This is a genomic window from Deltaproteobacteria bacterium, assembly GCA_016874735.1.
Taxonomy (GTDB): Bacteria; Bdellovibrionota_B; Oligoflexia; order Oligoflexales; family CAIYRB01; genus CAIYRB01.
The window spans coordinates 1-48,385 of sequence record VGTI01000032.1 but is presented as its reverse complement, the minus strand read 5'-3'; the positions used below and the strand labels follow the sequence as shown (position 1 = coordinate 48,385).

Here is a 48,385-nt window from a genome sequence, read left to right as displayed (position 1 = left end):
CCCATCATCGCCCAGTTACCGGGCGTCATGAGACAGCGGTAGTCTTTGTCATCGCGGCAAAACCGATGCACGCCAGGCACCACGCACTTGCCACGCGGACCAGTGACGCTGCAGCTGCGATTAGCATGGATCCAAGTGAGCCAGCGCTCGGCCGCTGCCGTGTCGCGTGTCGTCGCGAGGTAGAGGAGCACGCCCATGGCCATGTCCCGGGAGAACGAGTTCGGCTGGCCCAGGTTGCCGCCCGCACGCCGCGGTGAGCGCCACCACTGGCCCTCTGGTCCCTGAGCATCCCGCACCAGCGCGCAACCTGCAGATTCGCCGCCGGCGCAAATCAGGCCACCAAAGAGCGTCATGTCGCCGTCGTCACAGTCCGCCTTCGATGGGTAGCCCGCGCAGGTTGGGGCGAGGCTGCGCCAGTGGGCCCTAGACTCCTCAACGCTACTTGGATGACTGGATTCACTCTGCCCACACCCGGCGAGGGCCGCGGCGAGCATAGGTAGCAGCACGATCACTAAAGTTAGTTGACGCACTTGACGCTTCACCCAAATTTAAAACTGTTAATTTCGACTACAGCGATGTCCAGGACGCATATAGGCCCCACACTTGGGGCAGAGATCGATGACGCGCTTTTCGTCCTCCGCCGGTCGCGACTGGGGCCAACGGAACTGCGACTGCCGCTGCTGCGGCTGCTCGGGATTTTGCCCGAGGACGCTGCGCACCTTGCGCACGATAAAACGGTAGGCCAGCACAGCCAGGATGAGCGGCATCAAATTGCGCAGCAGCGGGACTAGCGAGGCCATCCCACCGCGGGTTGATAGTAGCGCTACGGCAATGACAGCAAGAGCTGCCACCGTCCATTTATTGTCTTTCATCATGCAGGATCGGCTCCGACACGGTCCGTCACTAACCAAAATTCCCTAACTAAAAGTCCCTAACCAATTAGCATTGACTGAGCGCCGTCGCTAGTGATCTTAGGTCGCGTCCGCCAGGCGACCACGCCAGCTAAGGCGAGGAGTAGGGCAGCGACGCCACCGCCGACGATCCAAAGCCGTGCCCGGCCCTCGGGGAGGCCGTAGACGTCGATCTTGATCTCTTCGCCAGCTGCTAGAGGCCCCGCACTGTGCCAAGGCACGTACTGCGGATCCGGCGCCTGACTGCTATCAGCCGGTGCAAAACGTCCCGACTCAATGCTGACCGAGCTACCACGTGGCACGAGGACGATCATGCTCTCGATCGCGACTTCAGGCTTAAAAGTGAGTGTTGTGTGGCCGAAACTTGCCGGGACTTTGAAATCGATGCCGAGCAGGTTGACGCCTGGTTGCACGCTCTTCTCGACGACCAGGCTGCCCGTAGGCGAGAGCGACACTTCGCTGGGCTCAAGCCCTTCCTGCGTCGCCCAGTCGTCCTTTTCCTTGGGGAGTGCCACGGGTGTCTTGTAATTCTCGGCGACTTCGCCCGTATTTTGCAGGGCGAAGATATAACTGCCGTAAAGCGTATCGAGAGCGCCACGCAAAATCAAAAGATGTTTAGGCGTGACATAGACCTCGGCTTGGGCGCAGGGGGCACTTGCGACTAGACTACCGAGCACCACTATTGACTGTAGCATTCCTCTCAAACTACTCACTGGGCACCTCGACTTGGCCTTGACTCGGTATGCTGCAAAAAGTCTAGGCGTCGCGCAGCATCGATATAACGATTGGTGAGAAAGCTCTGGCGCTGCTCCCAGGAATTGGCCGATAGGTGGCCGGCCTTGAAGGCCCGCTCGTCCTCAACATAGCGCTTGAGCAAGGCGTCCTTAAGGGCTTGCAGTTCGCTCGGGGAGTTGATGGAAGAGCCAGCTTGCAGTAGGCCTCCCGGGCCGAACCAAAAAGGCGCCATGAGCACAGCTAGGAGCAAGATGCCGATTAAGACCGCTATGTAAATCATCCCTGCATCTCCTTAAGCCGACCCTGCATCTCCTTGATGATGTCATCCGCGGAGCGCACACCCAGCGTATTCATGACGCGGCGCTTGCGCCAGACGAAGAACCACACAGCCGGTGGGCCTAGCAGCAGGATCGTCAGTGGTAAAAGCCACGCCAGCACGTTGAAGCCGCGCGGCGGCGGTGACCGCAAGATCCACGGGCCATAGCGCTCGGTAAAATACTGAAGTATCTGCTCACGATTTTTACCCGCCTCGACCTGCTCGAGGACGATCTCTTTAATCTGCTGCGAAAAGCGGGCGTCCGACTCGAGCACGCTCAGGCCCGTACAGGTGGGGCACCGCAGCGAGCCGGCGACGTCATGAAATAGCTCGCCAATCGGCCCGTCGCTGGGCCACGCCTTTTTCAGCGCGTCCTCGTCAACCGGGCCGGACTCACCAGCCACGAGGGCGGTCGTCAGCAACAGATTGAGCACGAGCAATTTAATTATGTTTAGTGTGGGTCCATGACGCGTCATCGTCTTCAACATCTCAGTGTCGCTCCTCATAGCGCCGCACGAATGGCGTCCCGACTCTTATTGCCTCGGTAGCGATCAAACATCGCGATGATGCCACCAATCACCATGACAAAAGCGGCAATCCAGACAAACCGAACGGTCGGGTTGATGTGGAGTTCAAAGGTGGCCTTGCGCCCGTTCTCCCGATCAAAGTCGGACAGGGTGACATAGAGGTCGTGCCAGAAGGTCGACATCAGCGCCACCTCGTGATTGAGGTTGGTCGACGTGGGATAGCGGCTACGCGCTGGCGTGATGGCACCTATCGGTGCACCGGCGCGGGTCACTTCAAGCGCTCCTTGATAAAGCGTGGCGTTATCTTTTTGCAGCTCTTTGATCTCATCAAAGCGCAGCTGGTAGCCATAGAAGTCGACCGTCTCGCCCGAGTTCAGGGTGGCGATCTTTTGCAGGCCGCGGTAGTTACCGAGGAACCCGGCAATGGCGATCAGAAGCCCGATGTGCGCGATGTAGCCACCAACGTAGGCCAGGTTGCGGCTGAGAAAGAGTCCGAGCTTAAAGCGGATGTCCCGCAGCCTCTGCACCAGGTCACCCGTCAGACTTACGGTGGACCAAGCGCACAGGAATAGACCGACTACCTGCGCCGCCAAGTTGAACGGCTTCTTAGTGCTCATGACATCGCCGCCAATCACCAGGACTGCCGTCAGCGGTAGCGCCACTACGGCTGCCCCGATCATGAGACGCGGGCCGCCCGGCATCTTATTGGTCTGGTAGCGCATGAGGTTGCCAAGGGCGATGGCGACCACGAGGCCGAGCCCGATCCAGGGAGCGAAAGCATTGAAGTAAGGCGCCTGTACTGTCGTCCGCTCGCCCGTGATGGCCTCTGATACGATCGGATACAAGGTCCCAACGCAGACGATCGCCGCCAGCGTCAGCAGTAAAAACTGCGTGATGACCAGGGCTGACTCCTTAGACACCCCCCATGCCTTGTCGGCCTCGGGTGGCAGGATGGACGGGGCACGGAAGCCGTAAATCACCGCCACCGCCAGCAGCATGGCAGCCAGGAAAGCCAGGTAGTTGGGACCGATCGGTGACTCGGCAAAAGAGTGTACCGAGCTAATCACTCCCGAGCGCGTGATAAAGGTACCGAAGAAGCTAAAGAAAAAGGCCAGGAACGCCAAGATAATCGTGAGCCTTTTGAGGTGCCCGAGTTTGTCCTGCACTACGAGCGAATGGAGTAACGACGTGCAAAAGAGCCACGGAATGAAACTAGAATTCTCCACCGGGTCCCAGGCCCAGTAGCCAGACCAACCCAGCTCGACGTAGGCCCAGTGGCCACCGAGGATAATCCCAGCCGTTAGAGCGCACCAAGCGTAGAGCGTCCACCGGCGCGTGGTCTTAAGCCAGCCCTCAGTAATATCGCCGTAGCACAGGGCCGCCACACTGTAAGCTGCCGGAATGGCTAGTGCAGTATAGCCGGTAAAGAGGGTAGGTGGGTGAATCGCCATGTAGGGATTCTGCAACAGGGTGTTCATCCCCTGACCGTCAGGACGGGCCGGGAACAGGCGCAAAAAGGGATCGGAGTGACTGAGCAGCAGGTAAAACATCCAGCCCAGCACAGCCTGTATACTGGCTGAGACGTAAGGCATGATGTGCTCATTGTCCTTACTGTAGGTCCACAGTGCAATGGTCCCATAGATGCAAAGGAGCAGCGTCCAGAGGAAGTGCGACCCCTCAAGCGACGACCAAAACGCTGTCAGCGTATAGATCTGCGGCAGGTCATTGCTCGAAGTCTTGAAGATGTAAGCGACGGAGTAGTCCCGGTTGAAAAAGAGATACCAAAGCATCAGCGCAGCGACGCTGGCCATGGTGCAACTAGCTGTCAGGGCTAGGCGTGAGGAGCGGTAGAGCCGCCGGTGACGCCAAAGTGCTGCAAGCACCGCCGCCACCACTCCGTAGCAAGTACTGACGAGGCACAGTAACAGTAGGTAAAAGCCTAAATCAGCGAGCATCCGAGCGATTCCTCCACTTCAGGTACTACAAGTGAGACTTGCCAGGGGGCCTGACTTTCCGGTAACTGGGGGATGAATTAGGCGTGGCACCTTTGGTTGTTGCGCGATCCAGCGGCGACGAGCACTGCCGTAAAACACAAGGCAAATCATGGCCAGCGTATACGTTAAAACTCTCGGATGCAAGGTCAATACTTTCGACGGCCACGCGCTGGAAAACCAATTCAGAGCGAGAGGTTACGAGCTAGTCACAGCGCCCGAGGCGGCCGACATCACGGTGGTCAACACCTGCAGTGTGACGGCTAACGCTGAGCGTGAGGCCCGCTACCTGGCGCGCCGCCTCCGGCGGGAATCCCCCGACACCATGCTCGTCTTTACCGGATGTTACGCCCAGACCGACTCAGCGCGGCTGGTGGCCATGGATGAGATCGACCTGGTCGTCCCTAACGTGGCTAAAGAACGCCTCGTCGACACCGTTGCCGCGGGTATGGAGTCGCTTAAGACGGGCGCAAAACCCGCCAAGCTACCTGACGGGGTGGCGGCCGTGGCGGCCAATAAGCAGGCCCACTTCAAATCGTCGGTAACCTTGTTCGATCAGGCTAGTTCGGAACAGACCCGCGCCTTCGTTAAGGTGCAGGATGGCTGTAACGGCTTCTGTACCTACTGTCTGATCCCCTACGCCCGCGGTGCTAGCCGCAGCGTGCCCAGAGATCAGGTCATAGCCGAATGCGTACGCCTGGTCGCCGAAGGCGTGGCCGAAATTGTCCTGACTGGTATCCATATCGGCGACTACGGGCGTGATCTCGTCGCTGCTGACGTCGAAGCCGACCCTATCGTCGGTCTGGTGGAAGACATTCTGACGGTCGCAGCACCAAAACGGCTCAGGATCTCATCGCTCGAGCCTGCCGAACTGTCGCCCGCGCTGGTAGACGCCTTGGCGGCGCAGCGGGCGCAAGTGTGCGATCATCTGCATTTACCGCTGCAGTCGGGTTCAGACCGCATCTTGAAGCTCATGCGTCGCACCTACGACCGGGCCGGTTATGCAGATGCTGTGGAGCGGTTCAGGGCTGAGTTCCCCGACGGTTGTGTGGGGGCCGACGTCATACCGGGATTTCCGGGCGAGACGGACGAAGACTTTGAGGCCACGGTGGAGCTGATTCGCAGCCTCGAACTGAGCTATCTCCATGTGTTTCCCTACTCGCAGCGGCCAAACACAGCAGCCGTGCGCATGCCAGGCCATCTACCCGCCGATGTCATCAAGGAAAGGGCGGCCACGCTGCGACGCCTCTCGGACGAGCTCGCGGCCAATTATGCGCGCAAATTTATCGGTCGCTCGCTGCCTGTACTTTGGGAGAAGGACCTCGATGATCAGGGACGCCGCCTGGGTCACACCCCCAACTACCTGTCGGTGGTCGCTGATGCTACGAAAGTCGAGGCTGGTTGCATATCTTTTGTGCAACTGAAGGGTCTGGTAGGCCCGAGTAGGCTCCTCGGCCGTCCCGTACACTGAGTAAGGACCTTTGCAATCTTAGACAGTTACAACGCAGGTCCGATAAGGCTTTGCGGGTAATCAAGGGGTTACAGGTCTGGCCGTGCAAACTCCCGCGAGTCTGGTAAAATCATCCGTGGTGGTCCGGGATGGTCGCACTCCGTAGCGGCATCATACCTGGAATTTGAGGCCGAGGGCCCTGGCCGTCGTCTCAGGAAAGAAACAACTCTTTGCACCAAGGTTTATCTTCTCCGCATGGGGGGCCCGTCTTTTTAGGCGGGCTTCTATTTTTTTAGCGCCAGCCACCCAGAGCTAGAGCGCGTGCCCCACTTAGAATCAGTTCTGGTTTGTAGCTGCCTCCAAGTCGCGTCGCCAACTGCTGACCCCAGCCCCCAGTGACTACAATGCCTCCAGAGAGTTCAGAGCGTCGTTGCTGACGCTCTAGCCGCCGCCGCACTTCGTTCACCGCGCCAGCGGTCATCTCGATAGCGGCGCAGATCATCGCGCTGCGCGTGTCATGTCCTAATCCTTGCCTGGGCGCGTCGGCGCTAAGCTCAAGCTCTAAATTGATGTCTGGCAGTAGGCTTGCTGCCTCGTGCAAGCTGCGCAACGCAAGCTTGAGGCCTGGCAGGATCAGGCCGCCTAAATGCTGCCCACGCACAGTGACGGCGTCGACCGTCGTCGCGGTACCAGCGGCAACGACTATGCCGTAGTGGTCTTGGTGGCGCCTGTCGTTGTCACTGAGGCTGGCGAGCCATCCCTCAATGGCAGCGAGTCTATCGATACCTAGGTCTTTTAGGAGATAGCCGTCGCCGCGGCGCCGCAGCGGTCTCTTGCCGACAACGACGACGGGCCAGCCGAGGGCGGAAGCCAGCTGCATGAGGAGTTTGGTGCGCTCGGGCCGCACCGACGTGACGTGCAGCGGGACTGCTTGACCCTCGACGCGATGAGCCAGCTGGACCAGAGCTTGCCGGAGCGACGTCTCGCCGCCATCGTGCGGCACCGGCGCTATCCAGTGTGCTGATTCACTCCGTGCATCTTGATAGTAGGCGAACTTTGTAGCCGTGTTACCAATGTCAACAATCACAAGCTCGCGCGCCTCGGCACTTTGCAGCGTCCAGCGCCAACCGTGATCAGCGTGGCTAAGGGCAATCAGTTGATCTGGTGACTGATAGTCTTGTAGTAGTTGCGCGCCGTCGTCGCGCAGGACACCCAAGCGGGCATAGTGTCGCTCACCGTTCAAGTCGCGATAGAACAATTCGTCCGGTGTCAGCGCGTATTCGTTGTAGGCGCTGATCACACGATCAAGTGGCAGCGCGGCCCACAGCGTGACAAAAGCCTCAGAAAATTTCCGCGCCAACTCAGCTAAGTCGACGCTGTGGCCTAGGAGCGTATGTAGCGCGACGGCCCGGTAATCGCCGTCACTTAAATCGGGAGCATGATTCACATTGAGGCCAATGCCGATCAATAATTCACCAAACTTAGATCCATTTAGACTGGTCTCGACCAAAATACCGCCGAGTTTATTGCCGCCAAACAAAATATCATTTGGCCACTTGAGAGTGAGGCGGAGGCCAAACTCTCGCTCGATAAAACGAGCGGTAATGACACCAGCCTTGAGCGGCAGCAGTCCATGTTGCTCCGGAGCGGCTTCCGGCGGTGGCAAAACCAGCGTGCAATAGAGATTACCGCGCGGACTGAGCCACTCATGGCCAAGACGCCCGCGGCCGGCCGTCTGCTCGTCGGCCCAAATCATGAACGGGGCCTGATGCGTGGCGCCCGCTGCATCACCGCGCAGCATTGCAGCCGCATGGCGCGACGTGGAATCGACCGTCTTCAGATGGTGGACCGTTACGGCTGGCTTACTCAAGTGGGAACCTCTGCCACACCGCCGGTGGCTGTCACACGTCAAATAATAAGCTTAGGTCAGACCAACGTGCGGAGTGGATGATGGCACCAGTCGAAATGAAGTTAACGCCGGTCTGAGCGATCTCGCGGACGGTATCCAATCTGACATTGCCCGAGGCCTCGAGTAGCGCACGGCCACGCACCGTGCGCACCGCCAGAGCCATCTCGGCGACTGACATATTGTCGAGCATGATGAGGTCAGCACCGGCATCAAGAGCCTCCTGTACCTCGCTCAAGTTAGTGGTCTCGACCTCAATTTTGAGTGTTGGTGGCAAACTTTCAAGTAGACGACTCACGGCAGCGCTGATGCCGCCAGCTGCGCGAATGTGATTCTCCTTCACGATGACACCATCGGTGAGGCACATACGGTGATTGCGCGCGCCGCCAATGACCGTGGCGGACTTTTCGAGGAGGCGCATGCCTGGAGTCGTCTTGCGCGTGTCTAAAAGCTGCGCTTTAGTGCCGGCAAGTTGTTTCACAAATTCTCGCGTCAGCGTCGCAATGCCGCACATGCGGCCGAGAAAGTTAAGTGCAACGCGCTCCGCCTTGAGGAGCGACCTAGCTGCACCTGAGATCTCGATGATTAAATCGCCGCGGTTTAGCTGGTCACCATTTTGCGCCCGCAGCGTGACCTTAAGACTTGGATCGACGAGGTTAAAGACCGCCGCGGCCACTTCGACGCCAGCCACCACGGTGGGTTCCTTGGCGATGATGCGGGCCTTGGCCTGTGTTGTTGCTGCCACGCAGATGTCCGTGGTCCAATCGCCGAAACCCCAGTCCTCTTCAAGAGCACGAGTGATCATCGGGGTTAACTGAATTGCATGAATTGGCGCCATAGACCATCCTCCGGACTGTGGCCGGATCCTCGTCCAAGCTGGTTCAATTGTCAACGAGGTGCCGCGCCTTCTCGTCGGCTAGACGTCTCAGCTCGGACGTCAAGACTTCCCGAGCCAGACTCTTGAAGTGACGCTCGCAGTAATCCTCGACGGCCTGTCGCACCCACGCGGGCATTTGGGCCATGGTGATCTGACTCATCGTCGCCGACACGGTACCGTCCCCGCCAAAGGCGAATTCGGCCTTGGGAGTCGGCGGCGGCTCGACTTGTGGGGGAGGCGTCGCCACAGGAGGAGCCACCTGGGCCGCGGCGCGCGGTGGTGGTGGCGGTGGCGGCACAGCGACGTTGATGCGCGGCTCTGGTCTGGCGCCGCCGACGGACGCAGGCTCGACGTTGTCAGTGTCGAACACGGCAAAACTCAGGTCAAAATCGTCGGTTGCCACCGGTGGTGGCGGGGCTTCGGAAGAGGCAAACACGCGCCGACCACGTTGACCCTCCAGTGTCTGCGGCATCACTGGCGGGCGCGGGGTCTCTTTGAGGTTGACGTCGTTCACCGGAGGTAGGCCGGGAAACCCATCGCTGTGCACCACGGTGGCGTGCTGCGCCCTATTCGGTGGGGTCAGCCCCAGATCTGGTTCCCCCGCTGGAGCGCCCAGAGTGGGATCGGTCGGCTCCGCCTCAAAGGAAAAGAGGGACATCGGCTCACCAATCAGCGATGCCTGAGAGACCTGAGGTGCCGGCGCCTCACTGAAACCCAAAGACAGCGGCTTCGGTGGCAATGAGGTTGGTGGACCAGACGGCGCAGCCCGCATGGGTGGCGGCGGCGGGGGTGGTGCATGCAGCCCGAGTAGTTGGTCAATGGCGGCGACGATGTCGGTCGACTCAAAGGGTTTTTTCAACACCTTGGCAAAACCAATCTGACTGAGTGCGGCTTCATCCACTCCGTCATACGACCCGATCAGGAGGAGCATTGGGACGCCCCCTGCTTCGGCCCGAAGGCGGGCGAAGTCTTCGGGTCGGCGTACACCGGGCAGACTGGCGTCAACAATGATGGCGTCGGGCCTGGCCCTACCGACGGTAGCTAAGGCTTCGATGAGCGATGCCGCCTCGACGAGCTCAACCGGTAACCTATGAAAGGCAATGCGGATGACTTTCTGGATGGTGACCGAGTCGTCGGCAACAAGCAGGTTACGACGCATGCGACCCTCTAACTGATCGACAGAACTGTTACGGAATTGTGGGAGACCAAACCTAATTATAGCAGAGGTTTGCCCTGGACCACACCGCGGCGCCCGGGAATGACCCTCAGGATCAGCTAGCCGTGCGTTTTTTGAGGTTGGTACTTATGGCCAAAAGGATCAAATTTCGTAGGTGCCGGTTAGTGTCCGCCAAGGCCTGCAAAATCAGCTTGTAGTCGTTCATAGTGAAGTGGCCGCCAGCGGCACTGTTAAGCTCGAAGAAGCAGCGGACACGGAGGTTTTCCAGGTAGACCAGCTTACTCTCGTAGAGGCGCTTTAACGTATCCACGTCCAGACCATGAGCCTCAATGGGCCTCAGGAGCTCGCCCATGATCTCGCGATAGGTCGCAAAGTCGGTGGATTGATCGTTACGCATCGTCAGCCTTATGGCATCACGCCGGTTAAATACATCTGTCACTTGTTTTTCATCGGCCCGCCGCCCGATTTCTTTAAAAGTTCGTGGACCTCGGCGCTGAGAGTAGTAACATAACGGGTTCAAACCTTTTGACGAGGTGTTTACTTTTGGCAATTCAGCAAGGCAGCATTGCCCTCTCCCGTTACCTGCTGATCGGTGATGGCAGTCGGCCCAAGCTTTCCGATATGGCGGATCGGCTCGGCCTGTACCAAGCCACCCCTGTGGTCTTGGACGGCGTTAAGAAAGAGGAACAATGCGGGTGGGTACGGCCAGTTGGCATTGATGGCGTCAAGGTCGATTTGCCCCCGGATCATCCCTGGGATTTGCACGATTGCCGCGTCGCTGACGGGGTGCTCCTGCGTCTGCGGATTGAGCGCCGCAAAGTGCCGGCGACCTTGCTGCAGCTTGTGTACAAGCAGCGTTTTTTTGCCATCAGTCAAAAAACCGGCAAGACTCCAGGGCCTAAAGAGCGCCGGGACCTACGTGATGAGGTTAAGGCCGAGTTGATGGGACGTGCCCTGCCGACCTTGAGTTACGTCGATGCTTTCTGGCGGGACCAGGCGGGGGTGGTTATGCTCTTCTCCAGTAGTAAAAAGGCGAGGACCTTGTTTGAGGGTCTGTTTCGTGCGACTTTTGCCGATCACATCGGCGCACAGCTGGTGGCGATGGAGCCTCTGCTCATGGGCATGTCGGCAGCTGATTTAGCGGATTCGCGGGTTGCCAGCGAGGCTGTCAGTCGGCTATCTTTAGCGACTCCCGTGATTTTTGCTGAGCCATCGCCCCAGTAAACAGAAACTTTTCGATTCGCAACTGATCTCGTACATAGAGGACGCTAACCGTGAGTGATGAGAACAAACAACCACCAGGGTCGCCAGAGCCCACCGACAGTGCATTAGCTGTGGCGGGGGGGCCGACGTTTGGGCGCGCCACTACTGAGACTGAGGCCGGGAGCGGCTCGACTCGCCCAGCCTGGTCTGAGTGGAGTGCGGAGGATATCGGTGAGCGCCTATTTGAATGGCGCGACTACACGCCGATTCCGCTGATCGCCCTGGTCCTGTTTGCCTGTGAACCGTCGGTCAAATCGGCTGTGCTGGGCACGCTGATTGTGGTCCTAGGCGAGCTGGTACGGATCTATAGCGTGGCTTTCATCGGATCCGTGTCGCGGACGCGTAACGTCGAGACGGCAGGGTCGGCGCTCATCACCAGCGGCCCCTTCAGCTACGTGCGCAACCCACTTTACGTCGGCAATTTTCTGATCACCGTCGGCCTAGCCGTGTTCAGCGGTGTGGGTTGGATAGTTTTTGTGGCGGCTGCCCTTTTCGGCTTTCAGTATTACTGCATCGTTAAACACGAGGAGCGGCTGCTGGTCGGACGCTTCGGCACCGCTTATGAGGAATACATGACTCAGGTTCCTCCGTGGGTCCCAACCAAATGGCCCACGCTGGAGAATCTGGAGTGGCCCACGACTTTTTCTCCGGCACTAAAGAGTGAGCGGCGGACCTTACTGGCCATTGCCTTCATGTTGATCTCACTGTCGTTGCTCAGTGGCTCGGGTCGTCCACCGGTCTAGTAGTTTGGAGCGCTCTAAGCCTCTGCCTGGGCTAAGCGCTCACTAATAGCGAACGCATGGTTTGGCGTGGTCTTTGTCTGAGTCGGACGAGGAGCGCGTCCACACCCTCGTCCTCTTGCCATGCAAAGCCACGCAAACCTAGTTGACGCCATGCGGTTGGCAGCCGCTGCCACCCGGTCTTGGCCCAGCTAAGTTGGCGCTCGCGGGCTACAACCGAGGCCACTTCGAACAGTACGCGGCGCCCCGAACCACGGGCGAGCAAAGCGTCTAGGTACAGCCCCCAAAACCCGCGCGTTGCGTGCGTCAGGTTAAGATCTTGCAGCAGGGCGACGGTTACGGAGTCTGGTTTTTCGCCCCAGATCCCTTGGATCGTCTCCCATATGGCGATGAGAGCTTTGGCTGGGTCGGTCACAACCTGGGACTGAAACTGTGCACTTAATGCTTGAATAGCTGCAGCAGGCAACGAAAACTGAAAGCGTGTAGCCTGCTCTAAGTTACCTAAGTGACTTTCCCGTTGCTCATGCATCGCGCCCAATACCTGGTCCCAGTCTACCTTGGCCATCCGCGCGTGCAGAGGGTCCCAGAATTCCGAAATATCGGTGAGGTCTCTCAAATTTGTAGCTGACAAAGCGGAAGAATCGTCGCGCAGACTAGGTGTTTCTCCGTCATCTCCACCTTCCGTGAAAGCATCAGATGCCGCCTGAGCCTCGAGGCCTATGCCCTTGCCGAATGCGGCCTGCGCCTCACGCGTCAAAAGGTCTAGTCGTTCTGGATCCAGCGACTCACTGGCCGCACTGATGACGCCATCTGGTGCGCCTGCCTCACCTTGCCCAATCAGTTCAAGATCCAGTGGGGGAACCGCCAGACTGGTCCGCTCGGACGATAATAACGGCTCGTCCCCCGCCACATGGTCGGGCGTCTTGAGCCCACTGCGCCGGCGCAGCGCTTGGGAGATGCGGGTACTGCCAGTCTTAGTCGTCGGGGGCGTTGGAGCGTCGTCGCTCTTGGTGGCAGCCAGGGGATTGCGCAAGGAGTTGGCTGATTTTAATGCAGACCCGACCCGACTCGGGCTGCGGTCCTTGAGCAGCCCGTCAACCATCGATTGGATCTTATTGAGGCCCAAGGCCGTTGATACGGTATTTTTATTTGCTTCAGCGCCAAGGTTTGGAGGCTGTTCAATTGCAATGAAACTGCCCCTAGCGTCACTGTCTTTAGCGGACGATGGGATACTGAGAGTCATTGTGGAGTCGCTGGCCGCTTCACTCAATCCCGCTAAAGACAAGGCCAGATCAGCCATCGATCCAGTACCCTCTGGGGGAGGTGCCAAAAGCGATGGTTCCGGAGTGACCTCGAGCGGATACGTTTCGGACGAAAGCTCCAACGCAACCTGTGCCGGCTCAACGGGGGGTGCCGCCTTAAGTAGTTTGTCACGCTCAAGACGCAGCACGCCGGCTTTGGCTGTTCGCCCCAACTTTTCAAAGGCAGCGATCAGGATGGCGTAGGCACGCACATTTTTGGGTGCAGCATCGTGCACCATACCAACGACGCGTAGCGCTTCTGTCGGCGCTTTCGCTATCAGGGCCTCGCCGAGATCTAGCACGCGCTCGGTCTTCTGCTGCTCGTTTGACAACTCGCTAACCAGCGCCAAATAACGGTCGATCATCGTCGAGGTGGGTGTTTCGGCGACTCGCGTTAAAATCTTTTTCAAACCATCCGTCATAAGACTACCCCCGGCCAGACCGTATATCGGTTGGGTTGGGGACAAGCATTAGACGGAGCCTATGAGACCGACCGCATCCAGGCCTCCACCTCGCCTGGCTCGCTCGGGATGGCAGCCGATAGGTTGCGACAACCCTTGGCAGTTACTAGGATATCGTCCTCGATCCGCACGCCGATGCCGCGGTATTTAGCGGGGACCGTTAGGTCGTCCGGCTGGAAGTAGAGACCGGGCTCAACGGTTAGCACCATGCCTGGTTGTAACTTACCGTATTTGTAGGTTTCTTGCCGCGCCTGGGCACAGTCATGCACATCCAAGCCCAGCATATGGCTGACGTTGTGAAGTGTATAGCGCTTGTAGAACTGATTTTCTGGCAGCAGTGCGGTCGCTGCGCTCATCGGCAAGAGGCCAAGCTCCTCAAGGCCTAAGGCTAGCACCTCCATGGCGACGCGATTTGGTTCCATGAAGTCGTTGCCTGGGCGTACGGCTTTAATAGCCGCCTTTTGGGCCTTGAGCACAAGGCTGTAGATCGCCAGCTGCTCTTTGCTAAATTTCCCACCTATGGGTAAGGTCCTAGTGATATCGGCGGTGTACAGGCTGTGACCTTCGACCCCGGCATCGAGCAGTAGGAGATCCTTGGGACGTAACTTGCCGTCGTTCTTTTTCCAATGCAGAGTGCAGGCATGGGCACCGGCAGCAGCTATGGTACCGTAACCGACGTCGTTACCTTCTTGCCGCGCACGCGCCCAGAAGGTGGTCTCCAGCTCGCGCTCGGTTTTTGCCGTTTTGAGCGCGCAGATCACATCTTCGAAGCCTCGCTTGGTTGATTTGATCACCGCGCTCAGCTCAGCCACCTCTTGAGCGTCCTTGATGAGACGCAGCTCGCTCAGGGCGTTGGCTAGCTCGAGGTCGCGTGCCTTGTTGCCATCTTGATCGGTACCGCTGAGCGCCCGCGCGCAACGTGGCGCATAGTCCCGCAGTAACCGGTAACCCTTGGGGGCACGCTTCTTGGCCGCCTCTAGGTAGGCTTCAAGCTCACTGAGCGGTAAGCACTCATCGACCCCTGTTAACACCTGCAGCTCGGGCAGTCCCGGACGCGGTCCCTCCCAGAGCTCGCCATTGATGCGATCGGTAAAAAAGCTGGCGTCGGTCTTGCCGGGATTCGGCTCGCCAAAAAGCACCGCCTTGTGGCCCTTCGGCCCTTTGTTGCGTGGATCCAGCACCAAAACACAATCCGGCTCGTGGCACCCAGTCAGATAAAAGAAGTCGGATCCAGCCCGGAATGGGTAGAACTGATCGTTGGCTCTGACCTTGCGCTCCCCGGTGGGAATAACGACGAGCTCGCGCGGGAAAAGGGCGCTCAGCGCTGCCCGTCGCGCCTTGTGATTGGCCAGATGGCGCGCGGGATTAGCGCGCGTCGGGCTGACACGCCAGTGACGCAGCATGAACTGAACGAGGTTAGGTGGCGTTGCGGTGTCGTGGGCTTGCTTGGCTTCCGGGCGGGAATTCTTAAAGGTGCTCACTCTAGGACCTCCATGGGCGGCCTGCGAAAAGCAGACCCGTAATCTCCAGTTCAATCTCGCCGGCGGGCCTTTGAGCTACGACAATGTCACCTACGCGACGCCCCAGGAGCGCTCGTGCTACGGGTGATTTGTAAGAAATACCGTCAGCGTGGAACTCAGTCTCACCCTCTCCCACTATAGTATAGGACTTCTCGACTCCGTCCTCGTCGACTATCTCGACTGTGGATCCAAAACTGACGCGGTCGCCCGTTAGCTTGGCCGGATCGACCAACTGCACGTCTTTCAGGAGTCCACCCAGGTAGCGGAGCCTCTTGTCGAGCTCGCGCAGACGCTTCTTGCCGTAAATATACTCGGCATTTTCCGAGCGATCACCCTCGGCGGCCGCTATGGCAATGCCCTGCACAACCTTGGGTCGCTCGACTAGCAGCAGTTCGTCGTGCTCCTTGGCTAGCGCCTCGAAGCCATGACGTGTCATCAGGCGCTTGGGTTTGTCACTCGTTGGTTTGATAGTTGATGCCCCGCGCATGCAGACTTAGGCCTTGCGGTAACGAAGCGCTTTGTCTGGAATCTGGGGGTATGTAAACAGCCCATCAGCCCGGTATGACGGTGACATCATGACGTCGTTGAAATGAGCTACGAAGTCTTCCTTGGTGATCTCGAAGTCGCCGGTCCCCTCGACAGTGATCTTGAACGATTGCTTCGGGTGTAGGGGCTCGATCTTGTGTTTGTAGAAAGTCAGGCGCGGAGCGCTCCACGAGGCAGCTAGTCCACGACGAGTCTGGATCGGAGTGCTTTGCTGACGGCGGGTCTTGGGCCGAGGTGCAGGCTCGGCCACAATACGGCGTGGTGGCTCTGGGCGTGATGCTGCGAGCTTAGCTGCCGCGGCAGCTGCCGCAGCCTTAACCAAGTGCTCGCTATAGGCGCTCAATTGCTCAGGCGAAAACTCGGTGCTCGCATCCTCTGGTGCTACGATGATCGGATCGTCCTCAAAGAGGAGGTCGGGCAGGATCAACACCTCGCCGCTGGGGTTGATGACCTTGTAGCGGAAATCCAAGCTATCATCGATTACAATGAATAGTTTCAGATTCTTACGGTTACGAACGGCATCGATAGGCTGGTCGAAAGACATGTAACTTAACGGACCTCAGGCGGCAGCACTTGGGAGTCGAGAATACGAGCCATAGAGGTATCGGGGTTAACGCCACTATGGCAAGTGTTTTTACCCAAAATCAGGCGGCATCCGACTTTTTCTTAGCCGAGGGATCATCCAGCTCCTTAAGTTTGAGCACGGCCTCAATGCAGGCTACCGTCCGCGACACCGACTGCGGCCTGATCTCCACCGCTTCCGGGTTGGTCTTCAGGCTCACCAGCTGCAGTGTCGCTGGTTTGGCTAGCAGCGCCTCCTCAAAAGGGACGCCAATGGCTTTCTGCAAATTTTCCTTCAGCAGATCGTAAGGCAGGGTACAGGCCTGATCGAGGGGCATATTCTGACGCGCGGCAAATTTAACTAGGGCCGAGAGCAACCGCGTCTCTTTGTAATTAAACTTGGCCTTCAAATATTTTTTGGCAGCACCGTGTTTGGTCTCGCGTACAAACTGGACAAAGTGCGTCATCTTTTGTGCTGCTTGCAGCTTAATGACCTGTCTTTTACGTTCTGGTTCGATTTCGACACGGATCAGGCCTGAATCCAAGAGGACGCCGTAGATGCGGTCGATGAGTGGCCGCTCCAAATTGAGGACCATCTCCAGTCGTTGTAGGAGGTCGGCAATAACGACGACCTTGCCAGCTTCTTGGGTGATGGCGATAAATTCGGACATGTTAGCGATGGCAGAAACCATGAGCTGTGCATAGTAAAGATGACTGAGTTGGTTATCTTGAAGTTCACGGACGCGCAGAGACTGTGAGGCAAAAGACGAGTTCATTTGATCCAGACGCGCCCCGTATTCCTTCAGCACGATCTTCAGCCACGGTGGTAGGGTCTCAACCGTCTTCATCACGCTGGCATGCGGAATGACGCGGCAGCGCGTCGCCGTCAAGGTCCGCGCGGATGCCATGCGCGGCCCGTCAGTCAGGCAGGTCATGACACCGATAATCTCGCCAGGACGCATGGTGCTGAGACGCACCTCCTGACCGTCCTTGACGGTGTAAATTTCGACTTCGCCTTCGTCGATAAAGAAGAGATCGCCACCTGTATCACCAGCATTGAATATGACCTTACCCTGGGTAAAGCTGCGTTCTTCGACCTTGTTGGCGGTACCTGCGGCCGCAGGTTTCATGGTGCTCATGATACCTCTCCCTAACGAGTCAGATGAAAATCGAAAGACCGAGCAACACTTGGAATCCCCCGGCGGTCACGTTGACGTTGCCACTAGAGGTCTTGCGCCATTGTTGGTAACGCTCCAGACGTGGTTGAAAACTCACATTCGGTCCCACCATGAAGTTGACGCCACCACCGAAGGCTAAGTTGGTTCCACTATAGTCGCCGGTCAATGATAGGTAGCTGTTCTCACCAGAGCTGAACTCAAATCCGGCGTAAGCAAAAGGCACTGTCGCATCGCCGCCGAGCGTACCAAAATTGTATTTGAACATTGGCCCTACGGCTAGGCTGCTCGCGTTGCTGCTGCCGTAACTCGTTGAACTATAGCGAATTGTTGGACCTATTTGATATTGCCTCAGGAAGAATAGCCACGTGAGATCGGCCTTCACTGTGGTCCGCGACTGGTCACCGCCGTCGCCGACTTGGTAGCTACCCGAATCCAGACTACCGCTCGCACCGATCTCGGCACTGTAATTCTTGGCGACACCAGGTGTTGCTAACGCGACAGAGCAAAGTGCGCTAGCGATTATGAACAACTTTTTATTAGTTAGTTTGGTGCGGTGCGACACGGTAGTCTCCCTGTGATGCTGCCGTTAAACTGGGTGCCTAAGGGTTGTGGATGATCAAGCTCGATTTTGCCGGCACGCGACGGCCCGCAATCTCCTGAGGGCTATGGCTAAAATTCAATGCGACCAACGTACCGTCGGGCATACGCCACAGGTTCGGAACGTCGTGCTCGGCCGTGTATAGGTTGTCTTTCATGCTAACCAGCTCCTGCGGCACATAGGGAGGTACGAAACTAACAGGCAGCGCAGGTCGTCCCGACAGAGCAGCGCGTAACTGCGGTGCGCCCAGTCCCCAAAATACACGCTCTGCCGTCAACTTTGGCAGATCATCAGATAAGAACAAGGCACCGCCCGTGGACGCGACCACCCAACTGCCTAGCTGTACCTCATGTTCTGGCAAGGGAGCCCGCATGAGGATGGGATCGGCATCGCACAAGGTGGCGAGGCAGAATGGGTAGCGACCGGCGACGCTCCGCGCCTGGTTGGCGATGAAGGCAAAAGTCGGCGGTGGCCAGCCAATAAGCGACGGTGTGAAGGCGATGTCGCCACCGACGCGCCAACCATCCACGTAGCTCATGGTCGGGATCGGTGGGGAGCCGACGGCAAGCAGTTCGGTGTTGGTTCCAGCCGCCGCCCGGATCAGCGACAGGGCGCGCTCGTAGGCCTCGGTGCCCGTGGCTTTCTTGTGGCGCTTGCCTTCGATCGTTCCGGCAAAAAGGAAGTCGATTTTGATCAATTTAACGCCCCAGCCGACGAGTCGCTCTATGGTTTGCTGCAAGTGCGCCGCAGCAGCTGGATGTGTGACATCGAGCACTCCATACTCGCCCGTGGTGGGGTGGGAGTAGTTAGCGCCTTGCACGAGCCAGTCAGGGTGGAGTCGGGCCGTGCGACTACCCTTCGCTACGAGCAGCGGAGCAATCCAAATGCCCATCTGAAATCCTTGGTCGCTTAGCTCCCGAGCGACCGTCGCGATACCGTGGGGGAACTTGGTGTTGGGGTACCAGTCGCCCCATGCTTGTTGCCAGCCATCGTCGAGGACCACAAATCCAGGCAGATTGGCATCGGGGATCCGCGGCTGAAAGAGATCAGCAAAGATGCGCGCATTGCTGACGAGATCTTGTGGCTTTACTTTGTTCCAGAGTTCGTACCAGGAGTTCCAACCTACAGGAGTTGGTTTAGGGCTTAGTTTGCGCCGACTAGGCATGGCGGCACTGTAGTCGGCCATGGCTTTGGACAGTGAGGGTCCTAGATAGAGGTAAAAATTCTCACTGGTGATTTGATTGCCGGCAGCCACAGTGAGCTCTTCGGTAGCGCCACTGACGAGCTTTACAGCCAGATCATGGCCCGCGGTAGGGCGCGTCATTTGGACCCAAGATTTAAGATGGCGCGCGCTCGATGCCCCAGCAAGAAAACTGTGGTCGCCCCCAGCGGCATAGCTATACCACCAAGACATCTCGGGACCGCGACGATATACCTCGTCCTCACCTACCAGTGCCAACGCACGATCCAACTCACGCTCGGGAATCTCGGCCTGCAGCGAAATGAAACCCGTCTGTGACCAAGACTGGAAGCCGTTGGACAACCAGCCTCGTGCCCCAGGTAGCTTGAGTTGACCGCTAAGGCCGATACTGCGCACTTGGGTGTCACTCGTAGCCTCAAAAACCACGCGGTAGGCGGGATTCTTCTCAACGCGCAAATAACCATATCCATCGAGGCGGCAGGTGTAACTACCAGCGCGCAATTCACAGTCACTCACCCGGGGCTCGACCCATCCGGTCTTGGTTCGCAAGACTGGGCGCAGCAGGGCCTCAGAGTCGGCGCTTTTGGCCGCGAGTCCCTGATGATTGAGGTGCCAGCCGGGCTCCGGCACTGCGGCGGTGCTAGGCGATGCCCATAGAAGGAACGAAGAGGCAAGGAATGAAGCGGCCACGAACACTACACGGGTGGGGTAGAGGGTCATTGCGTTGTTCCAAGTTGTGGATGGGTCCCTAGATTATATCCCATCCTCAGCTTAAGACAGACTCTGGCGGTTACTTGACAAACGGCGGATGGCTTAAAGACCCATGGGTTGACCGTCAGAGCGGGTGTCGGAAACTCCGAGGAGGCCGTCCGGTTCGCGCCCCACAGCCTCGACGTCACCCATACCAGGGTGCTCCGTAAGTTTATGCCCCAAGGCTTTTAGCTCGTCGCGCACCTTGGGGTCCAGGCCGCCGCGCTCAAACTCCAGCTGGTCCGGTAACCACTGATGGTGAATGCGGTAGGCATGAACGGCGTCGGCAAGATCGAGGCCACGAGCAAGCTTGTTGAATATGGTTTGCAAGGTCGCCGTGATAATGCGCGGCCCACCTGGCGACCCGAGAGCCAAGCGGAGCTGACCCTGGGCGTCAAAGATGAGGGTGGGAGACATCGACGACAGCGGTGTTTTGCCAGCCGCGACGGCGTTGGCATCACTGCCAACTAAACCAAAAACATTGGCTGCCCCTGGACGTTTGGCAAAGTCATCCATCTCGTCGTTGAGTAGCACGCCGGTGCCAGCCGCGACGACGCCGGAGCCGAAGTAGTAATTGACTGTTTGCGTCGTACTCACCGCATTGCCCGCCGCATCCACGACCGCTAAGTGGGTGGTCGATGGGTGCTCATATTTTTCTGGTTGGCTCGGAGCGAGCTTGCTTGAGTTGGTGGCTTTTTTAGAGTCGATACTCTGACGGAGCGCGGCAGCATAATCTAGCGACAGAAGGCCGCGTAGCGGCATCTTGGTAAATGCTGGGTCGCCCAGAAACTGCGCGCGATCAGCAAAAGCACGCCGCATAGACTCTGCTAACCAATGTGCGGACTCCGCGCTCCCAAAGGGCGCCTTAGCGGCAGGGGAGTCAGCCAGGATATTGAGCACTTCGAGTAGGGTGATCCCCCCGGAGGAGGGTGGGGGCATGGCCACCAGTTGATGACCAGCATAGGTGACTTGCAGTGGTTCGCGCTCGATCATTTTGTAATCGGCTAAGTCGGCTTTAGTGATCAGTCCGCGTCCGCGCTTCATCTCGGCAAGAAGTAGCCTGGCGGTTTCTCCCGTATAAAAATCAGCGGCGCCAAACTTGGCTATGCGCTCCAGAGTTTTGGCCAAGTCTTTTTGAACGAGGAGACTACCGGTGGGCAGTGGTTGGCCATGTTTGAAAAAAATCTTCGCTGTAGCCGGAAACTTGCTGAGTACCGCCGCGCGCTCGGTTAGCCTCGCGGCCAGCATAGGATAAACAGGAAAGCCACTAGTGGCAATTTTAATCGCTGGTTGCAACACCTTGGCCAGAGGTAGTCGCCCGTGATTGCGATGAATGGCCGTCAGGCCTGCCACTAAGCCTGGTACCCCGGCAGCCAAGTGACCGTTGACCGAGGCATCAGGTATCTCCACTTTGCCATAGCGAAACGGTCGCGATTGCCCTTGAGGCCCGACGTACATGTCGCGCGTGGCTGCTGCGGGGGCGCGTTCGCGAAAATCATAGGCCCGCGTCTTTTTATCTTTAGCATCGTAGTAAAGAAGAAAGCCGCCACCACCAATGCCGGTCGACTGCGGCCTGACCACCGAAATGACAAACGAGGCAGCGACCGTGGCGTCAACGACATTACCGCCGGCGCGCAGAATCTCGATACCGGCGGCGCTAGCAAGCGGATGCGCTGTTGCCATCATGGCGCGCTGACTGCGCGCCACGTAACTGGCGCGCGGGCGACTCGGATCGATTGGTGGGTAAAGCTGCGCCTCTTTTAGCGGCGTAGCAGCTGAGACACTGTCGCTAACTACCAGGATGACCCAGGCCGCGAGGTTAACCAGACTGGAAAAGTGGCCACATCTTAAAGAAAGTTGACGGTAGGTAGAGATACCGTGGCCTCCTGATGAGGGGAATGATTGATCTCAAGCTGATAAGTCTCTGGTGTTGGGTCTACGTATAGCGGGTCACGGGTATCAATAGCAATCGCAATACGGTGACCTGCCGGCACATCATAGGCCGCCATGAACATGTCGGTGCTGACGGAAGCCGGACTAGGATTGGGCTCGTAGCGGCTGTAAATACCGTGCGTAATGAGGCGTCCGATGTTGTTGCGGTCGACGTCGTAGAGGTAGGAGGCCAACTGCACCGGTCCCCGATGTGGTTCGAGGTTCACTGTGACCCGCGGCATACCACGTATGTTAGTGGTAATACCCATAGGCTCGGACAGATAAATGGCCGCATGGCTTTTATTGATGAAGCTAATAGCCTGCATCACCGGTAGGCGCAGGTAGGCATCGGCAGCATCCGAGAGCAGGGGTATCCCCGAGGTTGCGGCTGAATCGATGTTGCCAATCAAACGAATGACGACGCTCGGTATATGAGACTCCCGACTGGACGGGGTCTCCTTCGGGACCACTTTATTGAGGGTCTTCAGGCGGAACACGGCGCTCTCGGCGGAGCTCGGCTGAGGAATTTGCGCGTAGTATTCGCGGCCGTGATCGGTACCGAAGCTGACGGGAGGACGCTTGATCACCTCGGATTCCTTGCCCAGTAAGTGGTAGTCGAACCAGGCGTGGACATCGAACCAGATCTCGCTCGGCATGCCAAACATCCCCGGTACTGCGCTGACGGCGTGGATGCCGTGATCCATGTACAGCATTTTGGGGCCAGTCAGTTTTTCGTAGAATTCACGCACTTGGTTTGGGGGGAAGAGGCTATCCTGATAGCTGTTGCCGATCATGATGGCAACACCGCGGGCGTTGAGGCGATCGATGTAGGTGAGGGGCGAGCGCACACGAGCCCAAGCTCTCAGAGTATCGACGTTACGGTGCTGCTTTAGGTCATCCACGAGCTGATAGAGCTGCGGATCCAAGCGTCCAAAGAGGGTGCCACTGCCGACCAGGAGACTCATGGCGACTTGCCGCCCGCTTTCGTTGGGCGCCAGCGCTTCGATAAGGTTACCCCAGCCGCTCAGGGCGACCACCGCTTTGATGCGTTCGTCATGTGCCGCGGCGAGTAGGCCCAAGCCCGCACCGTAGGAAACTCCGGCCATGGCAATTTTGGTGCCGTCAGTTGGCGTATTGGTGACCAGCCAATCGATAAGCTCTGAGATGTCTTGGATGTCGCGGCCAGACGCCACGCCCACCCGCCCGCCAGAGATGCCAAAACCTCGCGGGGCAAAATTGAGCACGACGTAGCCGTCCCTGGCAAATTCCCGCGCAGGCCCGTCGTACTCCCATTCGTTCAGGGCCCAGGAGCTCCCCATGAGTATGGCCGGTCTTTTGCCGGGAAAGCTAACGGGGTCAGGGGTGAAGATGCTAGTGCCAAGTTTGGTGCCGTCCGCCATGGCGATGCGGTGATGGCGTTCGGTGTAGCCCTTTTTGGCCGCGAGAGTTGCCTCCTGTGAGGCTATTTGCTGCGTCTTACCGCAACTAACAAGGGTCAACCCACAGAGACCGACTGCAAGGTACGACCAAACACGCGACGTCATGGGTACTACCTCGGGGTAAAATGTTTGGGGATTTACCAAACCTGCGAAATTATGTGGCTGGGATCACTGGATAGCCTAGCGAAGCATCAGAAAAACCACGCTAAACCCTATGGTTACATTGTATCATGGCTACCTCTGGAGTCGCAGGCACGAGAGGTGGGCTTTTGTGGTTGCAAGGTAAGATTAATCTTTGTTATGGTCCGATTTCTCATTTTGCCCAGGGACGCGAAAGGAAATCTATGCCGGGGATTAAGGTCAGAGACGGAGAGCCAATCGAAAAGGTGCTGCGGATTTTCAAGAAGCAGGTCGAGAAGGCCGGCGTGATCGGCGATCTCAAAAAAGGTCAGCACTACGAGAAACCGTCAGTAAAGCGCAAGAAAAAGGCGATCGCTGCACGTAAGCGTCGCATTAAGCAGTTGCGCAAGATGGGTCGCGGCGCCTGAGCTGCCCCGCATCGGTCCTCGTTGATCAACGCTGATTATCGGTGACTGACTATCGGTTGATTTAGATATTAGCGAGAACGGGCGGTAGTCAGCGGCTCTTGGGCCTCGGACTTATCCTGCCCTTTATTATTTTGGGTTGGGGCATCGGCATCGTCGATGGGCTCAAGGTCGGCAGCGTTAACTTGCTGCGATTGAGCCTGCGCCTGCGCCTGCGCCTGATCGCTGTCTTGCCCCTCTAGAATACCGGCGGTGGGGTCATCGTAACGATCGTAGTCGTTCTCGAAATAGTCGGCGCCAGCTGTCTCCGCCGTATCGCCGCCAGTTGCATCCTCGGCGTGTGGCGTTTCGAACTCCTCAATCTCGAGCGCATTGGTGCCGGGAGAGTTCGAGGCTGCTGTGTTGGGGGTGTCGGTGGCTTTGGTCAACAGGAAGTAACTTGCTCCGGTCGTTGCAACAGCGGCCACAAAGATCAGCAGCTTCTTCATATCAGGTCCTCAGCATTGAATGTCCGGAGATGACATTAACCAAGATACTGGACCTTAACCCGTAAGGCAACGCCTAGCCGCGGACACCTGGTTCGGCCGTCGATCCTGTGTCGCTCGTGTGTCGATGCTATATAGGAAGAATCTTTAACAATTCCCCGCTGACTGATAAGCTGCGTCAAAATGCCCTGAGGAGGACGCACACATGATGGCTAAGTCACTACGACCAAGCTGCAGTCGGATGATTTTTGTGATTTTCCTCGGAATGGCCTATGCGCCCCAAAGTGAAGCCACGGTGCGGGCTGTGCCCATAGCGGCTGATCACCTGGACGTGCCAGGTCAGCAAACGCCCCGGCGCGTCCACAGGCTGGCGGAGGGCTGGCGTTTCAGGCTTGGTCCTGAAGATCGTGGCGCCTTACCCGAGCTTGACGATAGCGGATGGTGGGAGGTTAGGGTGCCTCACGACTGGGCCATCGAGCAGGACCATGACCCTAGCGGCGACAGTAACACCAAGTTTAATTGGCGTGGCGAGGGCTGGTACCGTTATCACTTCACCCCAGAGCGTAGCGACGAGGGCCGGCGCTTTTGGCTCGATTTTGATGGCGTTATGGCTTTTCCCAAGGTTTACATCAATGGCCAACTCGCCGGCGAATGGGACTATGGTTACAACTCCTTTCGTGTCGATGCCACGCCATACCTGAAGTTCGACGAGGACAACGTCATTGCGGTTCAGGTCGATACACGTAAGCATGCCTCGCGCTGGTATCCGGGTGCTGGCATCTACCGTAAAGTTGTCCTGACCATCGCCGACCCTGTGCACGTTGCCCACTGGGGGACTGTCGTCACGACGCCGCGCGTTAGTGAGGCTGAGGCATCCGTCAACATCGCGACGACGATTGGTAACGAATTGACTGAGCCCGTCCATGTCACCGTGCGCACCACAATCTTGACCAAAGATGGCACCCGCAGGGTGGTTGCTACCAAAGTCACCGACACCCATGTGCCGCGTCTGGCTGCGGCTCATGTCGTGCAGAATCTGACGATCGTGAGGCCTCAGCTTTGGGACATTGACGCCCCGCATCTTTACGCGGCGGAGACGCAAGTAGAGGTAAATGGTCAGGTGCGCGACCGTTACTATACCGTATTTGGCGTGCGTGCCTTCGAATTTACAAAAGATAATGGATTCTTGCTCAACGGGCGGCGTGTGCAGCTCAAGGGCGCCAATATCCACCATGACCTTGGTCCTCTGGGCGCGGCATTTCACCGCCGTGCGGCGGAGAGGCAACTCGAGATCATGCGTGATATGGGTGTAAATGCCATAAGGTTTAGTCATAACCCGCCGGCTCCAGAGCTGCTCGATCTGGCCGATGCTATGGGTTTACTTGTCTTCGCTGATTGCTTTGATAAATGGGACCAAACTGCAGACCGATTGCCCCAGGTGGATTTGAATGGCTATGCCGAGAGACAAATCCGGCACTTCCTTAAGCGTGACCGCAACCATCCGAGCATCGTCATCTGGAGTATTGGCAACGAGATTTGGGACATCGAAGTCAATCTTTTTGGCGGTAGCGCAGAGCAGGTAGGCACCATCGCCAGCTACGTACGCGCAAACGATCCGACGCGTCCTGTCACTATGGCTACCCATTTGACGCAGGCCGTGAATACTGGGATGCATCGCTATCTGGACGTGCAGAGCTGGAACTACGGCCGCAAGTATTTAGAAGGGCGCGCCACCTATCCTGATATGCCGGTAGTGATGAGCGAATCGGCATCGGCGGTGAGCACCAGGGGTGAATACCGACTGCCATTGCCGCGGTACAAGGATGATTTTCTTGCATCGCCTGTGGTCAGTTCGTATGACCTGAACTCAGTTTCGTGGGGGGATATTGCCGATACGGAATTTGCCAATCGCGATGCCGATCCTTATGTGGCGGGTGAATTCGTCTGGACGGGCATAGATTACATAGGCGAACCCTCGCCCTTTGAAAAAGTGGCAAGAAGCTCCTACTTCGGTGCCGTCGATCTGGTTGGCTTACCCAAAGATCGGTTCTATCTCTACCGCAGCCACTGGAACCAGGCCGCCGATACGACGCATTTACTGCCGCATTGGAACTGGCCAGATCGCCTGGGGCAAAGCGTGCCGGTGATGGCCTACACTAATGGCGATGCTGCGGAGTTGTTTTTAAATGGCAGGTCCCTTGGGCGCCAGATCAAATTTGCGCCACCTATCAAACTGCCGCCAAATCTGGCTAAGGGGAGGCTGAGCAGCGCTAGCAGCGAGGAGATGAATCACGGCAATTTGGCGCAACAGGCGGTCGATGCGAATAGCAGCAGCCGTTGGTGTGCGCGTGACGGCAGTGCCCAAAGCTGGTGGCAGGTTGATCTAGGCGAGCCGAAAGCAGTGCGCACCGTTCACATAGACTTTGAGCAGGATAGTTCAAACTATCAATACTTGCTCAAAGGCTCGATGGACGGGAAGAATTGGGTGACACTGGCCACTAAGCGTCACTTTGAACGCGACGATCTCGCCAGTACTCATGCGGTTACCGCAGAGGCGCGCTATCTCCGCGTCGAATTCCTTGCCCTAAAAGACGGTAGCTGGGCATCCATTCGCGAATTCGAGGCCTATGATCAACCCGTCGATAGGTCCTACTACGGTGTCACCAGGGCTTACCGGCTGCGTTGGGATGACGTTCCTTACGAGCCGGGAGAGCTCCGCCTGGTCACCTACAAAGGTGCGAAGAAACTTGGTGAAACCGTTGTGCGGACGGCGGCACCACCGACACGCCTCGTGCTCACGGCGGACCGTAAACTCATCGCCGCCGACGGTGATGATCTGAGCTTCGTTACGGTAGAGGCTCAAGATGGCGCTGGCACTGTCGATCCCGATGGGATGCAGATGGTGCAGTTTGAGCTTACGGGACCGGGTGATATCGTAGGCGTGGGCAATGGTGACCCCAATTCCACCGACCGTATGGTTGCCAGGTCTGTGCGTCTATTTCACGGCAAAGCTGTGATCATTCTGCGCAGTAAGTCCGGCGACCCGGGAAGGGTAGCGCTCACCGCCGCAGCTCCGGGACTGGCCACGGCAAGCATCGAAGTGTCGGCGGAGTGACCTAGTTCTGAGCTATAGGACAACGAGTAGAGCAGTCCCTGACTGCTCTACTGGGTTTTGCATGGTTGTCACTTGGGCTTACTGAGGCGCTCAAGCACCTTTCCTAATGCTGCTACTACGGGCGCGCTACTCAGCATCGGCCAGGCTCCTGCGGCTTCTTTGGGGCCAAAGGCCTCCCATTCTTTGGAGAATGCCGCGCGCAGCTGCTTTTTCGTTTGCGCCCTTGGTGCCGCCGGTGCCTTCAGTAGGTTTTGCATAGCGTCTTCCGCCGCGGCCAATAGTTGCGCTTGAGGCACCACGGCGTCGACCATGCCAAGCTTCAGAGCCTCTTCGCTACTTGGTAACAGACCGTTCAGCAGTAACTTTTCGGCCGCTCTTTGGCCGATGGTCCGGGCCATCAAGCCACCCCAATATTCGGGCACCGGGATACCAAGGGCTACTTCGTTAAGGCCGATATTGCCAAAGTCCGTCATGATGCGGACGTCACAGCACAGCGCAGTCACACAGCCGCCTGCCGGTGAGGCACCGCGAATCGCAGCGACGGTGGCTAGTCTTGAGCGGTAGAGGCGTGCCAGGAATGTGGTTTGCGTCACCCAAAAGTCGGTATAACGCTCCTGACTGGTCTTGGGCGCGTAAAGCTCATTGATATCATTTCCAGCTGTAAACACATCGCGCTTTAGTCCAGATTGTAAAATCAGCCCATGAACCTGCGGATTAACCTCGAGCTCAGCTAGGGTCGTCGCTAGCTCGCGCCATAGTTCAAGGTTCATCGAATTGACCGGCTCTCGGGCTATCGTAACTATAGCGTAGCCATTGCTTTTTATTTCCGTACTGACGGCTTTGGGCAAATCACTCATAAAACTTAAGCTCCCATCGGTGAAGGTCGTCCTTAACCTTTACCGCGGAGCTCAAGAATCGACTAGTGAATTAGACTTCAGCCGCCGGTCTGAAGGCCGAGGATAAAGTCGTCAACACCGGAGTTCACGCCTGGACTCGGGTCGCCAGCATTTTGCTCAAGCGCATAAACCATAGCTGAGTGCATCGGTTGGGCGATGTGATCGAGTAGATACTGACGTGCCGGGACTGTACAGCGGGTGAGGATACTGAGTGTCTCGGCAGGAGTGTAGCGCGATAGCTGCCGCTGGATGTCATCGGCGGTAAAGGCTTTCAGTCTAGCCAGCTCGCCGCCAGAGGCGAAGCCTTCGGCTGCGGCCTTAGAGATAGAAGCGGCGTGTGGGACTGCCACAGAACGCGCTACGACTTGAGGCTGGGGCCGGGGAGTGATGTCTGGCGTGTCGAAGAATTTTGGCTCGGGACGGAGCGACAAGTCGCCAAATGAGTTACCAGTGCCGATGTCTGGCATCTTGGCCGGCTTGGTGTCGGCTACAGCTGCAAGGGCTTGCTGCTCGCGTTTTTTGAGTAGGGTCTGACGACGCTGCTCGTACTCAGCGATGATTTTCTGCTCGGCCTCGAGGCGTTTGACTTTACGCATTTCGGCAGCAAAGGCTTCGGCAGAGGAGGTCTCTTGCTCGAGCTTCAGCATGTCGGCCTGTTCGATAGCCTCGAGTTCTGCTTGGCGTCGCTTCGCCTCCATTTCCTCGCGAGCAAGCGAGTCTTCGAGGCGGTGTTTGGCAGCGATGGCTTCCTGCTTGCCGCGCAATTCTTTGCGGCGGTTGGCTTCAGCAACCTCTTGCTGTGCTCTCGCTACGGCGCGTTGCCGTGCTGCGTCCTCTTCTTGCTTCATGGCCTGATGGTGACGGATGCGAGCGGCCTCGGCCTCATGACGGAGCGCTTCTTGGAGTCGCTGCTCAGCCTCGGCGTTCTCCTGACCAATGGTGGCGTTGACGCGGGCTTCGGCGACTTTGGCCTCTTGGATCAGAGTCTCGGCGAGGCGCTCTTCGGCGGCGCGTTCTTCGCTGATCAGCTGTTCACGGAGACGGGCGCTGGCTGCTTCCTCTTCAAACTGGACGGCTTGTTCGAGGCGCTCTTCGGCCGCTTTGGCCTCCATGGCGGCGCGCAGTTTGGCGCGGTTGCCTGCGGGTTCGATCTCGGCCTGGATAAGGCGGTCACGGAGCATGCTAACGATGATGTTCTCGCAGAGCGCAATCTCTTTGGCGCGCAGTTGGGCTTGGGCTTCTTCTTGCTCCATGGCCTGCTCGGTGCGCAGTTGCGAAGCTTCGGCTTCGTCCGCGAGTTGGCGTGCCAGACGTAGTTTACTTTGCTCGACCTCTGCGAGGCGCCGATCTTCGGCCCGGATGACAGCTGCGGCTTCTTCGTCTTTGAGCGATTGCTCATGCCGCATCTTCGCGTCTTCGGCCTCTTTCGCTAGAGCGATAGTGAGGCGCTCGGCGGCAGCGGCTTCTTCGTCAGCCAGGCGGGCGGCGAGGCGCTCGTCGTAACTTGCTTTCTCAGCGGTCTGAGCTTTGGCGGCGCGCTCTTGGCGCTCGGCGTCAGCCTTAGTCTCGTAGGCTTGGCGCCAGCAGTCGACTTCCGCTTGTTCACGGGCACGGTCGCAGGCGGCACGCTCGTCGGCGGCTTCGGCTTCGGCGCGGAGTTCGTCGGCGAGGCGCTCGGCAGCGGCTTTTTCCTCAGCAGCGAGAGCGGCAGCTAGGCGCTGTTTACTCGCTTCCGCTTCGGCGACGAGCTGGGCCTTGCGGCGCTGCTCGGCCATGCGGCCTTCTTCAGAGATTTGTTGGCGGTAGCGCCGCTCGGCAGCAGCATCTTCGTTACGCAGCGCTGTGTCGAGGCGCTCGCGCGCTAAATTTTCCTCGTCCGCCAGGGCAGAGGATAGGCGATGCTGCGCGCGTGTTTCTTCTGCTCTAAACGCTTCGGCTAGGCGTTGCTCGGCGGCCAGGCGCTCTGCTTCTAAATTTGAGGCGAGGCGTTTTTCTGCATCGTCCGCTTCGCGTTTACGGGTTTCGCCCTCGCGTTCAGCCGCTAGCTTTTTCTCGGCAGCCAGACGCTCGGCATGCCTGGTCTTTGCTTGCATGCGCTCAAGTTGTAGCTGCCGTTGCTGGCGACGCTCAGACTCAGCAAGTTCCGCCTTGATACGGCGCGCTAGTCGCGACTTGCTCGCTGTCTCTTCTTGTTGCAGACGTTCATTGAGGCGTTGCGTCGCGGCTTCTTGTTCGGTTCTTAGTAGACCTTGGCGCAAGTTCTGCAGCGCAAATTCCTCGCGACTCTTTAGCTCCGAGGTGAAGGCTACGACCGCTTGCAGTTGGCGTTGGCTCAAGTCCGAGTCCTTGACCGGCACACTGGCCTTTGGTGACTGTCCGTCGTCACCGGACTCGGCTAGTTGTTCCTCAAGATCGGCGAGATCGACGCTATCAACGCCGTCGCTCTCCTCGGGGGAAGGTGCGGCATAGCTCTCGGGAGCTTGCTCGTCGTTCGCATGAGCGCTTGCGTTCACTACTTCTTCCTGGCCAACGATGTCTTTCGTGTTCATAGGTCTCTTGTCCGCTTCTTGAGTGTTTCGTGCTAATTTTAAATGGGAGAAGGGTAGGAGATAGGGCTATGAGGAGCGCTGAAAACCAACGCTTACTAAAACTCTAGCACCGTCCGCGCGACAGATAAATAAGGCGAATTTACCTAGTGATCTAAGATAACTAAGCAAAATTTGCCGACCAGTAAAAAGCCCGATTTGTAGGCAAAAGCTGCCCTCAAGCCTTGACCCTGCATGTCGTGATATCTTGTATTGGTAACGTGACGATCGCAGATTTGCCCCGAGGAGGAGAGATCATGGCGAAATTCGACGGCAACGGCTTACAGTTAGAGCCAAATCATGTACTGCCAAACATTAGTGAGTTTACAGACAAGATCAACTCCATGGTGCAGTTAACGCCGCCAGAGCCAGTCAAGATCGGTGACGAGGACGACCTTCTCGAAGTCATTAAACTCCACGCCCAGTGGCTGAACTCACTTTCGGCGCCAGCGCTTCCGGTACAAGGCAAGCGAGCTTGCTTCCGCGGTCTTAACCTGGCGGGCATGTCGTTTGCTGAATTTGACTTACGCGGCGCTGATTTTAGTGGCTGCAATCTCGAGGGAGCAAGCTTCAAGGATTCGCTCCTCGATTTCGCCGACTTTACCAATGCTAATCTACGCGGTGCCGATATGCGTGGCACGCGTCTCACCGGTGCTATTACGGTCGGTGCTGATTTAGAGGGTTGCGTGGCGGCCCCAGCATGACTCGAACATGCATCTAACCTTTAGGAAAGGCTTATTCTATCCCTTGAACTATGGGGCCCATTCGTCGTGGGGCATCAAAATACCCTACTGAGGGCCTTCGCTCCAATGATGATTTTTCATGAAAATCAAAAAATCTTGTGATAGAGTCCGCGACGTTCGGTAAAGTAATGCTTTCCCTAATTATTACGGGGACTAACGTCGGGAGTCTGCGGGTGGTGCGACAGAGCCTGGTCTGGATACTAGCAAGTGTCTTAAGCCTGTCGGTGGCCCAGGTCGCGACTGCCACGAGCGCCTACCGGGTGGCCGTGCTGCTGGATAAAGGCGGCAAGGACGATAAGTCCTTCAATGCCGCGGCCTTCAAGGGGACGCAAGAAGCCGAGAAAAATCTGGGCGTTAAAGTCAAAGTGCTCGAAGGCCGCGACGACAATTCGGCCGAGCCTATGCTGCGCTCGCTGGCCAGTAAACGCTTTGACCTGATCTTTGCCATTGGTTTCAGCCAGGCCGAGGCCGTTAAAAAGATCGCGGCCCAGTTTCCAGACCGGCATTTTGTCTTGGTTGACGCCGAGGTCAAAGCGCCTAACGTCGTCTCGGTTCTGTTTGAGGAGCACGAGATTGGCTACCTCGTGGGGGCCATGGCCGCCCTCACCACGAAGTCGGGCAAGGTGGGGTTCATTGGCGGGATGGACATACCGCTGATTCGTCGTTTTTATATGGGGTACGAGGCTGGTGTGAAATCCCAGCGGCCGAAGGACAAGGTCACCATCAACTTCACCGGAGTGACCGGCGAGGCTTGGAACAACCCACCTAAGGGTAAAGAACTCGCTATCTCGCAGTACGATCAGGGCGTGGACGTGATCTTTGCCGCGGCCGGCGCGACGAATATGGGTGTATTCGACGCCGCGGAAGAACGCGGCAAGTTGGCGATCGGTTGTGACTCTAACCAGAACTGGGTTAAACCTGGATTTGTTTTAAGCAGTGCGCTTAAACGCGTCGACAATGCTGTTTACCGCATGATCGAAGATGGTCAAAAAGGCGTCTTTCACAACGGCACTGTGCGCTATGGACTGGCCGACGGTGGTGTCGACTTCGCGCTCGACGATCACAACACCAAGCTACTGACACCTGTGATTTTGGCTAAGCTGGCAAAAATAAAATCTGACATCGTCGCTGGTAAGGTGAAGGTGCCAGACTACTACGTGGCGGCAAAAGCAAAGTGAGCACCCCCCCACAAGCCCCATCGGTCTCAGCTAGCGCTTATTCCGTAGAAATGCGCGGCGTCAGCAAAAGCTTCGGCAGCTTGCGGGCTAATGCCGACGTGTCCTTTGCGGTGCGCCGCGGCAGTATCTTTGCGCTGGTTGGCGAGAACGGTGCCGGTAAATCCACATGCATGAATCTTCTCTACGGCCTACACCGGCCCGATCAGGGTCAAATCTTGATCAACGGTCAAGAACACACCTGGAGCTCGCCCAGAGATGCGATTAAAGCTGGTTTGGGCATGGTCCATCAGCACTTTATGCTGGCGGCCCCGCACTCGGGACTCGACAATATCATCCTCGGTGACGAGCCTGAGGCCGCGTTGGGGAGTTGGTTACCTAAGTGGCTGCGCCCTATCGTGCGCAGCAAGGCAATCGACAAGCTGACAAGACTGATGGCCTCGCACCAATTGGCGGTCAACTTAGATGCTCTCGTTAATGCCACGCCCGTGGGTGTGCAGCAGCGACTCGAGATCTTGAAACTACTCTACCGCGATGCCCAGATTCTGATCTTGGACGAGCCGACCGCCGTCCTGACACCACAAGAAGCGGCATCGTTTTATACTAACCTTGCTCATTTGAAGGAGCAGGGGAAAACTGTCATCGTCATCACGCACAAACTCAGCGAAGTGCTGACGCATGCCGATGATTACGCCGTGCTGCGCGCTGGACGCATCGTGGCAACCGGTACCACCGATGGTCTGACGGAACAAACTTTGGCCGAGCAAATGGTGGGACGCGCCGTGCAGCTGACGGCAGCAAAACCGCCAGAGCCGCAGCTTGGTGGTGTGGCGCTCTCCTGCCATCAGCTGAGTCTCGGACTCAAGGGCGAAAAACCACGGCTATCCCAGATCGATCTTACCTTGCGCAGTGGTGAAATTTTGGGAATCGCCGGCGTCGAGGGCAACGGCCAGTCAGAGCTCCTGGAGCTACTGGCAGATCCGCATGAATATTTTCGGCGGCATGATGTGCGGGGCAAATTAAACGCCCATGGTCAGCTAACTATGTTTGGCACCGACGTCCGGCATATGCGTGCTGCTGCCGTGCGGGCGCTTGGGGTTGGTATGGTGCCCGAGGATCGGCATCGCCAAGGCCTCTTGATGGACCAAGACCTCACGCAAAACTTTCTCCTGGGTCTCGCTCATGAGCCCGAATTTAGCGAATCAGGCATCATTCGCTCACAGGTTGTCCAGGATAGACTGCGTGAGGCAATCAAGGAATTTGACATACGTCCGGCATCGCCATCGGCACTGGCCCATGGCCTTTCCGGTGGTAATCAGCAGAAGCTCATTCTTGCGCGCGAGTTTGCGCGCAAGCCGAACCTCCTCATCTGCGCGCAACCAACTCGCGGTGTTGATGTCGGTGCTATTGAATTCATTCACGAGCGTATTCTAGCCGCACGTAATGCAGGTATGGCCATTTTACTCGTATCCTCGTCTCTTGAGGAAATTCTGGCACTCTCTGATCGTATTGTTGTCATGTACGAAGGTCGCTTGGTAGGTGAATGCGAGCGCGGCGTCGACGAGGCAAAGCTGGGTCGCCTCATGGGGGGTGTCCTTGACTAGCGTAAACCGTATGCGCAATGTTGCCCAGTCGCTGCGGCCCGTCGTTGCTGCCTTGGTCGGTCTTCTTCTCGGTGTAGGGCTCACGGCGTTTGCCGGAGAAAATCCGTGGCAAGTACTAGTCGTCATCATTCAGGGTGCAGTCGGTACGTCTTATGACCTTGGCATGACACTCTTTTATGCAACGCCGCTCATTTTTACCGGTTTAGCCGTGGCACTTCCATTTAGAGCTGGTCTCTTTAATATAGGTGCCGAGGGCCAGCTGCTGATGGGTGCTGTGGCTGTGGCGGCTCTTGGCGTCTCGTTACCTAATATTCCGGCCCCCTACAGTGCCGTACTCGCTGTACTAGTTGCCTTCGCCGGCGGTGCTCTGTGGGGCGCAATGGCGGGTTGGCTGAGAGCCTACCGTGGCAGCCACGAAGTCATTACCACCATCATGCTCAACTTTGTTGCCGCTGGGCTGACGAGTTGGGTAGTGCTGGCGCTGATCCCGAGCACGGATTCACAAAATCCTGAGTCAGCCAAGATCGGTGCTGGCTATATGTGGCATGCTTTCAGTCTATTCGGTGGTGCGCCCGTGACGGCTGCTTTACTTCTGGCCGGTTTAGTCGCGCTCGGCATCTGGCTGGCACTTAAATACACCGTGCGCGGTTTTGAGCTGAAAGCTACGGGCCTAAACACCGATGCGGCTCGCTTTGCTGGTATCGATACGCGCCTTACCCAGCTATGGGTAATGGCTATCGGTGGTGGCCTAGCTGGACTTGTCGGCGTGGCTGAGGTGTGCGGCAACAGCGGTAGATTTCGCCTGGGATTTTCTCCCGATTACGGATTTATCGGGATCCCTGTGGCACTGATGGCTAGGGCTCATCCGCTGGGACTGGTCGCCAGTGCGCTGATGTTTGGCATTCTGCAGAAGGGTACCTCGGAGCTTGATCTCGAGACGGATCACGTGACCAAAGATTTGGCTGGTATCATTCAAGCCATGGTCGTCTTGGCTGTTGCGGCTGATGGAGCGCTGGCGTGGCTCATGCGCCTGCGTCGGCAGACGGCTGCCAAAGGAGGTAGGGCACATGGATAGCTATCTCCTAGACATCTGCGGCGCCTCGGCGCGCTTAGCGACACCGCTGATATTTGCCGCCATGGGTGGCCTAATCTGTGAGCGCAGCGGGGTCATCAATATCGCACTCGAAGGGATGATGCTCGTTGGAGCGTTTGCCGCCGCTGTGGTGACCTACGATCTGTCGTCACCGTGGCTTGGTCTTGTTGCCGGTGGCGCGACTGGATTACTGCTCGCTGCATTTTATGGCTGGATCGTGCTGCCGCTGCGTGCCAATCAAATTGTCGCCGGCACAGGTATCAATATGCTGGCCTACGGTCTGCCGCCCTTCTGCGCCAAAGTGCTCTATGATGTTACTGGCTCAACACCGGCCATCGACTTGGTGCACCGGTTTGCCTATGCGCCTATTGTGATCGCGCTTGTGCTCCCGGTCGTCCTAGCAGCGGGGCTAAGGTTTACGCGTGGTGGCCTGTGGTTGCAGTTTGCCGGTGAGCACCCAGCAGCGCTCGCTGCTGCAGGCATTAATGTCGCCAGAGTGCGGTGGGCTGCGGTTTTGGCCTCCGGCTTTTTTGCTGGTCTCGGCGGGGCAAGTCTCTCGATCTTCCTGTCGTCGTCGTACTCGCGCAATATGACCTCTGGCCGTGGATTCATTGCTCTTGCTGCACTGATACTCGGCAAATGGAAGCCAGTCCCGACGCTCGTGGCTTGCTTGTTTTTCGGTTTAGCTGACGCTATGCAGATGCGTCTCCAGGGTATTGAACTACAGTATTTGGGCAAGGTGCCCGTGCAGTTTATTCAGATACTGCCTTACGTCGTCACCATTGTTGTTTTGGCAGGATTTGTCGGGCAGGCGCGCGCTCCGAAGGCGCTAGGCAAGTAAAAGTGCGTGTGATTACTGAGACGTCAGCGCCTCCAGCGTGACGTCCAGTTTATGATCCGCGCTCAGCGACTCAACAGGAATTAGTTTATCACTGTAGCCGCGAGCTAGGACAGTGATCGTGGTGTCACCGGCAGTGATGGGAATTTCCATTAGAGTCGAGGGACACTGGTACCGTCGCTCGGTGGCGCCTGCTATGACGATTTCGTCACAAATGGGATTCGTGGTGACGGTGAGCACAAAGTCTGATGTTGGAGGGGGCGGAGCGTCTGGCTTTGGGGGAACGTCTGCACTGGGCGCGCCCTCAGTCGCTGCGGCCACCGGCGGTGTGACTTCGCTACTTGGGGTGGCAGCGGGTGCTAGTGATGTTGGGGGAGTGGATGATGCTGGTGGCTCCTCGGCTACAGTAGTTGCCTCATTCACCGCAGTGGGAGGGACGCCGCACTCTTTCTTACTGCCCTCATGAGCTGCGACCATATTGTAGCTGCAGCGACGCCAAATGGTGACCTCGTCCTCAGATTTGCAGCTGCGCATGCGCGGTGAGTCACAGACTAGACCAACGATGCAAGGAGGAGGAGCAAGATCAGCAGGCGGGCCAACCTCCGTGGCTGAGCGTGCGGGGCGGTTTTTAACGGCTCTAATGAGCACTTCGGCTATGGCCGTGTTTTCGCAGGTTTGCGTGGCTCTCATCTCAGCAATTTCATCGACAATCGCTGTTGCCGTGCATCTGACAATCATGTGGTCGCCGTCGGTCACGGTTTCTGGGCCGTTAAACCAAGTGGGTGCGCGGCAGCGGCTGGCCGCCCAAGCTGTCGTCGCGGTGAGCGATGCAACGGCTGACGGCACCAGTAAGAACAGTGCCACGATTATTAAAGTTTTGTTTATGACACTCATCGTCTGGTCCTGATCACGGCGGATACTTGGTCGGGAATGTTCTTGGATCGAATCTAAAGGTGGTGCCTACGCGTGGCAACTTCTGGTTGAGGCGGATAAAGAGGACTGCGCCCTCTTCGACTGGGAATCCCCGTGGCGATTTCAGCTTGGCCTCCGGTCCGTAGAAGTGGACGACGTGTCCCTTAACCGTTTCGCCATCGACCTCGGCTAGGAGTCTGTCGTTCATTTTCAAGCCCCAGGCTCTGCCGCGATCGAGATAGACCCAGGCGCGGTCGCGCTTAACGACTTGGGGCCACTCGGCGAGTTGTAGGGTTTTTTCCTCAGCTTTCACGAGTGAGACCAGGCTATCGTAGCCTGGACCCGTCAGCTCCACTGTGGCAGCTGCACCGTCACGGCCGAGAATATTACCCTGATAGTCATCATGAACGTGTTTACCGTATACAGATTCGAGGAGCGCACCAGTCACGGTGAACTTAACCGGCACTTCAGGTTTGAAGGTAGCCTCTCCATCGTGCATCCAATCGAGCAATAACATCCGCGTTGGCCGCTTAAGTGCGGCGGGTTGACCGAGCAAGTCCCTGAGTAGTCCTAAATGGTCGTGGCCTAGGGAGCGCACCACCGTGTGCTCTGGTGCCAACTGCTCCTCTAGGAGTTGATTGAGGCACCAGCTACTACCCTCGTCGATGCGTGTGACTTCTTTGCCAAGAGTTAAACCTAGATGCATCGCATCCGTTGCGACTTTGGGCTTAATCGTCGCCTTGGCGATCGCTTTGGTGGCGAGGTCTTCTAGTTTGCTCGTGAGGAAATTGGTCATCTGCTCTTTAGTCCGGAGCTTGGCCCAGTCACCGCGCGGGATAGCTGTATGAGCTGACCCTAGCACCGTATTTAGTTTGCTATCCGTTACCGTGACAAAGAAGAGATGGCGATTCATGATCGAGCACCAACTAGGCTCCACCGTCACCGATGGGACGCCAACTGCCGCCTTAGGTTGACCAGCTTGTATTTGGTCAGTGCGACGCTGATTATTATGGGTTGGCTTGGTGCGCGTTAAGGACTTGGTGACGAGGTCGGGTGCAGTGAGCCAGCTCGCTGCTAGAGCTTTGGCGCTCGCATTAAGTGCAGGCCTTGTACGCGCGGCTTCGGCACTATCGATGTTGAGTAGGCGCCACGGCATACTGAGGCCCGCCGGGTAGGGTAGGGGGGCTGGGGCCTGATCCACTGAGCCCGGGGCAGCGGCAGACAGTAACAACAGGGCTAGGGCACCAAGCAATGGCACGCTGCTGCGTTTGAGATTTGGGTGACTAACCCCCATGGATCCTCCCTACGAGGTATCGGCAAAAATTGCCGGGGGATTAGCACCCTAAACTTGGTTTATTTAGTCATTTGGTGGTTGCGATAAAAGCGGTCGATTAGCACAGCAAATATAGGACATCATCTCAACTAGGCGCGAACAAAGGCGTCACCGTGCGTTGCTTGATTGTCTTTAAGCAGGCGGACTGGCCGTCTGAGTCCCTGTTAATGCCCTTTTGATCGTTGGTGATCACAATAGCCTCGGGGATTGCCTCCCAATGCCTGAGATCCGGACGAACGGTGCTCTTCACCACGTCGCCACTAGAAGCCATCACGGCGACGCCGCCGCGCAGGCTGAGCTGGCAGAGGGCTCCTTTCACATCCATGCTCACATCAGCGGTGCAGCCACCCACGGCAATGCCGGCTCCGGCAACTACGGTCGAGATGCCGTAAATGATGCCGACGGGCATGCGGATCCAGGTCTTGGCGTTGACCAGCGGGTGATAACTGTTGCTGTGTCGAATGGCGATCTTTTTAAACCAGGTATTAGTTGGTACGACGATCGAGCTAGGGTCTGAGCAGGTGGCGATAAACGGTGTAGTTGGTTTCACCGCAAGGAAGCCGTTGGAGGAGTCGGTAAACTTAAGCGACCAATCGAGCTCCGGGAAGTTGCCAACGGCAGCTATGTGCCACGAGGGGGTGCTTGACTTGAGGTCGATATTCTTGACGCGATTGGCCGCAAAATAGCGCAACTCTGACGACGATTGTGGCGATTTACTGAGCCAGAGCCAGAACGGCCGCGATGAATAACCCTCGCGCGGGAAGTTGTCCCACAGGGTGGCTTGCAGCAGGGCATTGACCGGATCCTGGCCGTGGTTATAAGTCGCCGCGACCTCCTCATTATAAAACCTATTGAGCTCAGCCGTGACCTGATCCGTGCGCTGCAAATTGACGAGTGCCATGGTGATCAAGAATGACAAATACCCACGCTCGTAACTCTCTAGTACGTAATCGGTGACCGTACCCTCGGCGACAAACAGCTCGAGCGACTCTTTGAGGACGGAGTAAGTTTTGTGACTATAAGCGTCCCGAGCCTTAGAGCCTATGGCCACGGTTTCTTCGTAGCACTCGTTGGCAAATAACTGCGAGACACGATTAAGCGTGTCGATAGGATCTGACCAGCGGATCTTCTTTTTAGGGGCATCAGGAATTCGAGTGGCTAATCACCGAAAACATGTATAATCCAGGGAATGAACGACAAAGATTTATACGCTCAAATTTTAGGCATCTCATTCCCGTGGTCAGTTGAATCCGTGAAGCTCTCAATTGAGTCTAACTCAATCACAGTGGCCCTCGAGTTTGACCAGAGTTACTCATTTCCCTGCCCAGAGTGCTCGGCAGAATGCCCACGTCACGACAAAAAGCCTCGCAGATGGCGGCATCTAGATACATGCCAGCTAGACACAATCATTGAATGTCAAGTCCCGCGGATTAAATGCACGGAGCATGGCGTAAAAATGGTGAGTGTCCCATGGGCCGAAAAGGGATCTCATTTTACGTTATTGTTTGAGGCATTGGTTATCAAATGGCTGGAAGCCGCTCCAGTGTCAGCGGTATCTGAACGCATGAGAATTGACTGGGATTCCGCTCTACGAATCCAGCACAGAGCTGTTGAGCGCGGGTTAAATCGCCGAGGCCCTGTCACGCCAATTGATATATCAATCGACGAGACTAGCGAAAAGAAGGGGCACAACTATTTGACTGTTGTCAGCGAAGGGGGTTGTGTACTCCACGTAGAGGCAGGTCGTGACAAGGAGTCCATTGATGCATTCTGGAATACCCTATCTGATGAGGCTCGTGCAGGCGTCCGAAGCGTCAGCATGGATCTGTGGAATGCCTATCGTTCAAGTACCCTAGAATATGTCCCAGATGCCGAGTCGAAGATTTGTCTCGACCGATTTCATGTTGCTGGATATTTCGGAAAGGCCGTTAACGATGTTCGAAAGAAAGAGCATCGCAAGCTAATGGCAGAGGGTGACGAAACTCTAAAGGGCACAAAATACGATTGGCTAAGAACAAGCGCCGCAATCGATAATCGCAGCCGAAGAAGCTTCATGGAGGTGGCAAACAGCGCGCTAAAAACATCTAGAGCTTGGGCGTTAAAAGAGATCGCGCATGGCCTGTGGGATTATGTGTACATAGGTGTAGCTGAACGAGAATGGAAGCAGTTGCTGTCGCGTATGGCGAAAAGCCGACTTGAGCCAATGAAGACGCTGGCAAAAAGCTTGAAAAAACAACTTTGGATGATCATTAACGCGATCAGGCTAAAGGCGAACAGCGGCAATGCGGAAAGCAACAATGCTAGAATCCAGAAAGTAAAAAAGATGGCATGTGGCTTTCGCAACACCGAGAATTTTAAGATGGCGGTCTACTTCCATCTTGGTGGATTAGACTTGCAACCTGACTTGCTCGCCACTTGATAACCGGAAGCCCCTCTTTTTAAGATGCGTGCAACGCTCCGGTCCTAGGGGAGGGATTTTATCGCCGTCAGAGGTGGTGACGCAGGCGCTGAGGATGGCTAAAGATAGGACGATGGGAGCGAGTAGTTTGTATGATTGAGTCATAAATACCCTAAAGCCCTAAAGTTTAAAAACCGGCGCAGCACGAGAGCATAAAGTGATTTTTCATGTAGTCTGGCGATTTTAGTCTAACTTGCGATACTCGCCGCGATCAACTGTGAACGATGGAACATGGACTGGCCACTCAATTCGTTTTGGTGGTGCTCCCCTGTTAAGGGGCTTGTGTCGAGTCTCAAGGAGCAAATCGATGAAGATACCATCACAGTAGATTGGTACTTGCCGTAGTGGCAAATTGATAAATAGGTTTGCGACTGATGACCGGAAGATAATTGAGCAGCAGATTGCGAGTTATATCTCCGCAGATCATTTTGATGCTTGGGTCGTTTTTGAGCGACTTACTGTGCGAGCGATGCGGCGGTTTGACCGTTTTTCCGCGGATTATCGTAGATTTTCCCGATATGCAAATATTCACAAGGGATGTATTAGTGACGAATTCATTGCGACAGAAAAGTTACGCCTTGGTCTTGCGACCTCGCCGGATCTGGTTAGGTTCGCAGCTAAGTTGACTGAAGACGTCTTCCTCGATTAGGTGATGCATAGGATCGATCCACGGGTTATGCACCAAGTATGGATTCTTATCTCCAGTAGCCAGCATATACACTCTCTGATCTGGAACAAAACGGTTCACGTAGCGATGGTCGGACGTGTAGGTCACGATATGGTATTCTGGGTTCTTCTCGCAAAAATCTTGCAGTGACGGTGTATTGCTACTTTGAAACATACCAATTTGGCTGAACGGATCAAAGCCAAGCCAAAGTATCTCGTCGCGATCGACTATGATGCTCACAGCCTTATGAAAGGCAGCACCGTCTAGGATCAATTCCATGTGCTCTTTGTTGGCAACTGCGCCCACGAATCACCCCCTTCGCCCATTGATGGCTTTCGGCATAGAGGGCTGTGACCCTTTAATTGTCGTGGGTGAGTAGTGTTCTCGATAAGCGAAAATCTTGCGACTTTGGTTAATCAAGGTCGGGTGTTGTGATAACTTGGTGAACGAGGCATTAATCCGGGTAACTCGTCCCGCCAAAGTTTTTGCATGAAAGTGCGCCAGTGGAGGTGGTGCACTTCATCCAGTAAGCGATCCAAGGGGTCGTTTGAGACGACATAGTATTTAGCTACTAGTCCGTCTTGCTTGAGCGCTGCGAGTCCGCTCAGGTCGCTTCTGCTCACTTTGGTCGTAGATTTGACCTCAATAGCGACGCGATCCTCGATGATAAAATCTACTTCGATCTTGTCGTCTGTGCGCCAGAAGTAAAGCTTGTCTTTGATACGGCGATAGCTCAGGTATGCTTGGAGCTCCATGGCAATCCAGGTTTCAAATAGATTACCGTAAAGATTCGAGTTGCGATCGACGTGCTTTGTACCTGCTAGAGTATTGACCACGCCTGTATCGAAGAAATAAAACTTGGCCGTACTTATGGACTTACGTGATGTTGGTTTTTTCCACGGCTGTAGCTGAAAGCCGACCAACGTATCCTCAAGGATTTGAAAATAACCTGCGACTGTAGGAGCGGAGACTCCAGCATCTCGTGCGATGTTTGCGAAATTGATCAATTGCCCATTACTCAAGGCCGCTAGACGTAAAAACTCGACAAAAGCAGGTAGTTTTCGTATCGCTCCCTCTGCCTTAATTTCCTCGTTGATGAAGGTGCTGACGTAGGCATCTAGTTGCTCGATTGGGTCCGAGCTGTTGACGACTGCAGGTAGCCCACCAAAGCGAAGATACAGATCTAGATCAAAGTGCGGCAGCTCTGCGTAGGTTAGCGGAAACATTTTGGCAATCCAAGCGCGACCAGCCAGTAGATTGACCCCCTGGGACTTCAATTTGCGCGCACTGCTACCGGTGAGCAAAAAGCGCCAGCCATGCTCTTCGATGAGCCGGTGTACCTCGTCGAGCAGCACAGGGATCTTTTGCACCTCATCTATCACAACGACGACAGCGCTATCTGCAGTTCCTGGGCGGATCTCGGCCCTGATCATAGACTCAAGTAGGGACGGATCTTGTAAAAGACGCATCTGAATAGAAGAACGTAGGAGGTCGATCTTGATCGCTATGTCTTTTAGGGTGTTGCGGATCAGGTAACTTTTACCTGTCCCCCTGGGGCCGAACAGGAAAAATGAATTTTTCCTGATTAAATCGGGTAGGTTTAACGTTCTTTGATAGCCATCCATAGAAAAGTATTACTTTCGATTTTGGTCAAAAATATAAAGTAGCACTTTTGAATGCGGATCACAAACTTTCTCGAAAAGGGCGTGCGGTCACTGGCGCTAGGTTACTGAAATAGTGAGCACCACTGATTTAATTCTTAGCACATGACATTGGGTAAATCGGTGCCCTGGGTCTAAAATTGAGGTGAAAAAATTTGGCATTTATAGGGCTAAAGTTTTCGGTGTTTAGGACCCGGTGCCTGGACTTTTTTCACCGCTCGCCCGGAGCAGCCGGGCGCGGAAACTGAAAGGCTAAGGTGGCGGCATGCATGCGGTTCTGGTTGATTTCTATTCCTACGATGGTATTGTAGAAATAGAAGCGAATATTACAATAGCGTTGTAAATAGTGTAACATAATGAAATTCAAGCGTTATTTAAAGCCACCCGAAGACTCGTTCTTGCTGCTGGGACCGCGAGGCACCGGCAAGTCGACATGGATCCAGGAGTCCATTGCAGCCGACTTGGCAATCGACTTACTTGAGAGTGATCGCTTTCTAGAGCTTTCGCGAACACCAAGTCTACTGCGTAAAATGTGCGAACCTCTAAAAGAGGGTGCATGGGTCGTCATCGATGAAATTCAAAAGGTCCCCGGACTCCTCGATGAAGTCCATGCTTTGTACCAGAAAAAAAAGCTGCGGTTTGCGATCACTGGCTCAAGTGCACGCAAATTAAAAATGAATCATGCCAATCTCCTCGGCGGGCGCTTGCTTGATTTGCAGTTCTATCCTCTTAACGGCTTAGAACTCGGTGATGCCTTTGATTTGAACTCTTGCCTGCACTATGGCTCGTTACCTGGCATTGCCAGTGACTACAGCAAAAGCGTGCCGCGACTTGCCAGTTACCTGACGACTTATCTTCGTCAAGAGATTTTGGAGGAGGCAGTTGTACGCAGCCTAGATCCATTTCGTCGGTTTCTCGACATAGTAGGGCTGACGAACGGTCAGTTATTGAATAAGGAGTCAATCGCTCGCGAAAGTCAGGTCAAGCGTACTACAGTCGATCACTACTTCGGTATTTTGGAAGATACGCTTCTCGGTACTATGGTGTCTGCTTGGTCGCCAGGACTAAAGACCAAAGAAAGCAGGCATCCTAAATTTTATTTGTTTGATCCAGGCGTAGTTAGTGCCACAGCTGGACTGCTCAACCAGCCTCTCGAAAGCGCTTTCCTAGGCTTTCAGCTCGAGACCTTTGTGCTTGGGCAATTACGTGCCTACTTGAGTCAGACGTTCAAGCTGTTCCCGATTTATCACTACACCATTAATGGGTCCTACGATATCGACTTGATCATACAGACCCGCAAGCCCGTCATGGGTAAACCCGGAGAACTGATCTGCATCGAGATTAAATACGGGAACAAATACCGCTCTGAATGGACCCGTGGACTGAGGGACTTTGCAGGTCTGAGCAAGGACAAAATCAAGGCCACTCATCTTATCTACTGTGGCCAAGATCGTATGCGAGACGATGGTGTCGACATCTGGCCTGTAGCTCAGTTTATAACTGAGCTTTTTCAAGGTGCAGTCATCTGATACGTGATCTCTGCCCGAGCACTAACTGTGGTGCCAAAAGACGTCGTTGCAGAAACATCAAGCTGACTCAGAGTTGGTTTACCAACTTGTCCCTCGAGTTCAAATGGTTCGGTCACCCAGTAATAGCGATTAGGCATGTCCTTACGTGCTTCCAATCTGTCGATTTTGACCTCGCGGGCGCCGCTGGCAGAGAGCACTTCTGCCGTGATGTCCTCTTTCTTGATCCCAATGAGTGGCTGACCTAGGCTTGCCGCTGCCTGAACTAGTTCTTGAGCATTCGCGGTCACACGCACCGCCTTCGGATCACCGGTTAGTTGCTCCAGATAGCCCTGCGGATTATTGGCACTGCCGCTGGTGTAGCCGACAAATAGGGCAAAAAGCGTGACATCCGGAATTTGGCGCAGAGCCTGCGCTGCCTGCAGTCCGGAGCTACGTGCGTCACCCAAGCCCACAGTTGGCGAGCCATCAGACACGAAGTACACCAATTTTTTACCGGGGATGTTAGCCAGGACGGATGCCGCCTCAGAAAATGCGGCGTAGTAGTTGGTGAATCCCGCTAAATCGGCACCGCAGAAAACATTGGCACTTAGAGGTAGCTGATCGATGGGAGCAATTCCTGCTGCCGTCCGCGCAGCGGTGGAAAAGTTGACGACACCGGCGCGTGCCGTAACGTTAGGCATGGCGCGATATTTCTCCGCTAAAACTTGAGCCGCACGGAGGCGTCCGCAGCTGCCACCAGAGGTCTTGTCATTGGGGCCTTCAAGGAGTGCGCCCTCCATGGATCCAGAATGATCGATGACGAAGAGCAGGGTGACGTCGCCTGTCAATGCAACTTGAGGGCATAACTCGCCGGCAGCGCGCACTTGCGCGCCAGCCTTGCCAAAGAATTCCGATTTAAACGGTACGTCATTCTTCGCTTGATCGTTGCACGGTAACCACAACACCCCGGACGCATCGCTAAACAGGCTACCTTTATCGCCCGGTCCGCCACCACCTGGCGCACCCACGGGAACGTTGCCGTTGCCACCACCTTGGCCGCCACCCGGCGCAGTCTGATTGGCACCGTTGTCGCCTCCGCCACCTGGTGCATCACCAATCGTGGGGTTGTTACCTTGAGCGAAAAGCGCGTCCACTAGGTCTTTGAGTGGTTGGCCTTGTACCCAACCCGGCACTTTGATGTCATTGGTTGGCGGTGTCCCGTAGGCCTGTGGGTCGATCGCGGGATCCGCACCGTTGATGCCTGGGTTTTTAGTGCTGTCGTTACCAGTACCGTTAGCCGATGGGCGCGAACCCTTAGCACCGGTTTCCTTGCCGCCAAAGCTAGCTTGGTTGCAGCCAAATACTAACGAGATTGTGAGTGCCGCCAGGCCTGCGGCCACGGCGAAACGCGGGAGTCGAAGTGTACCCTGAGTACGCATTTACTTACCTTTCTCATATTTCGACTCCCCTTATTTTAGTTTAGTAGCTGCAAGAACTGTGCGCGTTACCGTGTCTATAGAATCCAATGAGTTAGACCGAATTCAAACAACAATCGTTTAATACCTAGTCGTTTTTAGTCGTGCTTTCGACAGGATCACGGTGTGGTCCGGTGATAAGTGATGTCGGTCGTCGTGCTAACGGTGCCGCCCAGTGATGTCGTGGCCGTTACGCCTAGCTGTTGCAGTGTCGGCTTACCTGCTTCGCTGATGAGCTCGAAGGGTTCGGTGACCCAGTGGTAACGGTTTGGTGTGTCTTTACTGGGCTCGAGTCTTTCGATCTTAATGGCGCGGTTGCTGTTGCCCGAGGATAGCTGGGCGACGATATCCTCTTTTTTGATCACTATGATCGGCTGGCCTAGACCGGATGCTGCTTGCACCAGCTCCTGGGCATTAGTGGTGACACGCACGGCCTGAGGGTCGCCAGTGATTTGTTCGAGATACCCCTGAGGATTGGTAGTTTTGCCGCTCGTGTAGCCGACAAAGAGGGCATACAAAGTGACGTCCGGAACCTGACGCAGAGCCTGGGCAGCCTGCAGGCCGGAGCTACGCGCATCGCCTAAACCAAGAGTCGGTGAGCCATCGGAGATAAAATAAACAATTTTTTTGCCCTGAATTTTTGAGAGAACCGAGGTTGCCTCGGAAAATGCCGCGTAATAGTTAGTGAGTCCCGCCAGATCCGCGCCGCAGAACAGAGAGGCGTTCAATGGTAGCTGACTGAGCGGAGCCATGCCCGCTGCGGTCCGCGCTGACGTCGAGAAGTTGACGACGCCAGCCCGCACATTGACGTTCGGCATGGATTTAAACTTGTCGGTCAGAGCCTGAGCGGCACGGAGGCGTCCGCATGAGCCGCCACTGGTCTTGTCGTTGGGGCCCTCGCCGCCAGCACCTTCCATCGATCCCGAACGGTCAATCACGAAGAGCACGTTAACGTCGCCCGTGATCTGAGTCGTAGGGCAGAGCTCGCCAGCGACGCGTACTTTAGCGCCTTCTTTGGCGAAAAACTCTGACTTCAGTGGACTCGCATTGAGGCCTTGGTCGGCGCAAGGCAGCCATAAAACACCCGAGGAATCATTGTGGATGCTGCCGTTCTGGCCCTCATCGTTGCCACCGATGGTGGGCACGCTCGGTGTAAAGAGTCCGTCTATTTGCGATTTCACTGCTGGGCCCTGCGTCCAGCCAGCTTTGCTGATGGCGTCGGTAGTGGGGGTTCCGTAGGCTTTGGGATCGACTGCCTGGAGGTCGCCTGCTACGGCCCCTCTCTTTTTACCCTGGACCCCCTGCTCTTTGCCGCCAAAGCTTGCATTTTTGCAACCCCATGTCAGAGCGGTCGTAAGAACGGTCAGACCAGTCACTGCTGCAGTGCGCCGCAGCGGCATCATCCGCACGAGCCGCAAGGTATGTAAATTCAGCATCGGCCTTCCTTTCTCTTATGAGACTCCCTTGATCAGCATCGTCGATTGCAAGAAGTGAGCGCAATCTAAAACCTTGGAAATTCGCAATCTTGAGTCTTTGGTAAGGGGCGTTTGTCAAAAGCTTGGGCACCCAAGTGAGTGGGATGGTAGGCACGAAAACCCTAATGGTCGCGGACTTGAAGGTCGGTGCCAGACAATTGTACGGTATCTGCTAGGTGTCCACCTGGTTTTTGTGTATTGTGACGGATGTTCCCAGTTGTCTGGAGTCGAGGCGATCATGGCGTTACTTACCCCCGCGGCTGATCTCAGTCGTGGTTTTAAGACCTATATCGAAGGCGTACGGTGGTTGTGGGCGCATCCTCGCTACTTGCTGCTCCTTGCCGTGCCATGGTTTGGTGGGTTTGGTAGCGTGGTGGCAGGTCTGACGGCGATGGTGGCCTACGCACCTGAACTGACGGCGACGCTCCTGTTCACCC

General features: G+C 56.4%; 42 protein-coding genes and 1 tRNA gene. 13 read left to right on the top strand and 30 right to left on the bottom strand.

Annotated features, from left to right (window positions below):
* The 6 genes from FJ146_12930 to FJ146_12905 form a co-directional block, all read right to left on the bottom strand.
* Positions 1-530: hypothetical protein (locus tag FJ146_12930; protein MBM4252869.1), on the bottom strand; the 530-nt coding region annotated here is incomplete at its 3' end.
* A gap of 27 nt (positions 531-557) precedes the next feature.
* On the bottom strand, positions 558-875 hold the full coding sequence (locus FJ146_12925; protein ID MBM4252868.1) for a hypothetical protein: 318 nt from the start codon (positions 873-875) through the stop codon (positions 558-560).
* A 56-nt stretch (positions 876-931) separates the two neighbouring features.
* Positions 932-1,606, bottom strand: a complete 675-nt coding sequence (locus tag FJ146_12920) for a hypothetical protein (protein MBM4252867.1) — start codon at positions 1,604-1,606, stop codon at positions 932-934.
* Between the two features lie 14 nt (positions 1,607-1,620).
* On the bottom strand, positions 1,621-1,926 hold the full coding sequence (locus FJ146_12915; protein MBM4252866.1) for a hypothetical protein: 306 nt from the start codon (positions 1,924-1,926) through the stop codon (positions 1,621-1,623).
* Entirely contained in the window at positions 1,923-2,468 is a 546-nt protein-coding gene (locus FJ146_12910; protein ID MBM4252865.1) for a hypothetical protein, read from the bottom strand. Before FJ146_12910 ends, FJ146_12915 begins: the two co-directional genes overlap by 4 nt.
* Complete coding sequence (locus tag FJ146_12905) at positions 2,465-4,444, bottom strand: heme lyase CcmF/NrfE family subunit (protein ID MBM4252864.1); 1,980 nt, start codon at positions 4,442-4,444, stop codon at positions 2,465-2,467. The genes FJ146_12910 and FJ146_12905 overlap by 4 nt, the downstream gene beginning before the upstream one ends.
* Before the next feature lie 148 nt (positions 4,445-4,592).
* Between FJ146_12905 and mtaB the strand changes: the two genes are divergently transcribed.
* Positions 4,593-5,951: a tRNA (N(6)-L-threonylcarbamoyladenosine(37)-C(2))-methylthiotransferase MtaB gene (gene mtaB / locus FJ146_12900; GenBank protein MBM4252863.1), complete on the top strand. Its 1,359-nt coding sequence runs from the start codon at positions 4,593-4,595 to the stop codon at positions 5,949-5,951.
* A 271-nt stretch (positions 5,952-6,222) separates the two neighbouring features.
* Here the strand turns inward: mtaB and FJ146_12895 are convergent, their stop codons facing one another.
* The 4 genes from FJ146_12895 to FJ146_12880 all read right to left on the bottom strand — a co-directional run bounded on the left by FJ146_12895 (position 6,223) and on the right by FJ146_12880 (position 10,329).
* Positions 6,223-7,842 carry a biotin--[acetyl-CoA-carboxylase] ligase gene (locus FJ146_12895; protein MBM4252862.1) on the bottom strand — a complete coding sequence of 540 codons (1,620 nt, stop codon included), beginning with the start codon at positions 7,840-7,842 and terminating at the stop codon, positions 6,223-6,225.
* A complete protein-coding gene (nadC, locus tag FJ146_12890; GenBank protein MBM4252861.1) occupies positions 7,832-8,674 on the bottom strand; it encodes a carboxylating nicotinate-nucleotide diphosphorylase in 843 nt (280 codons plus the stop codon). Before nadC ends, FJ146_12895 begins: the two co-directional genes overlap by 11 nt.
* A gap of 43 nt (positions 8,675-8,717) precedes the next feature.
* A complete protein-coding gene (locus tag FJ146_12885) occupies positions 8,718-9,872 on the bottom strand; it encodes a response regulator (protein ID MBM4252860.1) in 1,155 nt (384 codons plus the stop codon).
* Positions 9,873-9,984: 112 nt separating this feature from the next.
* Positions 9,985-10,329 carry a hypothetical protein gene (locus tag FJ146_12880; GenBank protein ID MBM4252859.1) on the bottom strand — a complete coding sequence of 115 codons (345 nt, stop codon included), beginning with the start codon at positions 10,327-10,329 and terminating at the stop codon, positions 9,985-9,987.
* Between the two features lie 104 nt (positions 10,330-10,433).
* On the opposite strand from FJ146_12880, the gene FJ146_12875 reads away from it, so the two are divergent.
* Together FJ146_12875 and FJ146_12870 are read left to right on the top strand one after the other, a co-directional pair.
* Positions 10,434-11,114, top strand: coding sequence for a recombination-associated protein RdgC (locus FJ146_12875; GenBank protein ID MBM4252858.1), 681 nt, complete (start codon positions 10,434-10,436; stop codon positions 11,112-11,114).
* A gap of 50 nt (positions 11,115-11,164) precedes the next feature.
* Positions 11,165-11,896, top strand: a complete 732-nt coding sequence (locus tag FJ146_12870; protein MBM4252857.1) for an isoprenylcysteine carboxylmethyltransferase family protein — start codon at positions 11,165-11,167, stop codon at positions 11,894-11,896.
* Between the two features lie 31 nt (positions 11,897-11,927).
* Here the strand turns inward: FJ146_12870 and FJ146_12865 are convergent, their stop codons facing one another.
* From FJ146_12865 to FJ146_12825, 9 genes are all read right to left on the bottom strand, one after another.
* On the bottom strand, positions 11,928-13,616 hold the full coding sequence (locus FJ146_12865; protein MBM4252856.1) for a hypothetical protein: 1,689 nt from the start codon (positions 13,614-13,616) through the stop codon (positions 11,928-11,930).
* Between the two features lie 59 nt (positions 13,617-13,675).
* Complete coding sequence (locus FJ146_12860) at positions 13,676-15,058, bottom strand: aminopeptidase P family protein (GenBank protein ID MBM4252855.1); 1,383 nt, start codon at positions 15,056-15,058, stop codon at positions 13,676-13,678.
* Between the two features lie 79 nt (positions 15,059-15,137).
* Entirely contained in the window at positions 15,138-15,611 is a 474-nt protein-coding gene (locus tag FJ146_12855; GenBank protein MBM4252854.1) for a transcription elongation factor GreB, read from the bottom strand.
* A 57-nt stretch (positions 15,612-15,668) separates the two neighbouring features.
* Complete coding sequence (locus tag FJ146_12850; protein ID MBM4252853.1) at positions 15,669-16,265, bottom strand: hypothetical protein; 597 nt, start codon at positions 16,263-16,265, stop codon at positions 15,669-15,671.
* A gap of 100 nt (positions 16,266-16,365) precedes the next feature.
* Positions 16,366-17,421 carry a cyclic nucleotide-binding domain-containing protein gene (locus tag FJ146_12845; GenBank protein ID MBM4252852.1) on the bottom strand — a complete coding sequence of 352 codons (1,056 nt, stop codon included), beginning with the start codon at positions 17,419-17,421 and terminating at the stop codon, positions 16,366-16,368.
* A gap of 19 nt (positions 17,422-17,440) precedes the next feature.
* Positions 17,441-18,022 (bottom strand): hypothetical protein, encoded by a 582-nt coding sequence (locus FJ146_12840; GenBank protein ID MBM4252851.1) that lies wholly within the window; start codon positions 18,020-18,022, stop codon positions 17,441-17,443.
* Positions 18,023-18,059: 37 nt separating this feature from the next.
* On the bottom strand, positions 18,060-19,979 hold the full coding sequence (locus FJ146_12835; GenBank protein ID MBM4252850.1) for an alpha-galactosidase: 1,920 nt from the start codon (positions 19,977-19,979) through the stop codon (positions 18,060-18,062).
* 93 nt (positions 19,980-20,072) lie between these two features.
* Positions 20,073-21,716 carry a gamma-glutamyltransferase gene (gene ggt, locus FJ146_12830; protein MBM4252849.1) on the bottom strand — a complete coding sequence of 548 codons (1,644 nt, stop codon included), beginning with the start codon at positions 21,714-21,716 and terminating at the stop codon, positions 20,073-20,075.
* A 140-nt stretch (positions 21,717-21,856) separates the two neighbouring features.
* Positions 21,857-23,485 (bottom strand): alpha/beta fold hydrolase, encoded by a 1,629-nt coding sequence (locus FJ146_12825; GenBank protein MBM4252848.1) that lies wholly within the window; start codon positions 23,483-23,485, stop codon positions 21,857-21,859.
* 239 nt (positions 23,486-23,724) lie between these two features.
* Here FJ146_12825 and rpsU point away from each other — a divergent pair, with 239 nt between their 5' ends.
* On the top strand, positions 23,725-23,928 hold the full coding sequence (rpsU, locus tag FJ146_12820) for a 30S ribosomal protein S21 (protein MBM4252847.1): 204 nt from the start codon (positions 23,725-23,727) through the stop codon (positions 23,926-23,928).
* A 68-nt stretch (positions 23,929-23,996) separates the two neighbouring features.
* Here rpsU and FJ146_12815 read toward each other — a convergent pair whose 3' ends face one another.
* Positions 23,997-24,413 carry a hypothetical protein gene (locus FJ146_12815; protein MBM4252846.1) on the bottom strand — a complete coding sequence of 139 codons (417 nt, stop codon included), beginning with the start codon at positions 24,411-24,413 and terminating at the stop codon, positions 23,997-23,999.
* 202 nt (positions 24,414-24,615) lie between these two features.
* On the opposite strand from FJ146_12815, the gene FJ146_12810 reads away from it, so the two are divergent.
* Positions 24,616-27,525 carry a DUF4982 domain-containing protein gene (locus tag FJ146_12810; GenBank protein ID MBM4252845.1) on the top strand — a complete coding sequence of 970 codons (2,910 nt, stop codon included), beginning with the start codon at positions 24,616-24,618 and terminating at the stop codon, positions 27,523-27,525.
* Positions 27,526-27,593: 68 nt separating this feature from the next.
* On the opposite strand, the gene FJ146_12805 is transcribed toward FJ146_12810, so the two are convergent.
* On the bottom strand, positions 27,594-28,382 hold the full coding sequence (locus FJ146_12805) for a hypothetical protein (GenBank protein ID MBM4252844.1): 789 nt from the start codon (positions 28,380-28,382) through the stop codon (positions 27,594-27,596).
* 77 nt (positions 28,383-28,459) lie between these two features.
* Positions 28,460-30,970: a hypothetical protein gene (locus FJ146_12800; protein ID MBM4252843.1), complete on the bottom strand. Its 2,511-nt coding sequence runs from the start codon at positions 30,968-30,970 to the stop codon at positions 28,460-28,462.
* Between the two features lie 293 nt (positions 30,971-31,263).
* On the opposite strand from FJ146_12800, the gene FJ146_12795 reads away from it, so the two are divergent.
* Positions 31,264-31,710: a pentapeptide repeat-containing protein gene (locus FJ146_12795; protein MBM4252842.1), complete on the top strand. Its 447-nt coding sequence runs from the start codon at positions 31,264-31,266 to the stop codon at positions 31,708-31,710.
* Here FJ146_12795 and FJ146_12790 read toward each other — a convergent pair.
* Positions 31,694-31,768 (bottom strand) — tRNA-Arg (locus tag FJ146_12790). The two genes, FJ146_12795 and FJ146_12790, sit on opposite strands and share 17 nt — an antisense overlap.
* 157 nt (positions 31,769-31,925) lie before the next feature.
* On the opposite strand from FJ146_12790, the gene FJ146_12785 reads away from it, so the two are divergent.
* Genes FJ146_12785 through FJ146_12770 form a run of 4 tightly spaced genes read left to right on the top strand, consistent with a single transcriptional unit; the run spans position 31,926 to position 36,462 of the window.
* Positions 31,926-32,927, top strand: coding sequence for a BMP family ABC transporter substrate-binding protein (locus FJ146_12785; GenBank protein MBM4252841.1), 1,002 nt, complete (start codon positions 31,926-31,928; stop codon positions 32,925-32,927).
* 50 nt (positions 32,928-32,977) lie between these two features.
* A complete protein-coding gene (locus tag FJ146_12780; GenBank protein ID MBM4252840.1) occupies positions 32,978-34,528 on the top strand; it encodes an ABC transporter ATP-binding protein in 1,551 nt (516 codons plus the stop codon).
* Positions 34,529-34,538: 10 nt separating this feature from the next.
* The gene (locus FJ146_12775; protein ID MBM4252839.1) at positions 34,539-35,603 is read left to right on the top strand and encodes an ABC transporter permease; all 1,065 of its coding nucleotides are present in this window, start codon (positions 34,539-34,541) and stop codon (positions 35,601-35,603) included.
* The gene (locus FJ146_12770) at positions 35,596-36,462 is read left to right on the top strand and encodes an ABC transporter permease (GenBank protein ID MBM4252838.1); all 867 of its coding nucleotides are present in this window, start codon (positions 35,596-35,598) and stop codon (positions 36,460-36,462) included. Before FJ146_12775 ends, FJ146_12770 begins: the two co-directional genes overlap by 8 nt.
* A 12-nt stretch (positions 36,463-36,474) precedes the next feature.
* On the opposite strand, the gene FJ146_12765 is transcribed toward FJ146_12770, so the two are convergent.
* From FJ146_12765 to FJ146_12755, 3 genes are all read right to left on the bottom strand, one after another.
* A complete protein-coding gene (locus tag FJ146_12765; protein ID MBM4252837.1) occupies positions 36,475-37,353 on the bottom strand; it encodes a hypothetical protein in 879 nt (292 codons plus the stop codon).
* Between the two features lie 13 nt (positions 37,354-37,366).
* On the bottom strand, positions 37,367-38,665 hold the full coding sequence (locus FJ146_12760) for a hypothetical protein (protein ID MBM4252836.1): 1,299 nt from the start codon (positions 38,663-38,665) through the stop codon (positions 37,367-37,369).
* Positions 38,666-38,789: 124 nt separating this feature from the next.
* Entirely contained in the window at positions 38,790-39,755 is a 966-nt protein-coding gene (locus FJ146_12755; GenBank protein MBM4252835.1) for a hypothetical protein, read from the bottom strand.
* A 138-nt stretch (positions 39,756-39,893) separates the two neighbouring features.
* On the opposite strand from FJ146_12755, the gene FJ146_12750 reads away from it, so the two are divergent.
* A complete protein-coding gene (locus FJ146_12750) occupies positions 39,894-41,123 on the top strand; it encodes an ISL3 family transposase (protein ID MBM4252834.1) in 1,230 nt (409 codons plus the stop codon).
* Positions 41,124-41,733: 610 nt separating this feature from the next.
* Here the strand turns inward: FJ146_12750 and FJ146_12745 are convergent.
* Together FJ146_12745 and FJ146_12740 are read right to left on the bottom strand one after the other, a co-directional pair.
* Positions 41,734-42,135 carry a hypothetical protein gene (locus tag FJ146_12745; GenBank protein MBM4252833.1) on the bottom strand — a complete coding sequence of 134 codons (402 nt, stop codon included), beginning with the start codon at positions 42,133-42,135 and terminating at the stop codon, positions 41,734-41,736.
* 110 nt (positions 42,136-42,245) lie between these two features.
* A complete protein-coding gene (locus FJ146_12740; GenBank protein MBM4252832.1) occupies positions 42,246-43,454 on the bottom strand; it encodes an ATP-binding protein in 1,209 nt (402 codons plus the stop codon).
* A gap of 392 nt (positions 43,455-43,846) precedes the next feature.
* Between FJ146_12740 and FJ146_12735 the strand changes: the two genes are divergently transcribed.
* Positions 43,847-45,019, top strand: coding sequence for an ATP-binding protein (locus FJ146_12735; GenBank protein ID MBM4252831.1), 1,173 nt, complete (start codon positions 43,847-43,849; stop codon positions 45,017-45,019).
* Here FJ146_12735 and FJ146_12730 read toward each other — a convergent pair.
* Both FJ146_12730 and FJ146_12725 read right to left on the bottom strand, forming a co-directional pair.
* Positions 45,001-46,437 (bottom strand): VWA domain-containing protein, encoded by a 1,437-nt coding sequence (locus FJ146_12730; GenBank protein ID MBM4252830.1) that lies wholly within the window; start codon positions 46,435-46,437, stop codon positions 45,001-45,003. The genes FJ146_12735 and FJ146_12730 overlap by 19 nt on opposite strands.
* A gap of 155 nt (positions 46,438-46,592) precedes the next feature.
* Positions 46,593-47,909 (bottom strand): VWA domain-containing protein, encoded by a 1,317-nt coding sequence (locus tag FJ146_12725; GenBank protein ID MBM4252829.1) that lies wholly within the window; start codon positions 47,907-47,909, stop codon positions 46,593-46,595.
* Positions 47,910-48,186: 277 nt separating this feature from the next.
* On the opposite strand from FJ146_12725, the gene FJ146_12720 reads away from it, so the two are divergent.
* The coding region (locus FJ146_12720; GenBank protein ID MBM4252828.1) for a hypothetical protein at positions 48,187-48,385 on the top strand (199 nt) is incomplete at its 3' end.

Excerpts from the sequence above, each read along its gene's own strand:
- FJ146_12770 (MBM4252838.1), top strand. The coding sequence starts at position 35,596 with ATGGATAGCTATCTCCTAGACATCTGCGGCGCCTCGGCGCGCTTAGCG.
- FJ146_12885 (MBM4252860.1), bottom strand. The coding sequence starts at position 9,872 with ATGCGTCGTAACCTGCTTGTTGCCGACGACTCGGTCACCATCCAGAAA.
- FJ146_12855 (MBM4252854.1), bottom strand. The coding sequence starts at position 15,611 with ATGACACGTCATGGCTTCGAGGCGCTAGCCAAGGAGCACGACGAACTG.
- FJ146_12835 (MBM4252850.1), bottom strand. The coding sequence starts at position 19,979 with ATGACCCTCTACCCCACCCGTGTAGTGTTCGTGGCCGCTTCATTCCTT.
- FJ146_12920 (MBM4252867.1), bottom strand. The coding sequence starts at position 1,606 with ATGCTACAGTCAATAGTGGTGCTCGGTAGTCTAGTCGCAAGTGCCCCC.
- FJ146_12775 (MBM4252839.1), top strand. The coding sequence starts at position 34,539 with ATGCGCAATGTTGCCCAGTCGCTGCGGCCCGTCGTTGCTGCCTTGGTC.
- FJ146_12825 (MBM4252848.1), bottom strand. The coding sequence starts at position 23,485 with ATGACGTCGCGTGTTTGGTCGTACCTTGCAGTCGGTCTCTGTGGGTTG.
- FJ146_12765 (MBM4252837.1), bottom strand. The coding sequence starts at position 37,353 with ATGAGTGTCATAAACAAAACTTTAATAATCGTGGCACTGTTCTTACTG.
- FJ146_12740 (MBM4252832.1), bottom strand. The coding sequence starts at position 43,454 with ATGGATGGCTATCAAAGAACGTTAAACCTACCCGATTTAATCAGGAAA.
- FJ146_12780 (MBM4252840.1), top strand. The coding sequence starts at position 32,978 with ATGCGCGGCGTCAGCAAAAGCTTCGGCAGCTTGCGGGCTAATGCCGAC.
- FJ146_12730 (MBM4252830.1), bottom strand. The coding sequence starts at position 46,437 with ATGCGTACTCAGGGTACACTTCGACTCCCGCGTTTCGCCGTGGCCGCA.
- FJ146_12915 (MBM4252866.1), bottom strand. The coding sequence starts at position 1,926 with ATGATTTACATAGCGGTCTTAATCGGCATCTTGCTCCTAGCTGTGCTC.
- FJ146_12845 (MBM4252852.1), bottom strand. The coding sequence starts at position 17,421 with ATGAGCACCATGAAACCTGCGGCCGCAGGTACCGCCAACAAGGTCGAA.
- FJ146_12910 (MBM4252865.1), bottom strand. The coding sequence starts at position 2,468 with ATGAGGAGCGACACTGAGATGTTGAAGACGATGACGCGTCATGGACCC.
- FJ146_12725 (MBM4252829.1), bottom strand. The coding sequence starts at position 47,909 with ATGCTGAATTTACATACCTTGCGGCTCGTGCGGATGATGCCGCTGCGG.
- FJ146_12850 (MBM4252853.1), bottom strand. The coding sequence starts at position 16,265 with ATGTCTTTCGACCAGCCTATCGATGCCGTTCGTAACCGTAAGAATCTG.
- FJ146_12815 (MBM4252846.1), bottom strand. The coding sequence starts at position 24,413 with ATGAAGAAGCTGCTGATCTTTGTGGCCGCTGTTGCAACGACCGGAGCA.
- FJ146_12905 (MBM4252864.1), bottom strand. The coding sequence starts at position 4,444 with ATGCTCGCTGATTTAGGCTTTTACCTACTGTTACTGTGCCTCGTCAGT.
- mtaB (MBM4252863.1), top strand. The coding sequence starts at position 4,593 with ATGGCCAGCGTATACGTTAAAACTCTCGGATGCAAGGTCAATACTTTC.
- FJ146_12795 (MBM4252842.1), top strand. The coding sequence starts at position 31,264 with ATGGCGAAATTCGACGGCAACGGCTTACAGTTAGAGCCAAATCATGTA.
- FJ146_12805 (MBM4252844.1), bottom strand. The coding sequence starts at position 28,382 with ATGAGTGATTTGCCCAAAGCCGTCAGTACGGAAATAAAAAGCAATGGC.
- FJ146_12760 (MBM4252836.1), bottom strand. The coding sequence starts at position 38,665 with ATGGGGGTTAGTCACCCAAATCTCAAACGCAGCAGCGTGCCATTGCTT.
- FJ146_12865 (MBM4252856.1), bottom strand. The coding sequence starts at position 13,616 with ATGACGGATGGTTTGAAAAAGATTTTAACGCGAGTCGCCGAAACACCC.
- nadC (MBM4252861.1), bottom strand. The coding sequence starts at position 8,674 with ATGGCGCCAATTCATGCAATTCAGTTAACCCCGATGATCACTCGTGCT.
- FJ146_12735 (MBM4252831.1), top strand. The coding sequence starts at position 43,847 with ATGAAATTCAAGCGTTATTTAAAGCCACCCGAAGACTCGTTCTTGCTG.
- FJ146_12750 (MBM4252834.1), top strand. The coding sequence starts at position 39,894 with ATGAACGACAAAGATTTATACGCTCAAATTTTAGGCATCTCATTCCCG.
- FJ146_12860 (MBM4252855.1), bottom strand. The coding sequence starts at position 15,058 with ATGCTGCGTCACTGGCGTGTCAGCCCGACGCGCGCTAATCCCGCGCGC.
- rpsU (MBM4252847.1), top strand. The coding sequence starts at position 23,725 with ATGCCGGGGATTAAGGTCAGAGACGGAGAGCCAATCGAAAAGGTGCTG.
- FJ146_12800 (MBM4252843.1), bottom strand. The coding sequence starts at position 30,970 with ATGAACACGAAAGACATCGTTGGCCAGGAAGAAGTAGTGAACGCAAGC.
- FJ146_12810 (MBM4252845.1), top strand. The coding sequence starts at position 24,616 with ATGATGGCTAAGTCACTACGACCAAGCTGCAGTCGGATGATTTTTGTG.
- FJ146_12925 (MBM4252868.1), bottom strand. The coding sequence starts at position 875 with ATGATGAAAGACAATAAATGGACGGTGGCAGCTCTTGCTGTCATTGCC.